The 55,684-nt window shown below is 66.2% G+C and carries 52 protein-coding genes (2 of these 52 only partly in view); 28 read left to right on the top strand and 24 right to left on the bottom strand.

What is annotated here, in order from left to right; translation table 11 throughout:
• On the bottom strand, nt 1-1,351 hold the 5' portion of the coding sequence (locus ACAM57_RS00555) for a M48 family metalloprotease (RefSeq protein WP_369660364.1). 215 nt of this gene lie to the left of the window's left edge; the window shows 1,351 of its 1,566 coding nt (coding positions 1-1,351); its start codon is at nt 1,349-1,351; its stop codon lies off the left edge, out of view.
• 54 nt (nt 1,352-1,405) lie between these two features.
• Between ACAM57_RS00555 and moaC the strand changes: the two genes are divergently transcribed.
• The 7 genes from moaC to ACAM57_RS00520 all read left to right on the top strand — a co-directional run bounded on the left by moaC (nt 1,406) and on the right by ACAM57_RS00520 (nt 10,034).
• Nucleotides 1,406-1,897 carry a cyclic pyranopterin monophosphate synthase MoaC gene (moaC, locus tag ACAM57_RS00550; protein WP_126021053.1) on the top strand — a complete coding sequence of 164 codons (492 nt, stop codon included), beginning with the start codon at nt 1,406-1,408 and terminating at the stop codon, nt 1,895-1,897.
• Between the two features lie 460 nt (nt 1,898-2,357).
• Nucleotides 2,358-2,954 (top strand): type IV pilus modification protein PilV, encoded by a 597-nt coding sequence (gene pilV / locus ACAM57_RS00545; RefSeq protein ID WP_369660363.1) that lies wholly within the window; start codon nt 2,358-2,360, stop codon nt 2,952-2,954.
• Entirely contained in the window at nt 2,951-3,979 is a 1,029-nt protein-coding gene (locus ACAM57_RS00540) for a PilW family protein (RefSeq protein ID WP_369660362.1), read from the top strand. The genes pilV (ACAM57_RS00545) and ACAM57_RS00540 overlap by 4 nt, the downstream gene beginning before the upstream one ends.
• The gene (locus ACAM57_RS00535; protein ID WP_369660361.1) at nt 3,980-4,594 is read left to right on the top strand and encodes a PilX N-terminal domain-containing pilus assembly protein; all 615 of its coding nucleotides are present in this window, start codon (nt 3,980-3,982) and stop codon (nt 4,592-4,594) included.
• Between the two features lie 15 nt (nt 4,595-4,609).
• The gene (locus ACAM57_RS00530; RefSeq protein WP_369660360.1) at nt 4,610-8,977 is read left to right on the top strand and encodes a pilus assembly protein; all 4,368 of its coding nucleotides are present in this window, start codon (nt 4,610-4,612) and stop codon (nt 8,975-8,977) included.
• A 2-nt stretch (nt 8,978-8,979) separates the two neighbouring features.
• On the top strand, nt 8,980-9,459 hold the full coding sequence (locus ACAM57_RS00525) for a type IV pilin protein (RefSeq protein WP_369660359.1): 480 nt from the start codon (nt 8,980-8,982) through the stop codon (nt 9,457-9,459).
• On the top strand, nt 9,456-10,034 hold the full coding sequence (locus tag ACAM57_RS00520; protein ID WP_369660358.1) for a GspH/FimT family pseudopilin: 579 nt from the start codon (nt 9,456-9,458) through the stop codon (nt 10,032-10,034). The genes ACAM57_RS00525 and ACAM57_RS00520 overlap by 4 nt, the downstream gene beginning before the upstream one ends.
• A gap of 59 nt (nt 10,035-10,093) precedes the next feature.
• On the opposite strand, the gene ACAM57_RS00515 is transcribed toward ACAM57_RS00520, so the two are convergent.
• Nucleotides 10,094-11,797 (bottom strand): PglL family O-oligosaccharyltransferase, encoded by a 1,704-nt coding sequence (locus ACAM57_RS00515; RefSeq protein ID WP_369660357.1) that lies wholly within the window; start codon nt 11,795-11,797, stop codon nt 10,094-10,096.
• Between the two features lie 159 nt (nt 11,798-11,956).
• Here ACAM57_RS00515 and ACAM57_RS00510 point away from each other — a divergent pair, with 159 nt between their 5' ends.
• The 8 genes from ACAM57_RS00510 to ACAM57_RS00475 all read left to right on the top strand — a co-directional run bounded on the left by ACAM57_RS00510 (nt 11,957) and on the right by ACAM57_RS00475 (nt 22,119).
• Entirely contained in the window at nt 11,957-12,457 is a 501-nt protein-coding gene (locus ACAM57_RS00510; RefSeq protein WP_126021049.1) for a type IV pilin protein, read from the top strand.
• The gene (locus tag ACAM57_RS00505) at nt 12,442-13,083 is read left to right on the top strand and encodes a Tfp pilus assembly protein FimT/FimU (protein ID WP_369660356.1); all 642 of its coding nucleotides are present in this window, start codon (nt 12,442-12,444) and stop codon (nt 13,081-13,083) included. Before ACAM57_RS00510 ends, ACAM57_RS00505 begins: the two co-directional genes overlap by 16 nt.
• Nucleotides 13,080-13,490, top strand: coding sequence for a type IV pilus modification protein PilV (gene pilV / locus ACAM57_RS00500; protein WP_369660355.1), 411 nt, complete (start codon nt 13,080-13,082; stop codon nt 13,488-13,490). Before ACAM57_RS00505 ends, pilV (ACAM57_RS00500) begins: the two co-directional genes overlap by 4 nt.
• Nucleotides 13,487-14,659, top strand: coding sequence for a PilW family protein (locus tag ACAM57_RS00495; protein WP_369660354.1), 1,173 nt, complete (start codon nt 13,487-13,489; stop codon nt 14,657-14,659). Before pilV (ACAM57_RS00500) ends, ACAM57_RS00495 begins: the two co-directional genes overlap by 4 nt.
• Nucleotides 14,656-15,252: a hypothetical protein gene (locus ACAM57_RS00490; protein ID WP_369660353.1), complete on the top strand. Its 597-nt coding sequence runs from the start codon at nt 14,656-14,658 to the stop codon at nt 15,250-15,252. Before ACAM57_RS00495 ends, ACAM57_RS00490 begins: the two co-directional genes overlap by 4 nt.
• Before the next feature lie 17 nt (nt 15,253-15,269).
• Nucleotides 15,270-19,430, top strand: coding sequence for a PilC/PilY family type IV pilus protein (locus tag ACAM57_RS00485; RefSeq protein ID WP_369660352.1), 4,161 nt, complete (start codon nt 15,270-15,272; stop codon nt 19,428-19,430).
• 84 nt (nt 19,431-19,514) lie between these two features.
• Nucleotides 19,515-20,216, top strand: coding sequence for a class I SAM-dependent methyltransferase (locus ACAM57_RS00480; RefSeq protein WP_369660351.1), 702 nt, complete (start codon nt 19,515-19,517; stop codon nt 20,214-20,216).
• A complete protein-coding gene (locus ACAM57_RS00475; RefSeq protein WP_369660350.1) occupies nt 20,209-22,119 on the top strand; it encodes a sulfatase-like hydrolase/transferase in 1,911 nt (636 codons plus the stop codon). The genes ACAM57_RS00480 and ACAM57_RS00475 overlap by 8 nt, the downstream gene beginning before the upstream one ends.
• 40 nt (nt 22,120-22,159) lie before the next feature.
• Here the strand turns inward: ACAM57_RS00475 and ACAM57_RS00470 are convergent, their stop codons facing one another.
• The 9 genes from ACAM57_RS00470 to sucC form a co-directional block, all read right to left on the bottom strand.
• A complete protein-coding gene (locus ACAM57_RS00470) occupies nt 22,160-22,669 on the bottom strand; it encodes a pilin (RefSeq protein WP_369660349.1) in 510 nt (169 codons plus the stop codon).
• Nucleotides 22,670-22,823: 154 nt separating this feature from the next.
• The gene (locus ACAM57_RS00465; RefSeq protein WP_369660348.1) at nt 22,824-23,345 is read right to left on the bottom strand and encodes a pilin; all 522 of its coding nucleotides are present in this window, start codon (nt 23,343-23,345) and stop codon (nt 22,824-22,826) included.
• A gap of 212 nt (nt 23,346-23,557) precedes the next feature.
• Complete coding sequence (locus ACAM57_RS00460; RefSeq protein ID WP_369660347.1) at nt 23,558-24,361, bottom strand: 3',5'-cyclic-nucleotide phosphodiesterase; 804 nt, start codon at nt 24,359-24,361, stop codon at nt 23,558-23,560.
• 29 nt (nt 24,362-24,390) lie between these two features.
• Nucleotides 24,391-26,649, bottom strand: a complete 2,259-nt coding sequence (locus tag ACAM57_RS00455) for a CHASE2 domain-containing protein (RefSeq protein ID WP_369660346.1) — start codon at nt 26,647-26,649, stop codon at nt 24,391-24,393.
• A 51-nt stretch (nt 26,650-26,700) separates the two neighbouring features.
• On the bottom strand, nt 26,701-27,354 hold the full coding sequence (locus tag ACAM57_RS00450; RefSeq protein ID WP_126021038.1) for an FHA domain-containing protein: 654 nt from the start codon (nt 27,352-27,354) through the stop codon (nt 26,701-26,703).
• Nucleotides 27,355-27,426: 72 nt separating this feature from the next.
• The gene (locus ACAM57_RS00445; protein ID WP_126021037.1) at nt 27,427-28,236 is read right to left on the bottom strand and encodes a Stp1/IreP family PP2C-type Ser/Thr phosphatase; all 810 of its coding nucleotides are present in this window, start codon (nt 28,234-28,236) and stop codon (nt 27,427-27,429) included.
• 28 nt (nt 28,237-28,264) lie between these two features.
• Entirely contained in the window at nt 28,265-28,951 is a 687-nt protein-coding gene (locus ACAM57_RS00440; protein WP_126021036.1) for a TerC family protein, read from the bottom strand.
• Between the two features lie 120 nt (nt 28,952-29,071).
• Complete coding sequence (gene sucD, locus ACAM57_RS00435; RefSeq protein ID WP_126021035.1) at nt 29,072-29,965, bottom strand: succinate--CoA ligase subunit alpha; 894 nt, start codon at nt 29,963-29,965, stop codon at nt 29,072-29,074.
• Between the two features lie 10 nt (nt 29,966-29,975).
• Nucleotides 29,976-31,142: an ADP-forming succinate--CoA ligase subunit beta gene (gene sucC, locus ACAM57_RS00430; protein WP_019653821.1), complete on the bottom strand. Its 1,167-nt coding sequence runs from the start codon at nt 31,140-31,142 to the stop codon at nt 29,976-29,978.
• A gap of 217 nt (nt 31,143-31,359) precedes the next feature.
• On the opposite strand from sucC, the gene argC reads away from it, so the two are divergent.
• Nucleotides 31,360-32,283: an N-acetyl-gamma-glutamyl-phosphate reductase gene (gene argC, locus ACAM57_RS00425; protein WP_184639300.1), complete on the top strand. Its 924-nt coding sequence runs from the start codon at nt 31,360-31,362 to the stop codon at nt 32,281-32,283.
• Nucleotides 32,284-32,314: 31 nt separating this feature from the next.
• Here the strand turns inward: argC and ACAM57_RS00420 are convergent, their stop codons facing one another.
• A complete protein-coding gene (locus tag ACAM57_RS00420; protein ID WP_369660345.1) occupies nt 32,315-33,058 on the bottom strand; it encodes a hypothetical protein in 744 nt (247 codons plus the stop codon).
• A gap of 141 nt (nt 33,059-33,199) precedes the next feature.
• On the opposite strand from ACAM57_RS00420, the gene yiaA reads away from it, so the two are divergent.
• Nucleotides 33,200-33,640 (top strand): inner membrane protein YiaA, encoded by a 441-nt coding sequence (gene yiaA / locus ACAM57_RS00415; RefSeq protein WP_184639296.1) that lies wholly within the window; start codon nt 33,200-33,202, stop codon nt 33,638-33,640.
• Between the two features lie 6 nt (nt 33,641-33,646).
• Here yiaA and ACAM57_RS00410 read toward each other — a convergent pair whose 3' ends face one another.
• Nucleotides 33,647-34,513 (bottom strand): IclR family transcriptional regulator, encoded by an 867-nt coding sequence (locus tag ACAM57_RS00410; RefSeq protein WP_369660344.1) that lies wholly within the window; start codon nt 34,511-34,513, stop codon nt 33,647-33,649.
• Nucleotides 34,514-34,523: 10 nt separating this feature from the next.
• Nucleotides 34,524-35,294 (bottom strand): SDR family oxidoreductase, encoded by a 771-nt coding sequence (locus tag ACAM57_RS00405; protein ID WP_369660343.1) that lies wholly within the window; start codon nt 35,292-35,294, stop codon nt 34,524-34,526.
• A gap of 227 nt (nt 35,295-35,521) precedes the next feature.
• Here ACAM57_RS00405 and ACAM57_RS00400 point away from each other — a divergent pair, with 227 nt between their 5' ends.
• Nucleotides 35,522-36,193 (top strand): RraA family protein, encoded by a 672-nt coding sequence (locus ACAM57_RS00400; RefSeq protein ID WP_369660342.1) that lies wholly within the window; start codon nt 35,522-35,524, stop codon nt 36,191-36,193.
• 33 nt (nt 36,194-36,226) lie between these two features.
• On the opposite strand, the gene ACAM57_RS00395 is transcribed toward ACAM57_RS00400, so the two are convergent.
• Genes ACAM57_RS00395 through recA form a run of 3 tightly spaced genes read right to left on the bottom strand, consistent with a single transcriptional unit; the run spans nt 36,227 to nt 38,249 of the window.
• Entirely contained in the window at nt 36,227-36,661 is a 435-nt protein-coding gene (locus ACAM57_RS00395) for an SRPBCC family protein (protein ID WP_126021028.1), read from the bottom strand.
• Nucleotides 36,639-37,103, bottom strand: a complete 465-nt coding sequence (gene recX, locus ACAM57_RS00390) for a recombination regulator RecX (protein ID WP_126021027.1) — start codon at nt 37,101-37,103, stop codon at nt 36,639-36,641. The genes ACAM57_RS00395 and recX overlap by 23 nt, the downstream gene beginning before the upstream one ends.
• A 42-nt stretch (nt 37,104-37,145) precedes the next feature.
• A complete protein-coding gene (gene recA / locus ACAM57_RS00385; protein ID WP_184639288.1) occupies nt 37,146-38,249 on the bottom strand; it encodes a recombinase RecA in 1,104 nt (367 codons plus the stop codon).
• A 146-nt stretch (nt 38,250-38,395) separates the two neighbouring features.
• Between recA and ACAM57_RS00380 the strand changes: the two genes are divergently transcribed.
• From ACAM57_RS00380 to ACAM57_RS00370, 3 genes are all read left to right on the top strand, one after another.
• Nucleotides 38,396-38,881 (top strand): MarR family winged helix-turn-helix transcriptional regulator, encoded by a 486-nt coding sequence (locus ACAM57_RS00380; protein WP_126021025.1) that lies wholly within the window; start codon nt 38,396-38,398, stop codon nt 38,879-38,881.
• A gap of 72 nt (nt 38,882-38,953) precedes the next feature.
• A complete protein-coding gene (locus tag ACAM57_RS00375) occupies nt 38,954-39,625 on the top strand; it encodes a response regulator transcription factor (protein WP_126021024.1) in 672 nt (223 codons plus the stop codon).
• Between the two features lie 55 nt (nt 39,626-39,680).
• Nucleotides 39,681-41,123: a sensor histidine kinase gene (locus ACAM57_RS00370; RefSeq protein ID WP_126021023.1), complete on the top strand. Its 1,443-nt coding sequence runs from the start codon at nt 39,681-39,683 to the stop codon at nt 41,121-41,123.
• An 18-nt stretch (nt 41,124-41,141) separates the two neighbouring features.
• Here ACAM57_RS00370 and ACAM57_RS00365 read toward each other — a convergent pair whose 3' ends face one another.
• From ACAM57_RS00365 to ACAM57_RS00355, 3 genes are read right to left on the bottom strand one after another with little or no spacing between them, the layout of a single operon-like run.
• Entirely contained in the window at nt 41,142-41,342 is a 201-nt protein-coding gene (locus tag ACAM57_RS00365; RefSeq protein WP_126021022.1) for a sporulation protein, read from the bottom strand.
• Between the two features lie 8 nt (nt 41,343-41,350).
• Nucleotides 41,351-42,166, bottom strand: a complete 816-nt coding sequence (locus ACAM57_RS00360; RefSeq protein ID WP_369660341.1) for a biotin--[acetyl-CoA-carboxylase] ligase — start codon at nt 42,164-42,166, stop codon at nt 41,351-41,353.
• Between the two features lie 2 nt (nt 42,167-42,168).
• Nucleotides 42,169-42,759 (bottom strand): SET domain-containing protein, encoded by a 591-nt coding sequence (locus tag ACAM57_RS00355; RefSeq protein ID WP_369662505.1) that lies wholly within the window; start codon nt 42,757-42,759, stop codon nt 42,169-42,171.
• 285 nt (nt 42,760-43,044) lie between these two features.
• On the opposite strand from ACAM57_RS00355, the gene ACAM57_RS00350 reads away from it, so the two are divergent.
• The 3 genes from ACAM57_RS00350 to ACAM57_RS00340 all read left to right on the top strand — a co-directional run bounded on the left by ACAM57_RS00350 (nt 43,045) and on the right by ACAM57_RS00340 (nt 47,289).
• Nucleotides 43,045-45,996 carry a DNA topoisomerase III gene (locus ACAM57_RS00350; RefSeq protein ID WP_369660340.1) on the top strand — a complete coding sequence of 984 codons (2,952 nt, stop codon included), beginning with the start codon at nt 43,045-43,047 and terminating at the stop codon, nt 45,994-45,996.
• 59 nt (nt 45,997-46,055) lie between these two features.
• On the top strand, nt 46,056-46,982 hold the full coding sequence (locus ACAM57_RS00345) for a tripartite tricarboxylate transporter substrate binding protein (protein WP_369662504.1): 927 nt from the start codon (nt 46,056-46,058) through the stop codon (nt 46,980-46,982).
• A 115-nt stretch (nt 46,983-47,097) separates the two neighbouring features.
• A complete protein-coding gene (locus ACAM57_RS00340; RefSeq protein WP_184639854.1) occupies nt 47,098-47,289 on the top strand; it encodes a hypothetical protein in 192 nt (63 codons plus the stop codon).
• A gap of 7 nt (nt 47,290-47,296) precedes the next feature.
• Here the strand turns inward: ACAM57_RS00340 and ACAM57_RS00335 are convergent, their stop codons facing one another.
• Nucleotides 47,297-47,926, bottom strand: coding sequence for a TetR/AcrR family transcriptional regulator (locus ACAM57_RS00335; RefSeq protein WP_369660339.1), 630 nt, complete (start codon nt 47,924-47,926; stop codon nt 47,297-47,299).
• A 75-nt stretch (nt 47,927-48,001) separates the two neighbouring features.
• On the opposite strand from ACAM57_RS00335, the gene ACAM57_RS00330 reads away from it, so the two are divergent.
• Complete coding sequence (locus tag ACAM57_RS00330) at nt 48,002-48,838, top strand: thioesterase family protein (protein WP_369660338.1); 837 nt, start codon at nt 48,002-48,004, stop codon at nt 48,836-48,838.
• Nucleotides 48,839-48,873: 35 nt separating this feature from the next.
• Complete coding sequence (locus ACAM57_RS00325; protein ID WP_369660337.1) at nt 48,874-50,514, top strand: acyl-CoA dehydrogenase family protein; 1,641 nt, start codon at nt 48,874-48,876, stop codon at nt 50,512-50,514.
• A 19-nt stretch (nt 50,515-50,533) separates the two neighbouring features.
• Here the strand turns inward: ACAM57_RS00325 and ACAM57_RS00320 are convergent, their stop codons facing one another.
• Complete coding sequence (locus ACAM57_RS00320; RefSeq protein ID WP_369660336.1) at nt 50,534-51,427, bottom strand: gamma-glutamyl-gamma-aminobutyrate hydrolase family protein; 894 nt, start codon at nt 51,425-51,427, stop codon at nt 50,534-50,536.
• Between the two features lie 140 nt (nt 51,428-51,567).
• Between ACAM57_RS00320 and ACAM57_RS00315 the strand changes: the two genes are divergently transcribed.
• A complete protein-coding gene (locus tag ACAM57_RS00315; RefSeq protein WP_369660335.1) occupies nt 51,568-52,623 on the top strand; it encodes a sugar phosphate isomerase/epimerase family protein in 1,056 nt (351 codons plus the stop codon).
• 36 nt (nt 52,624-52,659) lie between these two features.
• Here ACAM57_RS00315 and ACAM57_RS00310 read toward each other — a convergent pair whose 3' ends face one another.
• Nucleotides 52,660-53,550: a LysR family transcriptional regulator gene (locus ACAM57_RS00310; RefSeq protein WP_369660334.1), complete on the bottom strand. Its 891-nt coding sequence runs from the start codon at nt 53,548-53,550 to the stop codon at nt 52,660-52,662.
• Between the two features lie 94 nt (nt 53,551-53,644).
• Between ACAM57_RS00310 and ACAM57_RS00305 the strand changes: the two genes are divergently transcribed.
• A complete protein-coding gene (locus ACAM57_RS00305; RefSeq protein ID WP_369660333.1) occupies nt 53,645-54,487 on the top strand; it encodes an EamA family transporter in 843 nt (280 codons plus the stop codon).
• 161 nt (nt 54,488-54,648) lie between these two features.
• Here the strand turns inward: ACAM57_RS00305 and ACAM57_RS00300 are convergent, their stop codons facing one another.
• Nucleotides 54,649-55,684: the 3' portion of a PLP-dependent aminotransferase family protein gene (locus ACAM57_RS00300; protein ID WP_369660332.1), read on the bottom strand. It continues 425 nt past the right edge of the window; the window shows 1,036 of its 1,461 coding nt (coding positions 426-1,461); its start codon lies beyond the right edge, outside the window; it ends in the stop codon at nt 54,649-54,651.

Below are 55,684 nucleotides of genomic sequence, written 5' to 3'. Positions count from 1 at the left end.
CGCCATAGAGGTTGCCGAGCGCGCGCCAGACCGTCGCGTCGCGCGGGTTGGCGGCGACCCAGTCGCGCAGCACGGGAATCATCGGCGCTGGCTGGCGCATCGCCGTAGCGGCCTCCGCCGACAGCAGCATCTCGGGCCGCTCCTTCGACCTGGCGTCCAGCAGCGCCGCCGCCTTGGGCGCCGCACCCGCGGCAAGCTCGATCTCCGCGCCGAGCCAGCGTGCCTGCTTTGCCGCGGCAGGGTCGTCCGCCACGCGCGCGGCAAGGCGCTCGGCCAGGGCGCGCGCGGTCTTGTAGTCGCGCATCTCCTTTGCCGACAGCGCCGCCGCGTACAGCGTGCCCGCCTGCTGCGCCGGCGAGCTCTTCGCGAATTCACCGCTAGAGGCCGAGTCGATCCATAGCCGCAGCACGTCGACGCCGGGGCGGGTGAGCACGCGGGCGCGCGAGGCGATCATCGCGTGGTCCATGGCCAGCGGCTGCGGCGGCACCGTATCCATGTTGAACTGGAAGCGGCCCTGCATGTCGGAGATGCGCTCGGTCGTAAGCGGGTGGCTGCGCAGATAAGGATAGGAGCCGTTGTCGTTGAGGCGCGAGGCGTACTGCAGCTTCTCGAACATCGTGGCGGCGCCCTGCGGCGCGAAGCCGGCCTGCGTCATCACGCCGAAGCCGATGCGGTCGGCCTCGCGCTCCATGTCGCGCGAGAAGTTCAGCTGGTTCTGCGCGAACATCGCCTGGCTGCCCATGATCATGGCCTGCCCGGCATCGCCGTTGCGGCTCTTGCCGGCGGCGATCATCCCGAGGATCAGGCCGGCGATCATCAGCGGCATCTGCCGGCCCTGCTTCGTCATGATCCGCGAGATGTGGCGCTGCGTGACGTGCGAGAGCTCGTGCCCCAGCACCGTGGCCAGCTCGTCGCGGCTGCCGACCACCGCCACCAGCCCGAGGTTGAGCCCGAGGTAGCCGCCCGGCAGCGCGAAGGCATTGATGTTGCGGTCGCGGCCCAGCAGGATCGTCCAGGCGAAGCGCTCGTCGAGCTCCGGCGTGAGTTCGCCGCGCGCGCGGGCGGCGACCAGCAGGCGCTGCCAGATGTCCTGCACGTAGGCGGCGATCACCGGGTCGTCGATGTAGTCGGTGTCGCGGTAGAGCTCGCGGGCGATCTGGTCGCCCAGATGGCGCTCGGCGCTGGCGGTCATCTCGCCGCCGTCGCCCATGCCGGGGAGCACCTGCTGGATCTGCGCCAGCGCGGGCACCGGCAGCAGCACTTGGGAAGCTATCAAAACGCTAGCACACAAGGCTTGCAGGGTGGGCCTCGGCAGGCTTCTGGAGTGGGGTTGGGGAGTCAAGCGCGGCATTCCTCGTCTGTGGCTCGGGCTCGTATGATGCACCTCCAACCTGATCGTTCACCCATGAGCACCCTCACCCATTTCGACGCCCAAGGCCAGGCCCACATGGTCGACGTCGCCGCCAAGCCCGCAACCCACCGCGTGGCCGTCGCCACGGGCCGCATCGAGATGCAGGCGGCGACGCTCGCGCTGATCGAGTCCGGCACGGCGAAGAAGGGCGACGTTCTGGGCATCGCGCGCATCGCGGGCATCCAGGCGGCGAAAAAGACCAGCGACCTGATTCCGCTGTGCCACCCGCTGGCGCTGACCCGCGTGGCCGTGGCCTTCGCGCTGGCCGACGCGGGAAGCGCGCCCCAGGTGGTCTGCACGGCGACCGTCGAGACCGTGGGGCCGACGGGCGTGGAGATGGAGGCGCTGACGGCCGTGCAGGTGGCGCTCCTGACGATCTACGACATGTGCAAGGCGGTGGACCGCGGCATGCGGATCACCGACGTGCATGTGCTGGAGAAGCACGGGGGGAAGTCGGGGAGCTGGGTGGCGGGAGCCTCCGAGTAGCTCGACGAAGCCTCCCCCGAAGCATTCCGTGCCGCGGCCAGGACACGTCGTCCTCGACCGGGTGGCATCGCGCCAGCCACAACAAATGACCGCCCCGGCCAAGCCGCACGTCTGCTGCGCTTGCGCCTGACCTGCCCGGGCAGGCAGAGGCCGCAAGTCGGCTGAAACGCCGATCGTCCCTGAGCCGCTGCACAGCATGTGCTGTGCAGCACGCCCCCTTCCCTTCATCCACTCGCGTCGCGAGCAGGTATCAGCGATGCCTGCGGCACAGCGCCGCCCCCCAAATCCGTCGAGTCCGACAACGGATCGACAACGAATGTCTCCTGACGGTTGCCATAGCCCGACGAGCGGCGCACCGATCACGACTCGCGTGCCGCATCATTCATAAACAATTTTAGACAAAGTTAACAGCAGTTAACACGATGAAGATCTCTTTTGTTAACAAATCGCTTCCCGATCGATGAACTCCTTTTCCCGTCAAGCAAGAAATGCCGGCCGCGTTGCGGGTTTCACGCTGATCGAGGTGCTCGTGTCGATCGTCGTGCTGTCCTTCGGGCTGCTGGGCATGGTCGCGCTGCAGGCGGCGTCGCTGCAGGCCAATCGCGATGCCCGCCTGCAGTCGATGGCGGTGGTGCTGGCCCGCGAGCTGGCGGAAATGATGCGGGGCAACAAGGACCAGGCGCTGCTCGCCACAAACAATCCTTATCTGACTGGCAAGTTGTCGAACCCGTTGGTGGCCCCGAGCGCGTCCTACTGCCTTTCGGTCGGAAGCTCGTGCAACACGCCGGAGAAAGTTGCGCAAGCCGAACTGACCGACTGGCTGGCACGGGTGGACGACGCGCTGCCGGGCGCAAGCGTCCGCATCTGCCGCGACGCCGCGCCCTTTGCATCGGACGGCACGGCGCAGTGGGGCTGCACCTCCTCCGACAGCAGCGATCCGATCCTGGTCAAGATCGGCTGGAGCCGGCCGTCCCTGAAGAGTGGCGACACGAACGTCTGGAAGGCGTCGGACCGGCCTTCCGTGGTGCTGGCGGTGACGCCGGGGAGCACGCTTTGATCGCCTCCTCCCTTCCCGCCTTCTCCTCGTCCCGCCGCGCCGTTCGCGGCCTCACGCTTGTCGAACTGCTCGTGGCCATGGCCGTGGGCCTGGTGGTCGTGCTGGCAGCGGTATCGGCCCTGTCGGTGGCGCAACGTGGATTCACCACGGTCGATGCGGCTTCGCAGCTGCGTGACAACGGGCGGTTCGCGGCGGACACGATCCAGCGCATCGGCGTGCAGGCCGGCTACAAGGATGTGTTCTTCGCGGCGACACGCCCGAAGTCCGCCGCGAGCAACCCGGCGCCCAGCGTCATGGGGTTCAACAACGCCAAGGTCGACCTCTCCGATCCGCTGGCCGCATCCAGCGAATGGCCGAGCAGGGAAGCCGGCGCGGGCAGCGACGTGCTCATCCTGCGCTACCAGGTGGCGCAGACCTTCGCGCTCACCGCGGACACCGGGGCCGACAAGTCCATGATCGACTGCGCCGGCAACGCGCCCTCGACAGCGCCGAACGCCAACGAGGCGGGTGCGCGGTACACGCGCATGGCCAGCATCTTCTCGGTGGGGCAGAGCCAGGGCGAGCCGTCGCTGCTTTGCACCTACTACGACGCGGCGACGAGTGCGTGGAAGTCCGCGCCCATCGTGCAAGGCGTCGAGAACTTCCAGGTGCTGTACGGCGTCGATGGCGTCACCGCAGGCCAGGCTCCTGCGAAGAATGCTGCGGTACCCGATGTTCCGAACGCCTATCTGCGGGCCGACCAGATGGAAGTCGATGGCGATGCCGCCGCAACCCTTGCGAATTGGCGCCGGGTGCGCAGCCTGCGCATCGGCATGGTGTTGCGCAGTGCCAAAGGTGCCGCGCAGGACATGGATGCGCAGACCTTCCATCCGCTCGGCGTCGCAAAAGGCAGTGATAAAGGTCAACGCGGCAGCGCATTCGCAGTCGGCGACGACGCCGGCACCACCTTCCAGCCGACGCCCGACGGACGGTTGCGCCAGGCCATGACCTTCACGATCCATCTTCGCAACGACCAGGGACTCTGAATGAAGCATGGCCTCTTCAGCCGCCCTGGCCGCCCCAGTCGCCCCAACCGCCAGGCTGGCGCCTCGCTGATCGTCGTTCTGCTCCTGCTGGTGATCGTCTCCATCCTCGGCGCGGGCGCGGCGCAGATCGCCACCATGGGCGAGCGCAGCGCTCGCAACGACCGGGACATGCAGGTCGCCTGGCAGTCGGCCGAAGCGGCGCTGATGGATGCCGAGTTCGACATCCACGGCCCCGCTGCCTCCAGCCGGCGTGCCGTGTTCACCGACATGGCCAACACCAACGCCTTCGTCAGCGGTTGCGGCAGCTCAGGCAACAGCAAGGGCCTGTGCGCGCTCGAAACAACCGGCAAGCCCGCCTGGCTGGCGGTGGACTTCACCGCGACCACCGGCGCCAAGACCACCGCCTACGGCGAGTTCACCGGCCGCAGCTTCCCGGCGGGCGACAAAGGCATCCAGCCAGCCAGGGCGCCGCGCTATGTCATCGAACCGATCGAAGACCCGGCCAACCGCGACGCCTCGGGCGGTTCCGCCAGATACATCTTCCGCGTGACGGCCATGGGCTTCGGCCCCCGGGCCGACATCCATGGCGTCGTCCAGATCATCTATCGCGACTGACGCGAGCAGCCTTCCATGACAACGTTCTCTTCCCATCCAAGGCCCTGGTTCAAGCGGCCGCGCGTGCTCGCGCAGCTCGCGCTCCCACTGGCTGCGGCGGCCTTGCTCGCGGTGTCGATCGCGGGCAGCCGTACGACGGCACCCGACATCAGGCCCATCGCACTGGCGAGCGAGCCGCTGTATGCGACCACCTCCGGAGACAAGCCCGCCCTCACGCTGGCACTGTCGGTGGAGTTCCCGACCGTCGGAGCGCAGTACACGGCCGGCGGCACCTCCGACAACACGTACAGCAACCTGAACGAGTACATCGGTTACTACGACGCGAATGCCTGCTATGCGTACAACGACGCGCCGAGCGAAACGCCTGCCGCGGGCCTCAAGGCCTCCGACTACAAGCGCTTCGACCGCATCCAGTCCAGCACGCGCACGGACCGCATGTGCGAGGACGGCTTCAGCGGCAACTTCCTGAACTGGGCCAGCAGCTCGGCCATCGACATGCTGCGCCTGGCCCTCTCGGGCGGCGACCGCTACATCGACACGAGCGACCTGACCATCCTGCAGCGCGCCGTGCTCCCCAACGGAGACCCCACCTGCATGTGGAACACGACCAACTTTCCCTCGAAGAAGCTGCTGCGCGACGGCGGTGGCAGTGGCAGGTACTGGGGCGCGGTGCCGCGGCGGATGATCGCCGCGGCCGGCGCCAGCGACATCTGGGTGGCGAACACCTTGAACCGCATCTACTTCGGTACCGCCCTGGGCGGCAGCTGCACTGCCACGGGCAGCTACAGCCTGAGCGCCAGCACGTCGACAGCGCCGTTTCCCTTCCACGGCGACAAGCCTGCCTACGTCGCGTCGTCCAGTTGCGCCAACGAGGACGCCAACTGCGACTTCTCCGACACCAGGGAAGTCTGGTACGGCGCCGGCAACACCTGGATGGTCGGCCGGTTCACGGGCGGCACCTCCTGCAGCAACGCCGTATTCACCGACCCCGCACCGGGCGTTGCCAAAGCTTGCTACACGGCCCCCGCCGGCTCCACCGCGAGGCCGGCCCATGACCTCAACAGCGATGGCTTCTTCTACTCCCGCGTGAGGGTTTGCGAGAAGACCAGCGCCGGCGACCTGGCCGACGTGCGCGACTACGGCTTCTGCACCAGGTACCCGAGCGGCAACTACAAACCGACCGGTACCGTGCAGAAGTACAGCGACAGATTGCGCCTGGCTGCCTTCGGCTACCTCATGGAGCAGACGTACAGCGCCAAAGGCGGACGATATGGCGGCGTGCTGCGCGCGCCCATGAAGTACGTCGGCGCCAAGACCTTCGACATCAACGGCATCGAGAACACGCCCAGCGGCGGCAACGCGGCAGCCGAATGGGACGCCACCACGGGCGTATTCGCGGCCAATCCGGACGGCAGAACGCTGTCGGGCACCAATGCCACCTTCGGCGTGAGCGGGGTCATCAACTACCTCAACAAGTTCGGTCGCACCGGGCCCGTGGCAGGCCGCTACAAGGTGTACGACCCGGTCAGCGAGCTTTACTACGAGTCACTCCGCTATTTGCAGGGGCTGCAGCCGAGCGACGAAGCCACCAGCAAGCTGACGACGGCTTTGTACGACGGCTACCCGGTATTCACCACCTGGAGCGACCCCTACGGAGATGGGCGCACCAGCTCCAGCAACTACGCCTGCCTCAAGAGCAACATCGTGGTCATCGGCGACATCAACACGCACGACGGCGACTATCGCTTTCCCAAACCCGATCCGGCACTGAACCATCCAAACGTTGACGACTGGACGAAGACGGTCATCGCCTTCGAGAAAGGGACGGATCAGAAGTACATCGACGGGCAGGGCAAAGAACGGCGCACGACAGGCAACCCTGTGCCCAATGCCAATCCCCGCACCGAATCGATCATCGGGCACTCGTACTGGGCCCATACGCACGACATCCGCGGCACGGACTGGACTGCGCAACCCAGCATGCAGCGCCCCGGCCTGCGCGTGAAGAGCTTCTTCTTCGACGTGAACGAACACGGCAATCAGAAAGACGCCAATACCCGGCGCAACAGAAACCAGTTCTTCACTGCGGCGAAGTACGGTGGTTTCGAGTCGGACCCCTCCAACCCAGGCCGCAAGCCCTTCAACACCTTCGGCAACCCCTTCCAGCGCCAGGACGGCACGGCCGATGACAACGTCTGGCAGGACAGTGCCCGGCCCGGCGAGGCCAGCACCTACTATCTGCAAAGCAGTGCCCGCAGCGTGCTGAGCGCGTTCGACAGCATCTTCAGCCGCGCATCGACCTCCGCGCGAAGCATTGCCGGCAGCGCGGTGCAGTCGAAGTCGCTGCAGACGAGCAACGCCGTCTACCAGGGTGCGTTCGACACCAGCGACTGGAGCGGCGACCTGTTTTCGCAGGCGATCACGATCAGCGATGGCAAGGCCAGCATCTCGCCCACCCCGACGTGGTCGGCCTCGAGCCGCCTGGCTGCGCTCTCCGCGCCTGCAACTTCACGCAACATCGTGATCGGGCGTGCGGGCAATGCCGTGCCCAAGGCCAGTCCGTTCCTGTGGGACTCGCTGACCGACGCGCAAAGGGCCGACCTGGGCAAGCTCACGCCCTCGACCAGGGCCGACTCGCTGGGCTCCGACCGAGTGAGCTACCTGCGCGGAAGCAACGCCCTCGAAGGCTCGCAATTCCGCCGGCGCAACAGGAAGCTGCTGGGAGACATCATCAATTCGAGCGTGGTGTATTCGGGCGCACCCGCCAACAACATCAACTCGACCTCGTACGCCGCCTTCCGGACGGCAAACCTCGGCCGCACTCCTGCTGTCTTCGTGGGCGCCAACGACGGCATGCTGCACGCCTTCAACGCCGGCACCGGCGATGAACTGTTCGGCTACATCCCCAGCTGGATGTCGCCCAGGCTGGCCGCGCTGACCGACGCGAACTACGTGTCCCACCACCAGAGCTATGTGGACGGCCCGCCGGTGGTGGCCGAAGCGCAGGTGGGCTCCGCCGGCACTTCGGCCGACTGGAAGACGGTGCTGGTTTCCGGCACCGGTGCAGGCGGGCGCGGCGTCTTCGCACTGGACGTCACCGACCCGACGGCGTTCGACGCATCGAAGGTGATGTGGGAATTCACGGCGGACGACGACGTCGACATGGGATTCGTCGTCGGGCAGCCGCAGATCCTGAAGATGCGCACCAGCGCGCCAACGGCAACGACCGCCACCTACAAGTGGTTCGCGGTGGTCGCCAGCGGGGTGAACAACTACACCAAGGCCAACTCGGACAACAAATTCAGCACCGGCCATCCCGCCATCTTCCTGCTCGATCTGTCGAAAGCGCCGGAAACGGCCTGGGAACTCGGCACCAACTACTACAAGGTGGAACTGCCCTACGACGCTACGTTGGCCGTGACCAAGCCCACCGGCGTGCTCAACTTCAAGGCAGCCATCGCCACCGGCGGCAATCGCGAAGTGGCCCAGATCTTCGCGGGAGACCTGCACGGCAACATGTGGAAGCTCGACTTCCGCAGCCACGGCACCTCCGGGTGGAACATGGCGAACCTGTCGGCCTTCAAGAAGGCCAGCGACAACGCCCCTTACCCGCTCTTCATCGCCAAGGACAGCGAAGGCAAGGTGCAGCCCATCAGCATGGCGCCCACGCTGGTGACCGCGACGAATGACCCCAGGGCCATTCTGGTGGCCTTCGGCACCGGCAAGTACCTCGAGATGGACGACCGCTCGTCGACGGCGCAGAACTCGTTCTACGTGATCTACGACGACGGCACGGCCACTCCCGATGCGACGCCGAACGGCTCCGGCGCCATCAGCGGGCGCGCCCGGCTGAGAGCGGCCACCATCGACTCCAAGGGCGCGATCACGGTGCCCGGCTTCACCTGGGGCCGCGCCACGAGCGACCTGACGACAGCATCGAGCGTGAGCTCGGGCTGGTACATGGACTACGCGAGTTCCGAACGGCAGGTGAGCGCGGCGACGCTGCGCGGCGACACGCTCGTATTCGCCAGCCTGATCCCGGCGGCCGCGGGCGACTCGAGTTCCTGCGGCGCGAGTGGAGGCGGCGGCAACGCCTACATCGTCAACGTGGACACGGGGATCGGAACGCGGAGCGCATCGACGGTCGGCATCACGGGAGAGCCGCTGGTGATCGAGGTGGCCAGCACGGTCGCCGCCATCAGCAACGGCACGGGCCAGCGCGCGAGACGGATCACGAGCCAGGCGATTTCGCAAGGCTCCGGCGGCATCGACAACGTCGGCGGGGGAACCGGCGAAAACGGACGGGTGGAAGTCACCCTCATCGGAGGGCGGCTGAGCTGGCGGCAGATCAACAACTACCTGGATCTGAAGCGCGGATCGTGAACATGAACCACACAACGAAGCGCGCCGCGGTGCGCGGATTCACGCTGATCGAACTGATGGTCGTCGTGGCCGTGATCGGGATCCTGGCGGCCATCGCCTATCCGTCGTACACGGAGGCGGTCCTGAAGGGCAGGCGGGCACAGGCGCGGACTGCGCTGCTGGAGCTGATGCAGCAGCAGGAGAGATACATGACGCAGCGCAACGCATACCTGGCGTTCAGCACCGACGCCACGAGCGGCGCCACGACGCCGGCCAGTGCCTCGAGCACCTTCAAGGTCCATTCGGGAGACAACGCCTCCGCCCCGGCCTACTGGCTTTCCGCGGCCAGATGCGGCGACCAGGCGCTCACCGATTGCGTGCTGCTCACCGCAAAACCCACCCGCACTGACGCCGCAGCCGGTTCGCTGACCCTCAGCAGCACGGGCGCCAAGGGCTGCACGGGTACGGCCGCGAGCACGAACTTCCGGGTCTGCTGGCCATGAACGCCCGTAAGCTGCCTCCTCGGGAAAAGGGCTTCACCCTGATCGAATTGATGGTGACGATAGCCGTCGCCGCAATCCTGATGATGGTCGGCGTGCCGAGCTTCGTCGCCTTTCACCGCAACTCCCAGCTCACCTCGGCGGCGAACTCGTTCATCGCGGCCTTGAATGCGGCCAGGGGAGAGGCGATGAAGCGAGGCAGGCAGGCGGTCGTCGTGCCGCGCGCGGACAACGACTGGGCGACCGGCTGGACCGTCTTCGTCGACACCGACAACAACCGGAAGCTCGATGATTCGGACATCCTCATCACGCGGCAGGATGCGCTGCCCGCCTACTTCTCGGCGACAGGCCAGGGTACGGCGAAGAGCAGCCCCGCGTACATCATGTTCAACCCTTCGGGCTACACGCAGACCAGCGATTCGACCTTCCAGCCCGCCACGCTGAAGATCGAACGCAACGACATCCCGGACGCGACGAAGACCCGGCAGACCCGCATCGTGGTGATCGCAAAGACGGGGCGAGCAAGGGTCTGCCAACCCGCGACGGATACGACGTGCACGACGTCGGCGAGCGAGTGATCGATTGACGGCCGCGAGCGTGCGCGGCACCTCGATCGGGCCGGCTCGCCGGTCTTGCTCTATGGCGGCGGCGCCAGCTGCTCCGGACCGCGATCTGCCTCCTTCAGCCAACGGGCGAACTCCTGTGGAAAAGCGTCGCTGAAACGCTCTGCCTGCGCCCTGGCTTCACTCTCGCGCCCCAGCAGTTCGGCGCTTTCGATCAGCTTGACGATGACGCGCGGCTCCGGCGAGAAATGAATCACCCGCTGCGCGAGCGAGTGCATCTCGGCGGCATTCGCGGGCGTCACGGTGGTCAGCGTCAGTTCCGCGAACTCGGCCTGGCGCCCGAAGAACCACGTGCCCCGCACCTTGGCGAGCGTGTCCTGCCTGTACGCGGAAAGCCGTTCGTCGGGTGGGAGGTAGATCTGGCTGACGCGGACGTAGTCCCAGCTGGTGAGCCCCACGACCGCCAGCATGACGCCCGCCGCCAGGGATGACAGCGCAGGCCGGACCGCAACGCCGCCCGCGCCCGGCCAAAGAATGCCGAGGCACAGTCCGAACACCAGCTGGAACGGTCCATACCAGAGCGGATATTCGAGCAGGCTGTGCAGCACGATCGCACCCAGCATGCCCCAGGCCATCAGGCGCGCAGGGTCCCGCTCCCGCCAGGGCCGCGCGGCCAGCACCATCCAGAGAAAGCCGCCGCAGATCAGCACGGCGGCGGGAATGCCCAGTTCCACCGCCAGGTGCAGCGGGAGGTTGTGCGCGTTGTCGAGAATCTCGACGAACCGGGCGCCGTCGTAATGGGTGCTGTAGTGGGCGAAGCTGAGCTCGCCCCATCCCCAGCCCGCCCAGGGATGCTGGGCGATCAGCGCGAGCACGTTGCGCCACAGGATCAGGCGGCTGTGGTCCTGGGGGGCGCCGGTTTGCAGGCGTTGGAGCATGCTTTCGACGGGGCCGTCGCTGCCGGTGGCCAACTGGGGGAGGAGCCAGGCGATGGCGAAGTAGAGGGGGATGGTGGCGAGCAGCCACTTCGGATCCGGCAGGCGATAGGTGGTAGCGCTGCGTCGCGGCGCGCCTCGCCTTTCCCGCATGGCGATGAAAGTCGCCACGGCGATGATCGACAACAATTGCAGCAGACCGGTGCGCGAGGTCGACGCTGCCGCCGCGACCAGCAGGAGCCCGGCCGCCGCCATCAAACGCCGCCGGACGTGAATTGCATCGCTGGTGGCATATAGCCACAGGGCTGCGCACCAAGCCATGCTGATCAGGGTCGCGAACTGGTTGCGCTGTCGCAGGTTGCCGTAGGCCTGCCCCAGCGCCGGGGAAGTGGTCCAGGGGACGAGGGGGTCGGCAAGCCCGTAGTACTGGAGCAACCCCAAGACGGCGCTGACGAGCCCCGCGGCCAGCACGCCCCTGGCCAACGTCAGCGTAACGCCTCCCCTGTCGCGCGCCGACGCACTGCCCACGTTCGCGGCCGCAGCGATGCCGGCAATCGCGAGGCAGGCACCACCCCATGCCGTCGGCCCTCCCGATCCGGAAAGCGCCACGAGCAGACCACCCAGGCCCAACAACACCCAGATCCGCAAGGCAGGCGAGCCGACAGGCCCCGTCAACAACAGCCCCGCCATGCATGCCCAGGAAACAAGCAATTGCCAAGCACTGGCTGATGGCCCGCCGACCCAAGGACAAACAAAAGTTAACGCAACCAGAGCTGTGCGGGTCAAGCCAAGCATCTTGTAAACAGGCTGAACGGGGAGGGCGGGCACCGTACTGGTGGTCATCTTGCCCATTCTGCGGGGCGGCATTGCCGACGAGTGGTCATCGGCGGCAGATGAGAGGCTTTGTAAAAGTAAACATTTGAAGACACGATCTAACAAATATGTTCAATTGTTTCCAACCCGTTTCCGGTTCTGCCGAGCGGGGCTGAAAGGCGTCTTCTGATGAAACAGCAACCTGCTCGCGGCCGGATCGGCAGTTCCCGGGCGCACGGCTTCACGCTGATCGAAATCATGATCACGGTGGTGATCATTGGCGTGCTGGCGGCCATCGCCATCCCGAGCTATCAGGACTATGTGCGGCGCGGATACGTGGTGGATGCCACGAATGGGCTGGCGACCATGCGGGCGAACATGGAGAGGTACTTTCAGGACAACCGAACGTACAAAAAAGTCGGATCGATTGTCCCGCCTTGCCAGAACACGGACGCGAAGACCCGCACCTTCGGCAACTTCGTGGTGAGTTGCGCCGGCGATACCGACACGGGTGACACCAGCTTCCTTCTCACCGCAACGGGAAGCGGTCCTGCCAAGGACGTTATCTTTACGATCGATCAAGCGAACACGCAAGGCACGACCAAGATGCCGACCGGCTGGTCGGGCTGGACATCCTCGTGTAACTCCGCCTGGATCGTCAAAAAGGGGCAAGCATGCCCCTCGTCATGACCGATCGCCGTCGCTCGGCCCGACCCGAGGGCTTCACGCTGGTCGAGATGATCGTGGTGGTGGCGATCATGGCCCTGCTCGCCGCGCTTGCCACGCCATCCATGCTCGGCTGGGTGCGCAACAACAAGATCCGGACAGTCAGCGATTCGCTGCAGAACGCTCTGCGGCAGGCGCAGACTGAAGCCACCCGGCGCAATCGGCAAGTGGTTTTCTCCTTGACCGACAACAGCCCCACCACAAAAACCTACACAACCAAAGCCAACGGCAGCAACTGGGCCATCAGCACAGTGGTGCCGACAGACTCGGATGCGACCGCAATGTTTGTCGAAGCGGGAATCCTGCTCGATGTCGGCTCGAGCGTGGCGATCACGGGCCCCAAGACGTCATCGAACACCGCAACGGCGCTCTGCTTCAGCTCGATCGGCCGCCTCGTGCTGAACGATACGCCAGGACCCACCGGCGCAAAGTGCAAGGCCGAGGCCGCCCAGTACGACATCGCGATGAGCGACACCAAGACAGGCGACCGTCCACTTCGCGTCACTGTCGCAGTGGGCGGACAAGTCCGCATGTGCGATCCAGCCAGGACTCTTTCAGCCACCCAGCCCGACGGCTGTGCTTCGCCATGAAAAAGCTTCGCGAAACAACTCATCCGCACCGCGGCCAGGCCGGTGTCGCACTGCTCGAGGTTCTTGTGTCGGTGCTGCTCTTTTCGCTGGGTCTGCTAGGCCTGATCGGCCTGCAGGCGCGGGCCGTCAGCTTTTCCGTGGATGCCGAAGACCGCAATCGTGCAGCGTTGCTCGCGAACGAAGTTGTTGCCCTGATGTGGCTCAATCAATCGACCACCGTACCCACTGCCGCCTTGGACGCCTGGAAAACGCGCGTCGGCACCCCTGCGAATGGTGGGCTCCCGAAAGGAGAAGGAACCGTAACGCCAGTTGGCACTGGCAAAGCCGCCGACATCACCATCACCTGGCAAGCCCCCTCGCAGAGCACGAGCAGCAAACTCACAACCCATGTGGAGCTGCCCCAATGAACGCCCAAGCACTCCGGCCCGCCGTGCGGCAACGCGGCCTCACCCTTATCGAGTTGCTCGTCGCCATGGTCATCGCGCTGGTGGTGACTCTCGCGATCACGAGCGCCGTGATCTTCGGCGAATCGACCAAGCGCACGACGACGTCGGTCAACGACATCAATCAGTCGGGGTCGTACGCCGCCTATCTGCTCGATCGCGCCGGCCGCAGTGCCGGCTCCGGCTTCACCCAGTCCTGGGATCTGGGTGTCTTCGGATGCAAGCTGCAGGCAAAGCAGAACAACACGGCGATCCTGCCGCGCACCACTGTCTTTCCGGCGCCATTCGAGAAGTTCCTCACCGACGCAGCTGGGGTCGCGGACCTGCGCATCGCGCCGCTGCTGATAGGCAAGGGCCAATCTTCGGACGGCAAGTCCGACGTGCTGATGATGATGGGCGGCAATGCGGCGGCCGGTGACGTGCCCCGTCCGATCATCTCCGCGGGTACCGACCCCAAGATCATTCGCCTGGACAACACGGTTCAGCTGAAGGCCAACGACATTGCGCTGGTCAGCCAGGTCGGCACCACAGACTGCCTGCTCGAACAGGTCGACTCGGCCTTCGCGGACAGCGCGAACAACGAACTCGTCACGCTCAACGGCAAGTACTACACGGCAGGCGTCGGCACGACTCTGACGTCGCTTGCTGCCAGCGGCACGGCGTACTTCACGCCGCTGGGCAGCAACACGGCCAACAACGTGCAGTTTCAGCTTTTCGGCATCGGCCCGAACAACACGCTGGTCAGCTATGACCTGCTGCGCAGCGACGGCACCGACACCATCCAGACCCTGGCCGACGGCGTCATGGAGCTGCACGCGCTCTACGGTCTGGACACCAACAAGGACGGCATCATCGACACGTGGAAGGCACCCGACGCAACGGGGTTCGACGTCAAGACCATGATGAAGGACGGCAACCTCAGCAGGCAGGTGGTGGCCGTGCGCGTGGGCCTCATCCTGCGCAGCGCCACGCTCGAACGCGATGTTGTCTCGCAGACCATCCCCGCGATGTTCGGCGATACGGGCCTGCAGCGCGATGCCGTCACGCTGACTGGCGACGACCGCCGCTACCGCTACCGCGTCGTCGAATTCACCATTCCCCTGCGCAACATTCTGCTGCTGCCCAAATCATGACTACTACCTTGCGCAGCCAGCGCCGCGAGCGCGGCGTGGTGCTGCTGATCTGCCTGATCGTTCTCGTCATCCTGCTCGCGGGTGGCGTTGCCGTGATGCGCTCGATGAACACGACCCTCTCCAGTGCCGGCAACCTGGCTTTCAAGCGCGACCTCGTCAACCAGGGGGAGCAGGCTGGGGTCAAGGCGCTGGCATTGTTCAACACTGGAGCCTTGTCTGCCGTTGGCGCCGACTACAACGACGCGAAGGCGTCGAACTACAGCGCGGTGAGACTCGACTCCAACGACCGCGGAATACCGCTCGCGCTTCTGAAGGACGATCTCTACAACGCGAAAGCGGCCGACACCATCGAGCGGACGTCGGACGCAGTGAAGATCCGCTACCTCATCGACCGCCTGTGCAACGCCTCTGGCGCCGCGAGCAAGAGCACCTGCGTCTACGCGCCAGCCACCACCGACGTGCGCGGCGGCAGTGTCCAGGAGTCGGGGCGCCCGCCTCCGCCCAAGGCGCTGGTCTATCGATTGACCGTGCGCGTCGACGGCCCCCGCGACACACAGGTCTTCCTGCAGTCCTCCTTCACGAAGCCCGAATAACGCATCGCGAAAGAACCATGAACAACATCTCGATATTCGCCACGCGCGTGGCCGGCGCGGTCACGCTGGCCGGCGCACTCCTGGGCATTCACACGCCGGCCGATGCAGCCAGCCTCGCCGACCAGCCGGTCTTCGCCACCTCGAACGTGCCCGGCAACCTGGCGCTCACGCTGTCCGTGGAATGGCCGACGGCCTCGCGCACCGCGCACACCGCGGCCTACTCCAGCGCCAGCACCTTCCTGGGTTACTTCGATCCCAACAAGTGCTATTCGTACGTGGTGGACACCACGTCCAACGAAACCAACACGGGCGACAAGAGCTTCTTCGACCCGACGGCCGTGGGGAGCAGCCACAAGTGCGACGGCACGAAGTGGAGCGGCAACTTCCTGAACTGGGCGGCCACCGCAACCATCGACCCGTTCCGCTGGGCCATGACCGGCGGCAGGCGCGTGGTGGACACGACCACCGACACCATCCTGGAAAAGGGCTACCACTCCGGCCAAGGCCTGTTCGACGATCGCAACCTCCCGGCGAGCGAGATCGCAGGCGCCACGCCGTTCAGCACCGCGACCAGCCTCGGCATCTCAGTCAATGGCCGCAAGTATGCGATGCGCATCACGGCATCCGGCGCATCGCTGAAAGGCGAGTACTTCAACAATGCCAACAAGACGCTGACCGGCACGGCGACCACCACGGTGGCACAAGACACGGTCGACCATGACTGGGGTAGCGGGGCACCCGTGTCAGGCGTCGGCGCAGACAACTTCGCGGCCCGCTTCACCGGTACGTTCGTTGCCCCTTCGACAGGCACCTATACGTTCCGGGTACGGGCGGACGACGGCGTACGCCTGTGGATTTCAGGGCTGCTGGTCATCGACAAGTGGATCGATCAGGGCCCTACCAACTACGACGTCACGGTTGCCCTTGTTGCCGGACAGAGCTTCGACGTGAAGATCGAGTACTACGAGAACGGCGGTGGCGCGGTGATGCAGTTTCTGTGGAAGAAGCCCAAGGACAAGGACTTCAGCACTTTCACCAGCGACATCGGCGGCGCGGTTACCAACGACTACACGATGCGCAACAGGGTTTGCAACCCCAACGCACCCGGCGGCGTGGAGAGCAACTGCGTGCAGTACGGGAACAACTGGAAGCCCGAGGGCCTGATCCAGCAATACGCGCGTCGCATGCGCTTCAGTGCGTTCGGTTACCTGAACGAAGATGGCAACGGCCGCGATGGCGGCGTGATGCGCGCCCGCCAGAAATTCGTGGGCCCGATGCAGCCGGTGCCGGGGCTTCCCGATACTGCGAACGCCAACAAGGAATGGAACGAGACCACCGGCGTTTTCATTCGCAATCCTGATGCAACCGACGCGAGCGCGACCTCGGCCAATGGCGTGACCATTGCGGACAGCGGAGTGATCAACTACCTCAACAAGTTCGGCCAGATCATTCCGGGCACCTACAAGTCGAACGACCCGGTGAGCGAGCTCTACTACGCCGCGCTGCGCTACTACCGCAACCTGGGCAACGTGCCGGAGTGGAGCAACCTGAACACCACCGACACCAACACCACAGCGAAACGGCTTGACGGCTTCCCGGTCATCACCAATTGGGATGACCCCATCCAATACTCGTGCCAGCGCAACTTCGTTTTGGGTATCGGCGACATCTATACCCACGCTGACAAGAACGTTCCTGGTAATACTAACACCGCCAATGAGCCGACGATGCCTGCATTGGTCACGTCCGACAAGACGGTCAACGCAGTGACAGCGACGACCAAGGTCGGCCAGTTGCAGGGGATGACGGGCGATCTGGGTACCCGCACCAACGTCTCGAACAATTGCTGCAGCAACAACTCGGCACTCATGGCAGGCCTTGCCTACGACGCGAACACCAAGGACATCAGGCCGGACGATGCGACCAAGCCGAACACGATCGGCAAGCAGACGGTCCAGACCTATTGGGTCGACGTGCTCGAACAAGCCTTCCAGGCGAACAACCAGTTCTACCTGGCCGCAAAGTTCGGCGGGCTCAAGATACCCACCAACATGCAGAGCACGTTTGATCCGTACACGTTCAACGATGCCATTCCGCAAACGTGGTGGGCGACGAGCGGCGACATGCTTACCGATACCCGCAACGGGGGCACCACCCAGCCGAGGCCGGACAACTACTTCACGGCCGGTCGGCCCGACTCGATGGTGGACGGCTTGACCAAGGCCTTCGCGAGCATCGCCAACGCGATCAAGTCGTTCACCACGTCGTTCTCGCTGTCAAGCCCGCAAGTGTCGGCCGCAGGTGCAGCTTCCTACTCTTCGCAGTACGACTCGAACGGGTGGACCGGCGTGCTGTCCGGCAGCCAGCTCACGTTTCCAAATAATGTGCCGACACTCACCGAAAAGTGGAACACGTCGAGCACGCTGGAAAGCCAGTTGTCTGGTACCGGGTGGGATACCGCGCGCCGAGTGCTTACCTGGAACGGCACAGCAGGCGTGCCTTTCCGCAAAGCCAATCTGACTGCGGCGCAATCAACCGCCCTCGACACGCCCTGGGCGACGGGCGACGACAGCGGCGACTTCCTCAACTACCTGCGCGGCGACCGCAGCAAGGAAAAGACGACCACTGACGACACCAAGCCCTATCGCCGTCGCGCCTTGCTGCTCGGCGACATCGTGAACGCGAAGGTCACACCAGTCGGTCCGCCTTCGAGCCAGTTCTCGAACACGGTCAACCCGGGCTATGCGAAGTTCAAGACGGACTACGCCTCGCGCCCGACCATCGTCTATGCAGGCGCCAACGATGGCATGCTGCATGCGTTCAACGGCGCCCTGACCGGAACAGGCGCTGGCAACGAGTTGTTCGCATACGTGCCGAGCATGCTGTTCTCGGGTCCCAGCAGCCCGGCCACGCCCACGGTCGACGGACTGCAACAGCTCGGCAACCCGGACTACCAGCACCGCTACTACGTCGACGCATCGCCCAAGGCGTTCGATATCGACTTCAATACCGCTGGCGGCGTCTTCACCACGACGGCAACGGGCAACAACTCGGATTGGCGCACTGTGCTGATCGGCGGGCTCGGCAAGGGTGGCAAGGGCTTCTATGCCATCGACATCACCGATCCGGCGAGCATGACGAGCGAGGACACCATCAAGACCAAGGTACTGTGGGAGTTCTCCAGCGCAACCAGCGGCGTGGGCAACACGCTGGGCTACAGCTTCGGCACTCCAGTGGTGCTGAAGACCAAGAAGTACGGATGGGTCGTGGTCTTCACTTCGGGCTACAACAACAGCGACGGATTCGGCTATGTGTACTTCGTGAATCCGAAGACCGGTGCACTGCTGGAGAAAGTACAGACCGGCACCTCGTCGGCAGGCCTGGCACAGCTGACGGCCTACATCACCGACTTCACGGACGGCACCGCCGACGCACTTTATGCGGGCGACCTGAACGGGCAACTCTGGCGTTTCGACGTGACCGCAGCGAAAGGCAGCACTGCCGCCTACCCTGCCCCCTTGAAGCTGGCCACCCTGGCGGACACCAGCGGCGCACAGCCGATCACGACCCAGCCTCTGGTGGAGATCGACCCCAAGAGCAAGAAGCGCTACGTGCTCTTCGGCACCGGTCAGTTGCTCGACACCGTGGACATCAATTCGAAGGCGGGCCAGTCGTTCTACGCCATCATCGACGGCGATGCCACGAGCTTCGACAAAAGCAGAACCGCTGCGATCACGCGCAACGACCTGGCAGCCCTGATCGAGGATAACCTCACGGGCAAAACGGCATTCAGCCTGGGAACGAAGCTGGGCTGGTACCTCGATCTCGGTAGCGACGCAACGTCGGGAACCACCTGGCGCGTGACGCTCGGCGCCACGTCGTTCAACGGCGTCGTGGTGTTCTCCAGCCTGATGACGACCGGCGACGCATGCAGCCCCTCAGGCCAGAGCCGGATCTACGCGGTGAACTATGGGTCTGGCACGACGGCGCTGACGACAGGAGCCGCCTATGTCGGCTACACCAGTGCGATCACGGACATGCAGATCATCAACAACAACGGCCGCATGCAGGGCATCGCGGGCAATGTGAGAGGTGAAGTGAACCAGCCGCCGATCGACTTCGGCAAGGGGACGGGGCTGCGGCTGTTGAATTGGCGGGAAGTGCCGACGATTGATTGAAGTCACAATAAATGGAACAAGGCCTCTATCGCTCACGAAACGCAGGTGACAAGGGGCCACTCCTTAAATGTTTGCAAGGCACAGATGGGAAATTCTCAGCAAGACGTCACCCCGATCAGCAAAAAGGCCAGCCTGGAAAGGTCGCGGATCTCTGAATCAAGCGATTCGACGTTACTCTCACGCGCCCAGGTCGAACGTAGCTATCGACGCTACGCGCCGGTGTATGACCTTCTTTTCGGCGCGTCGCTAGGGCCCGGCCGCGTTGCGATGACCCGCCTTGTGCAGACGCTCGCTCCTAAGCACATTTTGGAAGTGGGTGTTGGTACGGGACTTACGCTCTCCCAATACCCCGCCGCATCCCGGATCACCGGTATCGATGTCTCTCAGGAAATGCTCGCTTCGGCTCGGCAGAGAGTGTCCCCGGAGGATGCCGAGCGCATCGATCTGCATGCGATGGATGCGGAGTCTATGGACTTCGCGGATGGAGCGTTTGATTGCGTGACTCTGCCCTATGTCCTTTCGGTAACGCCGAATCCTGATCGTCTCGTAAGGGAAGTACGGCGCGTTTGTCGACCCGGCGGGCACATACTGATCGTGAATCACTTCAGCGGCCAAGCTCCTTGGCGGCTTTTGGAATCAATCGCGCGGCCACTTTCGAGTTGGCTGGGGTTTCGCTCCGAGTTCAGCCTTGAACGACATGTGCTCAGCCACGATTGGAGCGTGTTGTCCGTTACACCGACAAATCTACTTGCACTCTCTCGCTTGATTCACATCAAGAATGATTAAGCAGCAACGGAGTTGGTCGGTTGCCTTTCGCCGACTGGGCGTTGCGCTCGGCGCTTCTGCTTTGCTGCCGAGTGCGTTTCTGGCCGGCTACATCTGGATTTTTGGTGCACCGGAGTCGGCCATAACCCCCCATCTTTGGGTTGTAGCGAGCTTGGTATCAGCCTTGGCTGGCCTACGGCTCGCCATAGGCTTGTTGCCTCTCCCACAAGCTGCGCGTTTGACAATCTCTTCACTGCTCATAGCCTGCACAGGCTTGGCAATGGTCTTGTTCTACGGTCTGGTGTTCGTTGGGTTGAAGCACTGGAAGCGCGTGACGACCTTCGACATGGCAGGCAGCTATGCTTTGCAAGCACCCGACCTGCTACGAGCTTTGGGCTACTCCCCGCTACTGGTAACCGCCCTTTGCGCTTCTCTCTTCGCTTTGGCCTGGTACACCGCATACGTCTTTCTCAGAAAAGGTGACTGGGTTACCTCCTTTTATCGAAACATCTCGCGCAGCGTAATTGGCGTGATGGCAATCGGCCTTCTCGCCATCTCCACAGTCTCCGCAATGGCCCTCCCTGATCGCGATTGGGGGGGATTAGGGGAGCCGCTCAGCTTGAGCCTCTTCCCTTCGCAGAGTCAGCGAGCCATGCAGAGTCATGCAATCGACGTCTTCCACGCTGCGCAAATTGATCGAGACGAAGATGCAGTGCGCTCGGCATATCGCCCCAATGAAAAAGCTCGGCATAGCAATGTCATTGTGATCGTCGCGGATGCGCTACGGGCGGATCATTTGTCGTTGTTTGGCTATCACCGGAAAACGAGTCCCAACCTGGAGGCGCTGAACCAAGCCGGGCGCATGCGACTCGCGACATCTGCCATTACGGTGTGCAATGAATCCTCATGCGGCCTGCGCGCACTCGCAAGCTCACACTATGTCGATCGGCAAGCGGCCCACCCGATTACGCTCCACGAAGTTCTGAAGCAGCACGGCTATCAAGTCCATTTGATTTTTTCCGGCGACCACACCAATTTCGACGGTTTGAGTGGCATCTACGGCAAGGTCGATAGCTATTTTGACGGCGCCTCTCAGTCAAAGCTATACCTTAACGACGATCGATTGATCACTGATCGGCTCCAAGACTTCGGCCCGTGGGACGGAAAGCCGACGATGTTTCAGTTTCATCTGATGTCGTCGCATGCACTCGGCAAACGTTTTGACGACACGCCGGAGTTTGGGCCCGGCGAAAATTACACTGCAGTTCGCTGGGGCTCTGGAGACGCCCAGATGCCGCAGCGCGCAACGAACTTCTACGACAGAGGCATCCTGCAGGCTGATCGCGTGATTCACGACATCCTCGGTATGCTGGAATCGCGAGGATACCTCCGGGATGCCCTCGTCCTTATTACTGGGGATCATGGGGAATCGCTCGGCGAGCGAGGTCTTTACAGTCACACGCACAGTGTATGGGAGGAGTCGCTTCGCGTGCCATTTGTGCTTCTCTCGTACGGCAGTGCTGAAGCGGGCAGATTAAGACCCAACCCAGTGATATCGCAAATCGATATCGCCCCCACATTGCTGAGGCTTCTCGATATGCCCCTTCCTCGGTCTTGGAGCGGCGTACCTCTACAAGCGTCGACTCAATCCCGCCTTGTGTACTTTCAGCAAGCTCAACTAATAGGGTTAATCGATGGACGCACACCGAGGAAGCTGCACAAGCATTGGATTGATGGCCAAACCAATAAGCAATACACGTTCGACCTGCTATCTGATCCTCGAGAGGCTGTAAATGTGAATTCCGAAGTCGAACAATCCCTGCAGGAGGAGTGGCGAAAACTTTTAACGAACCGTTCTGCTGCTCTAACGCCAGAAGTCAGGGAGCGCCTTGAGCGTCAATCGAGCCGAGGGACTGCCCACTAAGTACTTGCTATTGAAAAAGGAACTGCTAGATCGCGCCCCATCAAAGAGGGCAAGCGGGGCTGACATATTTCGCATCGATACTCGCTGACTTGCAACTCCAAAAACCATCGAGATTACGCGTCCATGTAATCGACCCTGCAGTTGCTCCTTGCAGTGGAGCTCCAGCTAGATTTCCAAAAGTCGCCACAATCGACGACGGGGTGGTAGTGGACAATGACACCTGCGGAACACCAGAGCCAACGGTCGACCAAGTCTCTGCAATAGAGGGAGCTGCGTTGCCGCCCGTTGCCTGCAGATTGGAGGGTGTTGCTTGGGGATCGCAGTTTCCGGCTGCCGATGGATTCCCCAGAGAAGTTCTACCGCTCACAAGGCACGACTCCACAGCAGTCCTGAGACTCCCTGCCTCGCCGACGACGCGTTGGACCTGTGAGCGGAAAACATAGGTCTGATATTGCGAAATGGCGATGGCCGCGAGTAGCCCAATGATCGCGACGACAGTCATCAGCTCGATCAATGTGAAACCGCGAGCTTTGAATCTTGCCTGAGACATAGCAGTTCCTCTAAATGACCCGTCCTGCTATAGGTTGACACCCGCGAGGGGCACAGAGCCGCCCTATGCCGGCCAGAGACGCCCGATTAACCTCATCGGGCGGTCGTCAAACAAAAAAGCCGCCCACCGGCGGCTTTTTTAAGAAAGAAAAATATTAGCTCGCAGCGCCAGGGCAGCCTGCAGGAGCATACTTAGCCAGGGCCGTGGTTGCACACTTCCAGCTGCCAGCATTGTCACGAGTCCAAGTGACCGTCTTGCCGGAGATAGCTGCCGCAGCGGAGGTACCCAGCGTAGAAGTCAGAGTTGCAACTGCCGTTGCGCTGGTCGTATCAATTGCCAAAACGGGAACGCCGCCGTCAGTTGCCGTGCCGGGCTTGGTGCCGTTCATGGTATTACCAGTATTGCTCAGTAGATTCGAAGCAGTGGCCGTGCCGCCGCAATGCGTAGCATCCGTGGCCGCACCAACCGTCGTCTGACCGTTGTTCAAACAATCTTCAACTGCAGTTTTCTGAGAGCCTGTTTCCGACACTACGCGCGAAACTTGCGACTTGGCAACATACGTCTGGTACTGCGGAATCGCAATAGCAGCCAAGATACCAATGATCGCCACAACGATCATCAGTTCGATAAGGGTAAAGCCGGCCTGAGCGCGGCGGGCAACGGTACGAACGTTCATTTAGGAACTCCAGGTAGGTTGGTTGTTACGCCCGGGAACCTGCCCGGAGCGAGGTACCTTCCGCAGCATCCGTGCCACCAGTCTTCAGACCCTCCCACCGACCGAACACGTCACCTGGAGCCACTTTGGCGTTACACCACGTGACACAACTTGCCTCAAGATGCGACACTTCGTGACAAATTTGTCATGCCAATGTGCTCACTGACCGGCGGTCAGAAAGTCAGGACGCCATCCACCTTCAGCCAGCGAATGTCCCGCTGCCCCATGCCTGCCGCGTGCTCGGTCACCAAGGCTTCGATCTGGCTCATGATCTCGTCGGTCTCGGCGGGCTTGGTGTGGGTGATGTAGATCGGGTACTGCTTGCCCGGCGCGATGTGGGCCAGTTCACCGGCCAGAACGGCGGGCGACAGGTGCAGGCTGCGCTCGGCCAGTGCCTGCTCGCGGCTGCTGAATGCCGTTTCGATCACGAGCATTGCCACGTCGAGCTCGTTCACGCGCTCCCAGAAGGGCGCGTTGCGCTCGGTGTCTCCGCTGAACACCCAGTGGGCGCCGCCCTCTGCCCGCCGCACGGCGAAGCCGCAGGCCGGCACGGTGTGGAACGCGGGCAGCACTTCAACCACCTTGGGCTCGCGGCTGCCCAGCGGCAGTTGCTGGCCCACCGCGATGTAGTGAAAGCTCACGAAGGGCGCCTCCTGGCTGGGAATGCTTTCGAAGTCCGGCCAGATGACGTTGTTGAACACGTGCGTGCGCAGCGCGTCGATGGTGTCCCGCAGCGCGTGCACGCGCAACGGCTGCGTGCGGCGGCTGCCGATGGCGTCGAGCATCAGGGGGAGCGCTGCGATGTGGTCGAGGTGGCTGTGCGTGAGCACGACGTCGTCGATGCCGACCATTTCATCGAGCGTGAGGTCTCCGACACCGGTGCCCGCATCGACGAGCAGGTCCGTGTCGACCAGGAACGAGGTGGTGCGGCAGTCTTTGGCGATGGCGCCCGAGCAACCCAGCACACGAACCTGCATTGTGAAAGACCCCTTTTATGTGTCTGTCGTCATTTGGTCTCGAACCGGGTCGCGCCGTCCCAGTTCGGGTCTTGCGGTCGCAACGCCATCGAGGCTAAACGCTGGGCGTAGAGCTGGTAAAGGACTTTTTTCGCATCCGCGGCGAGCAGGGGAGCCAGCAAGTTTCGGCCCATGGCCCAGTCCTGGCGACGGTATGCAGCCAGCACTTCGCCCCAGCGTTCGAGCATCTGCCGCGTCTGCTGCTGCGCTTCGGGCGTGCTTGCGGACAAGGGCGTAAAAACGGCAACGGCCTGTGCTTTTCCCTTGACCCGCACGCTGTCGAGCTCCTGCCAGACGAAGCCCGGCGCCAGCTCGCGCGTCGTGCCGCTCGCGACCACTTCAACGCCGTAGTGTCCGCTCAGGCCCTCGAGGCGAGACGCGAGGTTGACTGCATCGCCGACCACGGTATAGCTGCGCCGCGCGGTCGATCCCATGTCGCCCACGCTCATCACGCCGCTGTTGATGCCGATGCCTACGCTGATCTCGGGCCGGCCGCTGGCGCGATGGAGGCGGTTGATGTCGTGCACGGCATCGGCCATGTCGAGCGCGGCCCGCACGGCGAGCGTGGCGTGGTCGGGCGTATCGATGGGCGCGCCCCAGAAGGCCATGACGCAGTCGCCCATGTACTTGTCGACGGTGCCGCGGTGCGCGCTGATGACGTTGGTGAGCCGGCTGAAGACTGTGTTGAGAAAGGCCTGCAGCTCGGCCGGCGCCATCTGCTCCGACAGGCGCGTGAAGTCGCGCATGTCGCAGAACATCACGGTCATGGGCTTGCTCTCTGCGCGCATGCTGTAGCGGCCGGGGTGCTCCATCATTTCGTTGACGAGCTGGGGCGGCACGTAGGTGCCGAAGAGCCGCACCAGGCCGCGCCGCGCGCGCGATTCGACGAAGTAGCCCCAGCTCATGTTGAACGCGAAGGCCAGGGCCGCCATCGCCAGCACAGACGCCAGCGGCAGCACGAGGCTGGAGCCCACGTAGAGCCACACGTTCAGCCCGATCAGCGCCGCGATCGCGCCGGCGGCGAGCAGCAGGGCGCGCGGCGCTGACAGCAGAGACATCCCGAAGGCCAGCAGGAGGCCGGTCACGGCGACGAGCAGCACCTCGTAGCCCGGCGCGTAGTCGGGCACGCTCAGCAGGCGCCGGTCGAGCAGCGCGGAGACGATGTTCGCGTGCACTTCCACGCCCGGGAACGCGGCCTCGACCGGCGTGGCGCGCAGGTCCTGCAGCCCCGGCGCGGTGGCGCCCACGAGCACGATCCTGTCCTTCAGCTCGCCTGGCGCGAGTCTGCCTTCGAGCACGTCGGCGGCCGGCACGTAGCGGAACGATCCGCCGTCCGCGCCGCCCTGGCCGCGAAACGGCACCTGCATGCTGCCCGTGCCGTCGACCGGAATGCGCAGCCGCCCCACCCTCAGCGATTCGAGCTGCGGCGCATTGCCGCCGCCCGGCGCGAAGGCCGGCTGCACGGGCGGCGATCCGTTCGCGAGCCGGTAGACCGCAAGCCCCAGCGACTCGTAGTAGCCCGGCTGCGCCTTGTCGCCGTCGTAGCGGGCGATGAGCGGCACGCTGCGGATGACGCCATCGCCGTTGATGCCGACCAGCGTGTTCAGGAAGCCCGCGACCGGCGCCGCCTTCGCCAGCTCGGGCAGGCTGGCGCCGAAGCCGTTCCAGCCCGTGGCGTAGGTACCGCCCTGCGGGAAAGCACCCGCCGGCAGCAGGGGTGCCGCGGGCAGCTGCCCCTTGGCGCTCGGCGCTTCCGTGCGCGTGAAGTAGTAGCCCAGCGCCACGCGCCGGCCGCTCAGCGCGGCAGCGAGCGTGGCGTCGTGATCGAGCGAGGGCGCCAGCCGCTCGACCTCGGCGGCCAGGCCGGGCACCTTGCCCAGCGGGCCGCCCATGATTTCCCTCAGCCTGTCGAGGCCCGAGCTGCGATCGGGCTCGAGGAACATGACGTCGAAGCCGAGCACGGCCGCCTGCTGGCGGGTCATCAGCTCGGTGGTCAGGCGGGCGATCTTGTCTCGGGCCCAGGGCCACTGGCCCTGCCGTGCGAGGCTGGCATCGTCGACGTCGACGATCACCACCCGCGCATCGGGCGTGCCCGGCATGGTGGCACGCAGGCGGACGTCGTAGATCAGCTGGTCAAGACGTTCAAGAGCGGTCAGCCGCCAGGCGCCGGTGGCATGCGCCAGCGCCAGCAGCACCGGCAGCAGCGTGATCGCAATGCGCGGCCAGTGCCGCCGCAGTTCTTCTCTCACGGCGCCCGGTCCGTGAAGGCGCGGCCGCGGCGAGCCAAGAGGGAAAGCGCCTCAGATGCGCACGAACTGCATGCGCGTGGCATCGCCCAGCTCGAGCACGTCGCGCTCCTGCAGCGCGACGGCCTCGGCCCCCAGCTGCAGGCCGTTGAGCGTGACGTTGCCTTCGACACCCGCCGCCACGTAGCCCTGGCGCCGGCGAGTGACCACCGCCACGGCGACGCCGGGCTTGCCGACGGTGGTGACCACCTTCTGCAAGCCCACGTCCTGCCCTTCGTTGGCGCCGGAGAGCACGCGCAGCACCGGAATGCCGAGCTCGACCAGCGCGCCGGATTCCGTGGGAGCCGAAGACAGCGGCATCGCGCCCGACGGGTATTCGCCCGAGGCGGTGCGGATCGAGCCGGCACCGGTGTCGAGGTTGCTGCGCGCGCGGAAATGGATGCGGCAGCCTCCGACCTCGATGACATCGTTGTCCTTGAGCGCCTGCCGCTGGACGGCGAGCGCGTTGACGTAGGTGCCGTTGGTGCTGTTGAGATCTTCAATTTCGACTTCGCCGCCAGTCATGTGCAGCACGGCGTGCTCGCCGCTGACCGCCAGATTGTCGATCACGATGTCGTTGTAGGCACGGCGTCCCAGCGTCGTGCGCTCCTTGGCGAGCGCAACCTGCCCGATGACAACGCCATCGACCGAAATGATCATCTTCGGCATTGCCGACTCCCCGAATCCAAAGCATGAATGACGACGGCAGGCAGGCCGCAGGGCCGCTGCCTGCGGAACCTGCTAGCTGCCCGAGCGCGGCGTTTCCGCAACGCTCGCGCTGGCCAGGACAACGGAGATGTTGTCCCGTCCGCCATTGTCATTGGCCGCCGCAACCAAAAGTGATGCTTTTTTCTGAAGCCCGACATCGTGTCCTAGAAGCGTGAAAAGCTGCTCATCCGAAACCATCTCGCTGAGCCCGTCGGAGCAAAGCATATAGAGATCGCCGGGTCTTGCGCTGTGTTCGTGCATTTCCAGCAAGACTTGGGCCTCCACGCCGACGGCGCGCGTGACGAGGTTGCGGGTGGGCGAATTCAGCGCCTCCTCGGCGGTGATGGCGCCGGCGTCGAGCTGCTGCTGGCGCAGGGAATGGTCGCGGGTGAGCAGTTCCAGCTTGCCGTTGCGCAGGCGGTAGCAGCGCGAGTCGCCGATGTGGCCGACCACCACCCGCTGCGGCCGGAACGCCGCCAGCACCAGGGTCGTTCCCATGCCCTGCAGCTCGGGGTTGGTGGTGCCTTCATGCAGGATCGCGCCGTTGGCCTCGTCGGTGGCGGCCTGCAGCGCCCGCCGGACCACGCGGGCCGGCGCCTGCATGCCGGCGTGGGCGAACCAGCGCCCGAAGCTGCCGTGCAGCAGCGACACGGCCATGGCGCTGGCCACCTCGCCGCCCTTGTAGCCGCCCATGCCGTCGGCCAGCAGGGCCAGGCCGAGGGCGGGGTCGACGTGCACCGCGTCCTCGTTGTGGGAGCGCGTCCGCCCGACGTCGGTCAGGAAGGCGAATTCCCAGGTCAGCGGAGGGCGAGTGGAGAAAAGGGAGACGCCGACACTCGCCATGGTCTGTCAGCGCCGATCTCTCTTGGGCTCAGTGTTGTGCAGCGGCGTGCGCACGCCGTTGCAGGAGACGGCCGACGGCCACCACGAAAACGGCACCGGCAGCCGCGGCCGCGTAGTGCAGCCAGGGGTTGGCCGCCAGCGTGTCGCGCAGGATGGCGTCCTGCACGATGGTTTCGCCGCCGACCCAGCCGATCAGCGCGGCGCCCAGCATCACGATGATCGGGAAACGTTCCATGAGCTTGATCATGAGCGTGCTGCCGAAAATCACCAAGGGAATACTGATCGCCAGGCCAAGAATCAGCAACACCATGCTGCCTTGTGCCGCGGCCGCCACGGCGATCACGTTGTCCAGGCTCATCACCAGGTCGGCCAGCAAGATGGTGCGCACGGCGGCCATCATGCTGCCGTATTCCTTGGACTCGCCGTCGCCCTCGTCTTCCTCGCCCAGCAGCTGCAGGCCGATCCACAGCAGCAGCATGCCGCCGATGATCTGCAGGTAGGGCAGGGCGAGCAGCTTGGCCGCCACCACCGTGAGCACGATCCGCAGCACCACGGCCGCGCCCGAGCCGAAGAGCACGGCCTTTTTCTGTTGGGCGGGCGGCAGCGAGCGCGCCGCCATGGCGATCACCACCGCGTTGTCCCCCGACAGGATGATGTTGATCCAGATGATCTTGAGCAGACCTATCCAGAAATCTGTGCTTTGAAGAAATTCCATGTCTCTGATCCCACTGTGTTTTATTGAAAAAAGCGCCCGCAATCCAGTGCGGGCGCTTTTTTGTTTCTGCGTGGTCCTCTCATGACCCGGCTCTGCGGCCGGTGTCGCGGAGCCGTCTCTTTACAGCTTGGCCTTGAGCAGCTTGGCCAGTTCCGAGAAGTTGCGCGTCACGGTGAAGCCGCATTCTTCCATGATGGACAGCTTGGCTTCGGCCGTGTCGGCGCCGCCCGAGATCAGCGCGCCGGCGTGGCCCATGCGCTTGCCGGGAGGGGCGGTGACACCGGCGATGAAGCCGACGACCGGCTTCTTCATGTTGTCCTTGCACCAGCGGGCAGCGTCGGCCTCGTCCGGGCCGCCGATCTCGCCGATCATGATCACGGCGTCGGTGTCCGGATCGTCGTTGAAGGCCTTCATCACGTCGATGTGCTTCAGGCCGTTGATCGGGTCGCCGCCAATGCCGACAGCCGACGATTGGCCCAGGCCGATTTCCGTCAGCTGAGCCACTGCTTCGTAGGTCAGCGTGCCGGAGCGCGAGACCACGCCGATACGGCCCTTGCGGTGGATGTGGCCGGGCATGATGCCGATCTTGATCTCGTCGGGCGTGATCAGGCCGGGGCAGTTGGGGCCCAGCAGCAGCGTCTTCTTGCCGCCGGCGGCTTCCTTGGCCTTCATCTTGTTGCGCACTTCGAGCATGTCGCGCACCGGAATGCCTTCGGTGATGCAGATCGCCATGTCGAGGTCGGCTTCCACCGCTTCCCAGATGGCGGCCGCGGCGCCTGCCGGCGGCACGTAGATCACCGAGACGGTGGCGCCCGTCTGCTGGGCGGCTTCCTTGACCGAGCCGAAGATCGGGATGTTGAAGATCGACTCGCCGGCCTTCTTCGGGTTCACGCCGGCCACGAAGGCGTTCTTGCCGTTCGCGTATTCCTGGCACTTCTCGGTGTGGAACTGGCCGGTCTTGCCGGTGATGCCCTGCGTGATGACTTTGGTGTCTTTGTTGATGTAGATCGACATGACTGGTTCCTTAGGCCTTCTTGACTGCTGCCACGACCTTCTGGGCCGCTTCCGCCATGGTGTCGGCGCTGATGATCGGCAGGCCCGATTCGGCCAGCAGCTTCTTGCCTTCGACTTCGTTGGTGCCCTTCATGCGCACGACCAGCGGCACTTGCAGGTTCACGGCCTTGCAGGCTGCGATCACGCCGGTGGCGATGGTGTCGCACTTCATGATGCCGCCGAAGATGTTCACGAGGATGGCTTCCACGTTCTTGTTCTTCAGCATGATCTTGAAGGCCTCGGTGACCTTCTCGGGGGTGGCACCGCCGCCCACGTCCAGGAAGTTGGCCGGCTCGCCGCCGAACAGCTTGATGGTGTCCATGGTGGCCATGGCCAGGCCGGCACCGTTCACCAGGCAGCCGATGTTGCCGTCCAGCGAGATGTAGGCGAGGTCGAACTTCGAGGCTTCCACTTCGGCCGCGTCTTCCTCGTCGAGGTCGCGCAGGGCGACGATCTCGGGGTGGCGGAACAGCGCGTTGCTGTCGAAGTTGAACTTGGCGTCCAGGGCGATGATGTTGCCCTTGCTGTCACGGTTGAGCGGGTTGATCTCGACCAGCGAGGCGTCCGTCTCCATGTAGCAGGTGTAGAGCTTCTTGAAGATGTCCACGGCCTGGGCGGTGGAGTCGGCCGGGATGCCGATGCCGTCGGCGATCTGCTTGGCCTGTTCGTCGGTCAGGCCCTGGGCCGGGTCGGCGAACACGGTGATGATCTTCTCGGGCGAGGAGTGGGCCACTTCCTCGATGTCCATGCCGCCTTCGCTCGAAGCGATGAAGGCCACCTTCTGGGTGGCGCGGTCGGTCACGGCCGAAACGTAGTATTCCTTCTGGATGTCGGCGCCGTCCTCGATGTACAGGCGGCGGACCTTCTGGCCTTCGGGGCCGGTCTGGTGGGTCTTGAGCTGCATGCCCAGGATCTCGCCGGCGAGCTTCTTGACGTCCTCGATGGACTTGGCGACCTTGACGCCGCCGCCCTTGCCGCGGCCACCCGCGTGGATCTGGGCCTTGACGACCCAGACCGGGCCTCCAAGCTTCTGGGCGGCTTCAACCGCCTCCTGGACCGTGTAGGCCGGGATGCCGCGCGGCACCGGCACGCCGAACTTGGCAAGGATTTCCTTGCCTTGGTACTCGTGAATCTTCATGAGGGATGTCTCTCGGAAGGAGGAAGTTGAGAAATCGGGAGATCTGGGCTGGAGAGGGTCTATGCTCTGTTGTCCGCGGGCGACGGCAGCCTGACGGCTGGGGGCGGCGAACAACCGCGGACTGTATCATGGTGCGCCGCACCAATACTGTGAGTGTGGTTGCGGGCAATACGTACCTACCGTACTTCTCTTTCAGCTACCCAGGGGCACTTCCACCATGGCCAAGGTTTTCATCGACGGCGAAGCCGGCACCACCGGCCTCCAGATCCGCGAACGTCTGCAGGCGATGCCGCAGGTCGAACTCGTGAGCATCGCCCCCGAGCTGCGAAAGGACACCGCCGCCAAGCGCGAACTGATGGCCGGCGTCGACCTGGTGGTGCTGTGCCTGCACGACGACGCCGCGCGCGAGTCGGTCGCGCTGATCGACCAGCTGCCCGGCGCCAAGCCCAAGATCATCGACGCCTCCACGGCGCACCGCATCGCCCCGGGCTGGGTTTTCGGCTTCCCCGAACTCACCGAAGGCCACTGGCAGGCCGTCGCCAAGGCCGAGCGCGTGGGCAACCCCGGCTGCTACGCCACCGGCGCTATCGCCATGGTGCGCCCGCTGGTCGACGCGGGCATCCTGCCGGCCGACTTCCCCATCTCGCTGCCTTCCGTGAGCGGCTACTCGGGCGGCGGCCGCACCATGATCGAGGCCTACGAGAAGGGGGAAGCCCCGGCCTTCGAGATCTACGCGCTGGGCCTGAAGCACAAGCACATCCCCGAAATCATGACCTACACCGGCCTCACGCGCCGGCCGGTCTTCATCCCGTCGGTGGGCAATTTCAAGCAGGGCATGCTGGTGCAGTTGCCGCTGCACCTCGACCTGCTGCCGGGCAAGCCCAAGGCCGGCGACCTGCAGGACGCGCTGGCTGCGCACTACGCGCGCAGCAACACGCCCGAGCAGTTCGTGAAGGTGCTGCCGCCTACAGAAGACGGCAAGCTCGAGGCGCTGGCGCTCAACGACACCAACAAGCTCGAGATCCGCGTGTTCCCGAACGAGGACCATCGCCATGCCGTGGTGATCGCCCGCCTCGACAACCTCGGCAAGGGCGCCAGCGGCGCCGCGGTGCAGAACCTGAAGCTGATGCTGGGGCTCTGAGCCCCACGCCTCGCACCGGCCTTCCGGCCGGTCAGTTCACCAGCCAGAGCCCCACGCCCAGCAGGGCCGCGTGCGCGCCCAGCGCGATGTACAGCGGCTTGCGCGAGGGCGCGGCCATGTCCTGAAGCGTCTCGTGGATGCGCCGCGTGAGCAGCGCGCGCAGTGCCGGGTCCTGCGGTGCCGAACCGCCCTCGCCCGCCACCAGTTCATTTCCGCTCTCCGCGCGGCTGCGCTGCCATTCGGCCAGCATCTCGCTCAGCGGCAGCCTGTCGATCACGAAAGCCACGACCGTGCGCACCGCCTTGCCTTCGCCCAGCACCGGGGCGAGCTGCTTGCTCAGCGCGTCGACCGACAGCCAGTCAGCCACGCGATGCAAGGCGCCGTGCGCCTTCGGCATGGCCTCGATGCGGCTCGCGATCGCGCCGCCCAGCCGTTGCGAAACGGCCTCGCCGCGTGCCGCCACCAGGTGCTGCATCGCACGAGCACGCCCTTGCTGCACACCCAGCGCCACGTAGACGACCACGAAGAACAGCAGCAGCAGCGCCACCAGCAGCGGAGGCGAGGTGACGAGAGCGAGCACTGCGCCGACTCCACCCGCGCGCGCAGCCACGTTGCCCGGCCCCTGCAGCTGGCTCAGGTAGAAGAAAAAAACACCGCCGCCCAGGAAGACGCCGAGCAGGCCGCCCTTGATCACTGAACCGGCGAAGGACAGCCCGGCCTTGGCACCGGTGCGCACGAGCGACTGCTGGGCCGCGGGGTCGGTCGACGACGACATATGGGAAGACTCCTCCATTGTTGTTGATGCTGACGGCCGCCTCGTGCGATTGCTTCTGCTGCGCAGACGCCGGCCCGGCGCGGATCATGCCACTGGCGCCGCTCCACCATAATCGCGCGCAAACCATACGAGGAGAATCCCATGGCCGTCAGATTCCAGAAACCGACCGCGGCATTCGTCGCCGCTTCCTGGGCCGCGCTTTTCATCGGCGCCGTCGTCTACCTGATCGGGCTGTGGAACGCCTCGATGCAGCTCAACGAGAAGGGCTACTACTTCACCGTGCTGATGTACGGCCTCTTCTCCGCCGTGTCGCTGCAGAAGACCGTACGCGACCGCCTCGAGGGCATCTCCGTCACCGGCATCTACTACGGCCTGTGCTGGGTCTCGCTGCTGCTGTCGGTGGCCCTGCTGGCCATCGGCCTCTTCAACGCCACGCTCGCTTCCAGCGAAAAAGGCTTCTACGCGATGGCCTTCCTGCTGAGCCTGTTCGGCGCGGTGGCGGTGCAGAAGAACGTGCGCGACATCGCCGCACACAAGAGCGAGGCGCCCTCCCCGCTCGACGAAGCTCCTGACCCGAACTGAGCCCCGCTATTCGTTGTCGTTGTAGCCGCTGGCGCCCATCAGCGCCGAAAGGCGCGCGGCGATGTTGTCCACGATCTCGCGCACCTGCGTGACGTCGGGCGCCGACTTCTGGTCGATGCGCTCGATGTACGGCACGTTGATCGACGCGATCGCATGGTCGGCCGCGCCCATCACCGGGAACGCGATGTTGGTGATGCCGCGCGTCTGCTTGCTCGGCATGGCCGAGTAGCCGCGCTCGCGCACCTCCTGCAGGATGGAGAAGAGCTGGCCGGGGTCCATGTCGAGCTCCCCCTCCACGCCGATGTGGGCGCGCAGCATGCGGGCCCGGTCGATCTCGTCGCGGAAGGCCAGCAGCACGTGGCCCGAGGAAGTGTCGGTCAGCCCCATCACCACGCCCACCTTCAGCCCGAAGGACCAGCGCTCCGGGCTCTCGACCTGCGCGATGACCACCACGCGCCCGCCCTGGTACATGGCGAGATGGCACGACTGCCGCGCCCGGTTGGCCAGCTCGCGCAGCAGCGGCAGCGCCGCGCTCACCAGGCTCTTGAGCGGCTGCTGGCGGTGCGCCAGCTCGAACATGCGCAGCGTGAGCGTGTAGCGGTCGTTCTCGTCGACCTGCACGAAGCCGCGGCGCTGCAGCGTCACCGCCATGCGGAAGATCTCGCTGACCTTGCGCCCGACCTTCTGGGCGAGCTCGTTGAGCGTGTAGCCGGAGGGGCTGTCGGCCAGCGCCTCCAGGATGTCCAGCCCCTTCTCCAGGGCCGGTGCGGCGTAGCGCAGCGCGCCCTCGCCTTCCGTCACGGCCTCCTCGAGGCCGTCCTGCCCTTGCGGCCCCTGCTGCTCTTCTTCCGGCGCCGTTGCTGCTCGCTTCATCTTTCCCCGTTCAGTTCGACCATCCACCGTCGATCATATGGATCGCACCGGTGGTGAAGGCCGACTCGTCGGAAGCCAAATACACCACCAGCGCGGCGATCTCCTCCGGCTTGCCGACGCGCCCCAGGGGCTGGCGCGCCACGAAGGCGGCGCGCACCGCGGCCTCGTCGGTGCCGGCCTGCTCTGCCTGGGCCGCGATGCGGTCGCGCAGCGAGGGCGACTCGACAGTGCCCGGGCAGATGGCGTTGCAGCGCACGCCCTGCTGGATGAAGTCGGCCGCCACCGCCTTGGTCAGCCCGATGACTGCCGCCTTCGAAGCGCCGTAGACGAAGCGGTTGGGCACGCCCTTCACGCTGGAGGCAGCCGAGGCCATGTTGATGATCGAGCCGCCGCGCTCCAGCATGGCGGGCAGGAAGGCGCGGATGGTGCGGTACATGGACTTCGCGTTGAGATCCATGCTGAAGTCCCAGTCCGCCTCCTCGCAGGCCAGGATGTTGCCGGCGTGTACGTAGCCGGCGCAGTTGAAGAGCACGTCCAGCCGCCCCGTGGCCTGGGCGAAGGCCTGCACCGCGGCGGTGTCGCGCACGTCGAGCGCGGCGGTCTTCAGGCTCGCCAGGCCCTCTTCGCGGGCCAGCTCGGCGAGCTCGGCCAGCGCCGCCGTGTCCACGTCGGTGGCCCACACGGTGCCGCCTTCGCGGGCCAGCGCCAGCGCGCTGGCGCGTCCGATGCCCTTGCCGGCTGCGGTAACGAGGATGTTCTTTCCTTGAACGCGTGAAGTCACTGGAGGTCCTTTGGTTGGGAGTTGCTGCGCACGTGTGAAATATGAATTTCACTGATGAAATCAAATATACGCGAGCCGGGTGCATCGCCGCCCCCGTCACAACCCTATTCGCCGACTCCTGACTCAGTGGTTACCCGCGAACTCGCGCAAACCCCAGCCTTTACCAATGGCCCGATCGTTAATCTCATTCGTGAAAAGTGTTTTTATAAAGAAAACAGGATTCACACATGGCCCAGACTCCCGACACGCCGCCGGCCTCCCCGCTCACCCGCCTGCAGGCCTGCTACACCGGCGTCCTTCATGACGTGATGCGCGCCGCAGGGCTGCGCGACTTCACGCTGCCGCCCAGGCTGCGTCCGCTGATCCCCGGCCAGAAGCTCTGCGGGCCGGCCTTCACGGTGAACGGCCGCGTCGACCCCGCGGCCGATCCGCACGAGACGCTGATGGCGTGGACCGGCTTTCTCTCGCGCGCCAGGCCGGGCCACATCGCGGTGATCCAGCCGAACGACTCGACCGTCTCGCACATGGGCGAACTCTCGGCCGAGACGCTGGGCCGCAAGGGCGTGCTGGGCGTGATCGCCGACGGCGGCGTGCGCGACGCCGAATTCATCATCCGGCAGGGCTTCCAGGTGTGGCACCGCTACTTCACGCCGCGCGACATCGTGGGCTACTGGCTGCCCGAGGCGATGGAGGTGCCGGTGCGCATCGGCGAGGTCACGGTGAACCCGGGCGACCTGCTGCTGGCCGACACCGATGGCGTGATCCGCCTGCCGCTCGCGCAGGCCGAGTCCATCATTGCCGAGGCCGAGCACATGATGGGCCGCGAGAACCTCGTGCGCACCGCCATCCTCGCGGGCACCGACCCGCAGGAGGCCTTCCTGAAGTACCGCAAGTTCTGAGCGCCGCCGGCTGCCGCGCCTGCGATCGGACAGTCAATCTGCCTCGAGCAGGTCGCGCAGGGTCCGCAGGTCGCGGGCGATCCACTGCGCATCGCGCTCGAAGGCCGCGTCGTCCATGTGCGGCTGGCGCAGCAGCGTGAACTGCAGTTCGCAGGCATCCGGCGCGACGCCGATCACGCGCAACGGCAGGTAGACCTCGGGCACGCCTTCGGGCGCCACCCAGTGGTCGAGCACGCCGAAGTCGTTGCGCGGCGCGAAGCGCATGCGGGCTTCGCCACTCTCGGGCGTGCGCACGATCCAGTGGTCGCCGTGCGGCACCAGCGCGCTTTTCGCGAGGCCACTGGCCCATTCGGGAAGCCGCCTCGGATCGGCCGCCAGCACATAGGCTCGGCGCCACTCGCAAGCGACGCGCTGCGTGATGACGCGGGACTGCGCCGCGCCCTCTTCACTGCTCTTGTGCTGCTTCATCGAAATCGCTCCTGAGCACCTTGGAGACGACGGCGCCGGAGAAGCCGCGCGCCATCAGGAATCGCATCTGCTTCGCGCGCTCCTTCGCATCGGCGGGCGGAGCGTCGAATCGGCGGCGCCAGACGGCCGTGGCGCGCTCGACCTCTGTTTCCTGCAGGCTGGCCACCGCCTCGGCGACGGCTTGGGGCGCGATGCCCCTGGCCTGCAGTTCCTGCCTCACCCGCAGCGCGCCCGAACTGGCCGCGCGCTGGTGCAGCACCGAAGCCACCACGCGCGGCTCGCTGATGAAGTCCTTGGCCTCCAGTTCATCGAGCGCCTTCGCCAGCGTGCCGGGCTCTTCCTCGTGCTTCGCCAGCTTGCGCTCCAGCTCTGCGCGCGAATGCTCGCGCTGGCTCAGCAGGCGCAGCGCGCGGCCTTTGAGGGATGGGGCGTCGAATGCCATGCGGGGTCGCCGGCGCGGCCCCGAGAGCCGCGCCCTGACTGGTTACTCGCCCTTCTCTGCCTTGTCGGCCTTGGCCGCCTTCTGCGGCTTCTCGGCGACGTCGTCGGCATCGGCGGCCAGCAGCGGCACGCCCAGCGACTCGCGCACCTTGTTCTCGATCTCGCGCGACAGCGAGGGGTTCTCGCGCAGGAACTCGCGGGCGTTGTCGCGGCCCTGGCCGATCTTCTCGCCGTTGTAGGCGTACCAGGCGCCCGACTTGTCGATGATCTTGGCGTTCACGCCCATGTCGATGATCTCGCCCTCGCGGCTGATGCCCTCGCCGAACAGGATGTCGAACTCGGCCGTCTTGAACGGAGGCGAGACCTTGTTCTTCACCACCTTCACCTTGGTTTCGTTGCCGATGGCCTCGTCGCCCTTCTTGATGGTGCCGATGCGGCGGATGTCCAGGCGCACCGAGGCGTAGAACTTCAGCGCGTTGCCGCCGGTGGTGGTTTCGGGCGAGCCGAACATCACGCCGATCTTCATGCGGATCTGGTTGATGAAGATGACCATGCAGTTGGTCTTCTTGATGGTGGCGGTGAGCTTGCGCAGCGCCTGGCTCATCAGGCGGGCCTGAAGGCCGGGCAGCGAGTCGCCCATCTCGCCTTCGATTTCGGCCTTGGGCGTGAGCGCGGCGACCGAGTCGACCACGATCAGGTCGACGGCGCCGGAGCGCACCAGCGAATCGACGATCTCGAGCGCCTGCTCGCCGGTGTCGGGCTGGCTGATCAGCAGGTCCGACAAGTTCACGCCGAGCTTCTGGGCGTATTGCACGTCGAGGGCGTGTTCGGCGTCGACGAAGGCGCAGGTGCCGGCCTGCTTCTGCATGGCGGCGATGACCTGCAGCGTGAGGGTGGTCTTGCCCGAGGATTCAGGGCCGTAGATTTCGACGACGCGGCCGCGCGGCAGGCCGCCGACGCCCAGGGCGATGTCCAGGCCCAGCGAGCCGGTAGAGACCACCTGGATGTCCTCCAGCGCCTCGCCCTCGCCCAGCCGCATGATGGTGCCCTTGCCGAACTGCTTTTCGATCTGGGCCAGCGCGGCCTGCAGGGCCTTGGCCTTCTCGCTGTTGGCGCCGATGTTCGAACCCTTGACTGCTGCGTCCATGTGAAAAACTCCTTGAAGATCAATGGCTTGTGTGTGACACCATCCATCTGCGTTTAACTACAGGCTGGATGCTTGAACAGTAGTGTAGGGGCTGATTCCTCGGCGTAAACCTGTTTTTTGGTCAGTTTGCTTTACCATTCGGCGCCATGGCCGAAGCCCCCTTTCCCGCCGACCAGGACGCCTGGCGCCAGACCCACCTGGGCCGCCTGCTGGGCCACGCCATGCGCCGCTTCGACGAGCGCGTGCTGGAGCTGATGGCGCACGACGTCGAAGTGCCGCTGGCCCTGTCGAACCTCGCGGCGCGCGCGCAGGTGAGCGCGGCGCACATCCACATCACGCGGCACCTGTCGCGCGAGGGCTCGCGCCTCACCGAGCTGGCCGAGCGCGCCGGCATGACCAAGCAGGCGATGGGCGCGCTGGTCGACCAGTGCGAGGCCTGGGGGCTGGTCACGCGCGGGCCCGATCCGCTGGATGCGCGGGCGCGGCGCGTGCTCTTCACCGCCGACGGGCTGGCCTGGCTCGACGCCTTCCGCGGCGCGGTGACGCAGGCCGAGAAGGAGTTCAGGAGCAGCGTGGGCGACGAGATCGCCACCGTGGTAACCATCGGACTCGAAGCCTATACGGCGGGCTAGACTCCTGCGAAGAGACAACCGTGAACGGCGCCCCGAGGACGCCCGACACCTGAAACAGGCCGGAGGTGACGCATGCGGATTCTGATTGCCGAAGACGACCAGGTGCTGGCCGATGCCCTGCTGCGCAGCCTGCGCACCTCGGGCGCGGCGGTCGACCACGTGGCCAACGGCTCGCAGGCCGACACCGCGCTCATGACCCATGACGAGTTTGACCTGCTGATCCTCGACCTCGGGCTGCCCAGCCTGCACGGCATCGAGATCCTCAAGCGGCTGCGCGCGCGCGGCTCGCAGCTGCCGGTGCTGGTGCTCACCGCCGCCGACAGCGTGGAGGAGCGCGTCAAGGGCCTCGACCACGGCGCCGACGACTACATGGCCAAGCCATTCAGCCTGCAGGAGCTCGAGGCACGCGTGCGCGCCCTCACCCGGCGCGGCATGGGCGCCACCAGCAACACCATCCGCCACGGCCCGCTGGTGTACGACCAGGCCGGCCGCGTGGCCACCATCGACGGCAAGATGATCGAACTCTCGGCGCGCGAACTCGGCCTGCTCGAAGTGCTGCTGCAGCGCGCCGGCCGGCTGGTGAGCAAGGACCAGCTGGTCGACCGGCTGTGCGAATGGGGCGAGGAGGTGAGCCTCAACGCCATCGAGGTCTACATCCACCGGCTGCGCAAGAAGATCGAGAAGGGCCCGGTGCGCATCGCGACGGTGCGCGGGCTGGGCTACTGCCTCGAAAAGATCCAGTGACGACCACACGGCAGCCGCCACGCGCGGGCGGCGGCACGCCGGAGGAATCGGCGCGATGAAGTTGTTCCAGCGCGCGCAGCGCTCCCTGTTCGGCGAGATCCTCGACTGGATGCTCACGCCGCTGCTGCTGCTGGTGCCGGTGAGCATCGGCGTCACCTGGCTGGTGGCGCAGGGCATCGCCAACGCGCCCTACGACCGCGCGCTGGAGCACAACGTGAAGGCGCTGGCCGAGCTGGTGACGGTGAAGGAAGGACACGCGCAGTTCGTGCTCTCGCAGTCGGCGCGCGAGATCCTGCGCGCCGACGAGACCGGCCACGTCTACTACCAGCTGCTCGACGGCTACGACAACCTGCTCAGCGGCGAGCGCGACATCCCGCAGCCCGGGCTCGACGAGCCGCTGCCGCCCGGCCAGGTCTTCCTGCACAACAGCGACGTGCACGGCCAGCCGGTGCGCGTGGCCTCGATGTGGATCGCCAGCGGCACCGACGACGTGCCGCCCACGCTGCTGCAGCTGGCCGAGACGCGCGAGAAGCAGTCGGTGCTGGCGGCCGAGATCATCAAGGGCGTGCTGCTGCCGCAGTTCGCCATCCTGCCGCTGGCGGTGCTGCTGATCTGGCTGGCGCTGGTGCGCGGCATCAAGCCGCTGTCGGTGGTGGAGGCGCGCATCCGCGAGCGCCGCCCGGGCGACCTGAGCCCGCTGGACGAATCCTCGGTGCCGCTGGAAGTGGTGCCGCTGGTGTCCTCGGTGAACGAATTGCTGGACAAGCTCAACGATTCCATTGGCACGCAGAAGCGCTTCCTGGCCGACGCGGCGCACCAGCTGAAAACGCCGCTGGCGGGCCTGCGCATGCAGGCCGACCTGGCGCAGCGCGAGGGCGCCAACGCCGACGAACTGAAGCAGTCGCTCAAGCAGATCGGCCGCGCGAGCAAGCGCGCCACGCACACGGTGAACCAGCTGCTGTCGCTGGCGCGCGCCGAGGGCAACAGCGCCAACGCGCACCACCAGCCCTGCGACCTCGCGAAGCTGACCATCGAGGTGGTGCGCGAGGCGGTGCCCCGCGCCATCGAGAAGCGCATCGACCTGGGCTACGACGGCGTCGAGCCCGGCGCGCCGGGCGTGGTGTTCGACGGCAACGCCACGCTGCTGAAGGAGCTGGTGCGCAACCTGGTCGACAACGCGATCAACTACACGCCCTCGACGCCCGAGCGCCCCGGCCTGATCACCGTGCGCGTGCTAGCCGACCCCTTCGGCCACGTGCTGCTGCTCCAGGTGGAGGACAACGGCCCCGGCATCGCCGAGGCCGACCGCGAACTGGTGTTCGAGCCCTTCTACCGCGTGCTCGGCAACGAGGCCGACGGCTCGGGGCTGGGCCTGCCGATCGTGCTGGAGATCGCGAACCAGCACCGCGCGCAGGTGAAGCTGGAGGACGCGCATCCCGGCAAGCAGCCGCCGGGCGCGCTCTTCACGGTCCGATTCGAAGGCGAGCAGCCGTCCTGAGACGGCAGCGGGAGTTCGTCAGGGCGCCGGCGCGGCGGCCTTCGGCGCTTCCTTGCGGATCTGCAGCCACTCGGGGTGGATCTGCCGCGCCATGCGCTGCGGCTCGCGCTCCGCGAGGCTGGCCGGCGCGAGCCCGAAGCCCGCGAGATCGCCGCGCGCCCAGAGGAAGTAGCCGGCATTGGCCAGCAACAGGACGACGAGGAGCAGGCGCAGCTTCATGGTGAAGATCAGAAAGGCATGCCGCGAGGGCGCACGCTCACTTCATCGCTGGAAATGAGCTGCAGGCCGGCGTCGGTGCGCACCTGCAGTTCGCCGCCCCAGGCCACGCCCTCGCACAGGCCTGCGGTGCCGTCGCTGAGCGCCACCTCGCGCCCGCGCAGCACGTCGCGCGCGGCAAAACGTTCGGCGAAAGGAGCAAAGCCGCGGGCCTCGAAGTCGAGCACCGTCCGTACCAGAGGCTCGGCCAGTTCGGCCAGCACCTCGGGAGCACTGGCTCCGGGACGCCACTGGTGCAGCCATGCCGGCGGCGTGCGCATGCCGTCGCCCTCGCGCGCGCCGATGTTGATGCCGATGCCGATCACCACATAGCGCGACGCATCCGGGCCGCCGTCGGAGGGCAGGGCGGTTTCGATGAGGATGCCGACCAGCTTGCGGTCGTCGACCCACACGTCGTTGGGCCACTTGAGGCCGATCTTGTGCGCGCCCGAGGGGTCGAGCCCCTCGGCCACCGCCACGCCGACGGCCAGCGACAGGCCCGACCAGTCGGCGGGTGCGAGCGGCATGCCCAGCGAGAAGGTCAGCGAGACAGCCGCGTCCTGCTGCGCACCGCTCTGCCAGGGGCGCCCGAGCCGGCCGCGCCCGGCCGTCTGGCGCTCGGCCACGAGCAGCACGGGCTCGACGCGACCGGCGCGCGCGCGGCGCATCAGCTCGGTGTTGGTGGAATCTATTTCCGCCACCGCCTCGACCGCGAAGCCGGGCACCAGCGGCGCGACCGACGCGGCGATCCGGTCCTGGAACCAGTCGGCGGTGCTGCTGTTGCTCATGGTCAGTCCTTTGCGGACTTGTCTTTCTTCGCGGATTTCTTTTGCGCTTTCGCCTCAGCCTTCTTTTCGGCCTTTTTGGCTTCCTTTTTCTTCGCTTCTTTTTTCTCGGCCTTTTTCTTTTCGGCTTTTTTCTTTGCCTTCTTCTTCTTTTTCTTTTCCTCGTCCTCATCCTTGGGTGTCAGCAGCGTGCCGCGGCACTGCTCCGAGCCGCACCAGCAGGGAAATTCGGAAAGCAGCTTGGGCGTGTACGGCTCGTCGATGATCAGGCCGTAGTCGTAGTTGAGCTCCTCGCCGGCGGCGATGTTGCGCAGCGCCTTGATATAAACGCGCCCATCGACTTCGTCGGCTTCGCAGTTCGGCTCGCACGAGTGGTTGATCCATCGTGCATCGTTGCCCTTGACGTTGCCGTCGATCACGCGGCCGTCGTCGATGTGGAAGTAGAAGGTGTGGTTCGGCTGGGTCGGGTCGTGCGGATGGCGGCGCAGCGCCTCCTTCCAGCTGATGACTTCGCCCTTGTATTCGATCAGCGTCTCGCCTTCGGCCAGGTCCTGCACGGCGAACACGCCGTTGCCGTGGACATCGGAGCGCCGCATCTGGATGCGGCGGCCGCCGGAACGATCCTTGCCGGGCTGCGCGTCCGCCTCGGGGAGCGCGGTGGCCTGCGTATCACGACCGGCCGGAAGTGGGGATTTGGAAGGCATCGCCGAAGTCTGTTAGTTTGAATATGCACACACATGCGCGTGTGCGCGTGCGCACGCGGAAGCCGCAGATTGTATGTGGCCCCCACGCTCCTGCACTGCGTGTCGTCGCTGCCCCCCGAGGGGGCCGCAGGCCGCCTTGGGGCGGCCCGGCGCCGGCCTGAATTTTTTTAGGAACTGTTGATGAAGACGTTGGTAATCGCAGAAAAGCCGTCGGTGGCGCAGGACATCGTCCGCGCTCTCACGCCGGTCGCAGGGAAATTCGACAAACACGACGAGCATTTCGAGAACGACAGCTATGTCGTGACCAGCGCGGTCGGTCACCTGGTCGAAATCCAGGCGCCCGAGGAATTCGACGTCAAGCGCGGCAAGTGGAGCTTCGCCAACCTGCCGGTGATTCCGCCGCACTTCGACCTGAAGCCCGTCGACAAGACCAAGACGCGCCTGAACGCGGTGGTCAAGCAGGCCAAGCGCAAGGACGTGACGCAGCTCATCAACGCATGCGACGCGGGGCGCGAGGGCGAGCTGATCTTCCGCCTGATCGAGCAGTACGCGGGCGGCAAGTCGGGGCTGAACAAGCCGGTCAAGCGCCTCTGGCTGCAGTCGATGACGCCGCAGGCCATCCGCGAGGGCTTCGACGCGCTGCGCACCGAGAAGCAGATGCAGGGCCTGGCCGATGCCGCGCGCTCGCGCTCGGAGGCCGACTGGCTGGTGGGCATCAACGGCACGCGCGCCATGACCGCCTTCAATTCGCGCGATGGCGGCTTCTTCCTCACGACCGTGGGCCGCGTGCAGACGCCCACGCTGTCGGTGGTGGTGGAGCGCGAGGAGCAGATCCGCAAGTTCGTCTCGCGCGACTACTGGGAAATCCACGGCACCTTCGCGGCCGAGGCCGGCGAGTACCCGGGCAAGTGGTTCAACCCCGACTGGAAGAAGGCGAACGCACCGCTCTTGCCCAACGGCGAGCCCGACCCCGAGCAGCGCGCCGACCGCGTCTGGAACGAGCAGGAAGCCCGCGCCATCGCCGATGCCGCGCGCGGCAAGCCGGCCACCGTCACCGAAGAGAGCAAGCCCACCACGCAGGCCTCGCCGCTGCTGTTCGACCTGACCTCGCTGCAGCGCGAGGCCAACAGCCGCTTCGGCTTCAGCGCCAAGACCACGCTGGCGCTGGCGCAGAGCCTGTACGAGCGCCACAAGGCGCTGACCTACCCGCGTACCGATTCGCGCGCGCTGCCCGAGGACTACCTGCCGGTGGTCAAGCAGACCATGGGCATGCTGGCCAACAGCGGCATGAAGCACCTTGCGCCCTTCGCCCAGCAGGCGGTGGACGGCAACTACGTGAAGCCCAACAAGCGCATCTTCGACAACGCGAAGGTGTCGGACCACTTCGCCATCATCCCGACGCTGCAGGCGCCCAGCGGCCTGAGCGAGGCCGAGCAGAAGCTCTACGACTTCGTCGTGCGGCGCTTTCTCTCGGTGTTCTTCCCGAGCGCCGAATACCAGGTGACCACGCGCGTCAGCACGGTGGAGCAGGCCGGCAGGAAGTACCCGTTCCGCACCGACGGCAAGGTGCTGGTGAAGCCGGGCTGGCTCGCCATCTACGGCAAGGAAGCGCAGGACGACGAGAAGGAAGACGACAAGGACGGCAAGCGCCTCGTGCCGGTGAAGCCGGGCGAGATCGTGAAGGCCGAGTCGGTCGACACCAAGGGCCTGAAGACGCGCCCGCCGGCACGCTACTCCGAAGCCACGCTGCTGGGCGCCATGGAAGGCGCGGGCAAGACCATCGACGACGACGAGCTCCGCGAGGCCATGCAGGAGAAGGGCCTTGGCACGCCGGCCACGCGCGCGGCAACCATCGAAGGACTGATCGCCGAGAAGTACATCCTGCGCGAGGGCCGCGAGCTGATTCCGACGGCCAAGGCCTTCCAGCTCATGACGCTGCTGCGCGGCCTGGGCGTGGAGGAACTCTCCAAGGCCGAGTTGACCGGCGAGTGGGAATACAAGCTCGCGCAGATGGAGAAGGGCGCGCTCAGCCGCGACGCCTTCATGCGCGAGATCGCCGAGATGACGCAGCACATCGTCAAGAAGGCCAAGGAATACGACCGCGACACCGTGCCGGGCGACTACGCCACGCTGCGCACGCCGTGCCCCAACTGCGGCGGCGTCGTGAAGGAAAACTACCGCCGCTATGCCTGCACCGGCAAGAGCGGCACGGGCGAGGACGCCTGCGGCTTCTCGTTCGGCAAGTCGCCCGCCGGTCGCACCTTCGAAGTGGAAGAGGCCGAGGCGCTGCTGCGCGACAAGCACATCGGCCCGCTGGAGGGCTTCCGCTCCAAGGCCGGCTGGCCGTTCACCTCCGAGATCGTCATCAAGTTCGACGAGGAGGCGAAGAACTGGAAGCTGGAGTTCGACTTCGGCGACGACAAGAACGAGGAAAGCGGCGAAATCGTCGACTTCAGCGAGCAGGACACCGTCGGCCCCTGCCCGGTGTGCGGCGCGCCGGTGTTCGAGCACGGCAGCAACTACGTCTGCGAGAAGTCGGTGCCCACCAATTCGCAGCCCACGCCGAGCTGCACCTTCAAGACCGGCAAGATCATCCTGCAGCAGCCCGTGGAGCGCGCGCAGATGGAGAAGCTGCTGGCCACCGGCAAGACCGACCTCCTCGACAAGTTCGTGAGCATGCGCACGCGCCGCCCCTTCAAGGCCTTCCTGACCTGGAACGCGGAAGAGGGCAAGGTGACCTTCGAGTTCGCGCCGCGCGAGGGCGCAAGCAAGTTCCCGCCGCGCAAGACCTTCGCCGGCAAGACCGCCGCCGCCAAGAAGACGGCAGCGGCGAAGAAGACGCCCGCGGCCAAGAAGGCACCGGCCGCGAAGAAGGCCGCCGCGCCGCGCAAGACCGGCGCGGGCCTCAAGCCCAGCGACGCACTCGCGGCGGTGATCGGCAACGAGCCGGTCGCGCGCACCGAAGTCGTGAAGAAGCTCTGGGACTACATCAAGGCCAACGGCCTGCAGGACGCCAAGGACAAGCGCTCGATCAACGCCGACGCCAAGCTCAAGCCGGTGTTCGGCAAGGACCAGGTGACGATGTTCGAGCTCGCGGGCATCGTGGGCAAGCACCTCTCGGCGCCCTGAGCATGCTGCGCAGACACTTCGCCACGAGCGTGGCACTGTCGATTGCAGTGCTCGGCGGCATGGGCACGGCGCACGCCGCCGCGTGGCCCGACAAGCCGGTCAAGCTGGTGGTGCCGTTCCCGCCAGGGCAAGCCACCGACATCTTCGCCCGCGCCCTGGCCGAGCAGCTCGGCAAGCGGCTGGGCCAGCCGGTGGTGGTCGACAACAAGGCCGGCGCCGGCAGCAACATCGGCACCGAGTTCGTGGTGCGCTCGCAGCCCGACGGCTACACGCTGGTGGTGGCGGGCAGCGCGATGGCGGTGAACCAGACGCTCTACGCCAAGCCGGGCTTCGACCCGCGCAAGGACCTGGTCGGCATCTCGCTCGTCGCCAAGGTGCCGCTCGTCTTCCTGGCCACGCCCGAGAGCGGCATCCGCACGCTGGCCGAGCTCACCGCGCGCGCCAAGGCCGAACCCGGCCGGCTGAGCTACGCGAGCGCCGGCATCGGCGGCACGCAGCATCTGTCGGGCGAGATGTACAAGGCGGCGGCGCATGTGTTCGTCACGCACATTCCGTACCGGGGCAGCGGCCCTGCGCAGTCGGACTTCCTGGGCAACCAGGTGCCGCTGATGATCGACTCGGTGACGGCCGCGCTGCCGCACATCAAGTCGGGCCGGGCGGTGCCGCTGGCCGTGACCTCGGCCACGCGCTCCTCGCAGCTGCCCGACGTGCCCACGGTGCGCGAAAGCGGCGTGGCGGGCACCAAGAACTTCGAGGCCGTCGGCTGGCTCGGCCTGATGGCGCCGCGCGGCACGCCGGGCGATGTCGTCGAGCGCCTGAACCGCGAGGTGACCGACATCCTCAGGAGCGAGCAGATGGCGCGCTTCATCCGCGAGCGCGGCGCCGAGCCCGCACCGACGGCGCCGGCCGAGTTCGACCGCTTCGTGGCGAGCGAGATCGGCGTGTGGGGCGCTGCGGTGAAGGCTTCGGGCGCCAAGCCCGAATAGGGCACCGGGCAGGTCGGCGCCGTCAACAACCCTGTCGGCGCCGGGTCTGTTTGTTACAGGCCGTCCCGGCCGCCGGGCCTATAGTGGCCCGGACCCCACCATCCAGGAGATTCCGTTGAAGTCGTCTTTCATCGCAGCCGCATTCGCGATCGCAATGGGCGTGCTGGCCACGGGCTGCGCCGGCACGGGTTCCGCCGGCAACCCCGGTTCCTCGGCCGCGACGCCAACCAGCGGCAGCGGCGTCACGGTGTTCGGCACCATCGACGCCAGCGTCAGCGGCTACAAGAACAGCAGCAGCCCGCGCTGACCCTCGTTCAGGCCACGCCCTTCAGGTAGCCATGCAGCGCGGCACGCAGCTGCCGTGACAGCGCCTGCAGGTCGGGCCGCTCGCCCGTGCCGATGTGCAGGTGCGCGAACAGGCCGTAGATGATGGTCTGGCACACGCGGGCGACTTCCTTCTTCTGGCAGTCCGGCGACAGGTCGATGGCCGCGTCGAGCACGCCCACCCACTCGGCCACGAAACGGTCGTACATCTTGCGGTAGGCCTCGGGGCCCGAGAGGTGCCGCTCCAGCAGGTAGTGCGCGCCCCAGGCAAGGGGCTGCGCGCGGTGCGCCTCCAGCTGCGCGTCGATCACCGCGTCCACGATCTGCGCGAGCGGCCGGCCCGCGTGCGCGGCGACGGCCGCTCGCATGTCCAGCAGCAGCGCCTTGGAGCGCAGGTGCAGGCACACGCGCGCCAGGTCGTCCTTGCTCGCGAAGTATTCGTAGAAGCTGCCGAGCCCCGTGCCCGCCACCGACACGATCTCGCGGATGGTGATGGCGGCGTATCCCTTCTCGACCAAAAGCCGAACAAAGGCTTCCTGCAACGCCTGCGAGGTGTGGCGCGCGCGGGACTGGCGCGGCTTTCGCCTCGGGACGGCGGCCGGGGCGCGGGCGGTCGCCATCAGCGCGGCGGAACCCGAACACCTCGCGGGCGGGTTGTTCCTAGAATTTTTGGACCCATCGAACGGCATTCTGCAATGGCCCACGCCCCCGACGACTCCGACGAATCCCGCCCCGCCGTCTTCACCTCGCAAGGCGAGGACGCATGGCTTCCCAGCGAACACTCGCGCGGCCCCTGGGACCCGCGCGCGCAGCACGGCGGCGCGCCCGCCGCGCTGCTGGTGCACGTGGCCGAGCGCGCCGCGCCGGGGCCGGGCTGGCAGCTGGCGCGGCTCACCCTCGAGCTGGTGAAGCCGGTGCCGCTGGCGCCGCTCGTCACGCGCACGCAGGTGCAGTCCTCGCGCTCCACGGTGCGCGTGGGCATCGACCTGCTGGCAGGCGAGGTGCTGGTGGCGCGGGCGCACGCGCTGCTGCTGGCGGGACAGTCGCTGGCGCTGCCGCCCGGCCTGCCGGGCTGGCCGCAGGAGCCGCTGCGGCCGCTGCCGCGCGACTGCACCGAGCGCGTGCGCATTCCGGGCCTGCCACAGGGCACGTCGTTCTACGGCACGGCCATGGAGACGCGCGTGGCCGAGGGCGATTCGACCCGGCCGGGCCCTTGCTCCGCATGGTTCCGCCTCGCGGTGCCGCTCTTGCACGGCGCGGCCACCTCGCCCGCCATGCGCGCCGCGGCGGCGGCCGACTTCGGCAACGGCCTGAGCTGGGTGCTGCCGGCCGAGCGCTACCTGTTCACCAACGCCGACCTGAGCCTGAACCTGTTCCGCGTGCCACAGGGCGAGTGGATCGGCCTGCGCTCGGCCACCGAGGTGCACGGCGGCGGCGCGGGCCTGGTCTCGTCCTGCCTCTACGACGAGCAGGGGCCCATCGGCCTCGCCACCCAGACGCTGGTGCTGCGCGAACGAAGCCCCGCTGCCTGACCCGCCCCGCAACGATCAACCGGAGAGAGACAAGCATGACCACCACCGGCATCCACCCCGACAACCAGGTCCCCGAACTCAAGGACTACAACGTCTACACCAGCGACCCCACGCTGCGCGCCTCGGTGACGCGCGGCGGTGCCGCATGGCGCGACGACGAACTGGCGCGCCAGGGCGCGGAGTACGGCGCCGAGGCCACGCTGCACGCCGCGGAAGACGCCAACCGCCACGAGCCCGAGCTGCACACCCACTCGCGCACCGGCGAGCGCATCGACCAGGTGAGCTTCCACCCCGCCTGGCACACGATGATGGGCATCGCCCGGCGCAACGGCATCGCCAACCTGCCGTTCTTCGACGAGCGGCCCTCGGCCTGGGTGGGCTACGGCGCGTCGCTGTACATGCACAGCCAGATCGAGTCGGGCTCGACCTGCCCGACCACCATGACCAAGGCCTGCATCCCGGTGGTGCGGCGCAACGCGGCGCTGTATGCCGCGCTGCGCGACAAGCTGGCGTCGAACGAGCACGACGCGCGCGACATTCCGCTCGTAGGCAAGACATCGATCACCGTCGGCATGGGCATGACCGAAAAGCAGGGCGGCAGCGACGTGCGCACGAACACCACGCGCGCCGTGCCGGCCGGCGCCGGACCGTGGGGCGAGGAATTCCTCATCACCGGCCACAAGTGGTTCTTCTCCGCGCCAATGTGCGACGGCCACCTGGTGCTGGCGAAGACCGACGAGCACGGCTCCTCGTGCTTCTTCGTGCCGCGGTGGCGGCCCGACGGCGACAAGAACGCGGTGCACATCCAGCGGCTGAAGGACAAGGTCGGCAACCGCTCCAATTCGAGCAGCGAAGTCGAGTTCAAGGATGCCTGGGGCGTGCTCGTGGGCGACGAAGGCCGGGGCATCCCGACCATCATCGAGATGGCGACCGTGACCCGGCTCGATTGCGCGCTGGCCAGCGCCGGCTTCATGCGCCAGGGCTTCGCGCAGGCGCTGCACTACGCGCGCAACCGCCATGCCTTCGGCAAGGCCCTGGCCGACCAGCCGGTGATGACCGCGCTGCTGGCCGACATGGCGCTCGAATCGCAGGCCGCCACGCTGCTGGCGATGGGGCTGGCCTCGCGCTTCGGCTCGACGGCGCCGCTGGACACGGCCTGGCGTCGCCTGCTCACGCCCGCCGCCAAGTTCTGGAACTGCAAGCGCGCGGTGGCGCTCACCGGCGAGGCGATGGAAGTGTTCGGCGGCAATGGCTATGTGGAAGAAGGGCCGATGGGCCGGCTCTTCCGCGAGGCGCCCGTCAACTCGATCTGGGAAGGCTCGGGCAACGTGATGTGCCTGGACGTGCTGCGCGCCGTCTCGCGCAACCCCGACGACGTGCACCTCGTGCTCGACCAGCTGCATGAAGTCGCCACCGGCGAGCCCCGCGTGCAGGACGCGCTGCAGGCCGTGCGCAAGATGACGCAGCTGCCGCCGCAGGAGCTGGAGCAGCAGGCGCGCCGCTTCACGCAGCGCCTGGTGCTGGCCGCGCAGGCCTGCCTGATGCTGGAGCACGCGAGCGCGCAGGAGTCGGCCGCGTTCCTGTCGAGCCGTTTCGACCCCGACTGGGGGCCGGTGACGGGCATCAGTGCCGGCACTTCCGATCCGGCAGCGCTGCTGCGCGCCGCGTGGCGCTGAACGCCTGGGGGCGCGCCGCCTAGCCCCGCCTTCTCAGCAGCGCCTGCCGCAGCACCCGCGCGGCGCGGTCGCGGATCTTGCCGGGGCCGGAGCGCGGCGTGGTCTTCGGCGCGACCTTGGCGGTGGCGCAGGCCCAGAGGAAGTCGTGCAGGATCGGCGTGTCGTCCACAGTCTCGGTGCTGCCGTACTTGTGGAACTCGGGGTGCCACTGGGTGGCCGAGATGTAGCTGCGGCCCTTCTCTGGGCGGCGGCGGATGGCCTCGGGCACGCGGTCGGGCAGGCTCCAGGCCTCGATCTCGAAGCCCGGCGCGAGCCCCTTGATGCCCTGGTGATGGATGCTGTTGACGCGCGCCGTGCGTACGTGCGGATAAAGCTTGGAAAGCCGCGTGCCCTCGACGATCTCGATATCGTGGAAGTTCTGGTCGTAGGTCACGGGGTCGCGATGCTTCAGCGTCTGGGGGTGCCCGTGCTGCTCCTCGATGTCCTGGTAGAGCGTGCCGCCGAAGGCCACGTTGATGAGCTGCAGCCCCCGGCACACGCCGAAGATGGGCTTGCCGGCCTGCTCGAAGGCTTCGACCAGCGCGAGGTCGTAGAGGTCGCGGATGCGGTCGCCGATCCAGGCGTCCTTCAGTGGCACCTCGCCGTAGCTGCCTGGCCAGACGTCGGCGCCGCCGTGCATCACCACGCCGTCGAGCCACTCGGCATAGTGCGACAGCTTGGTGTCGCCGCGCGCGGTCTCGCCGGTGGGGCAGGGCACCATCACGACCATGGCGCCAGCGGACATGAGCCAGTGCGCGATCGACTGCTCGACGTACTGCAGGGTCTTGTTGGTGAAGAGCGAGCGGGCCGGGTCGGCATGCGAGAAGCAGGCGGACAGGCCGATCTTGAGCCTGGCGGAAACAGGTTGTGTCATCGCTGGACTGTCGTCGGTGGCAACCGGACGGGTGATGCGGAAAGGAAAGTCCATTTTGGCTCGTTGGCCTCTCGCGCGGGGTCGGACGACACGCCAAGTATGCTTTCAACGCTGCCCCAACGTACAAGGAAGACAAGCCGATGAAAACCATCAAGGGCCCAGCCATATTCCTGGCCCAGTTCGCGGGAGACGCCGCCCCCTTCAACACCCTCGACGGCATTGCCGGCTGGGCCGCCGGCCTGGGCTACAAGGGCGTGCAGATCCCGAGCTGGGACGCCCGCCTGTTCGACCTCAAGAAGGCGGCCGAAAGCAAGACCTACTGCGACGAGGTGAAGGGCACGCTGGCGGGCCACGGCCTGCAGATCACCGAACTCTCGACCCACCTGCAGGGCCAGCTGGTGGCGGTGCACCCGGCCTACGACGCGGGCTTCGACGGCTTCGCGGCGCCCGAGGTCCGCGGCGACCCGGTGCGCCGCCAGCAGTGGGCCGTCGAGCAGCTGCACTTCGCGGCGAAGGCCTCGGCCAACCTCGGGCTCACGGCGCACGCGACCTTCTCGGGCGCGCTGGCCTGGCCCTACCTCTATTCGTGGCCGCCGCGCCCGCCGGGACTGATCGAGGAAGCCTTCGACGAGCTCGCGCGCCGCTGGCGCCCCATCCTCGACGCCTTCGACGCCGTGGGCGTGGACGTGGGCTACGAGATCCACCCCGGCGAAGACCTGCACGACGGCGTGAGCTACGAGATGTTCCTGGAGCGCGTGAACAACCACCCGCGCGCCTGCCTGCTGTACGACCCGAGCCACTTCATGCTGCAGCAGCTCGACTACCTGGCCTACATTGACCACTACCACGAGCGCATCAAGATCTTCCACGTGAAGGACGCCGAGTTCAACCCGACCGGCAAGCAGGGCGTGTACGGCGGCTTCCAGAGCTGGATCAACCGGGCAGGGCGCTTCCGCTCGCTGGGCGACGGGCAGGTCGACTTCAAGGCCATCTTCTCGAAGATGGCGCAGTACGACTTCCCGGGCTGGGCGGTGCTGGAGTGGGAGTGCTGCATCAAGCACCCCGAGGACGGCGCGCGCGAGGGCGCGAAGTTCATCGCCGACCACATCATCCGCGTGGCCGACCGCGCCTTCGACGACTTCGCGGCGGGCGGGGTGGACGTGGCGGCGAACAAGCGGATGCTGGGGGTCGGCTAGGCATCACGCATGGTCGCCTGCCTGGGTGGGCGGCCATCAGCCATCCGCAAACTCTCCCAGCGCCAGCAGGACGTTCTGCACCGCGTTGTCCTGATTTCTGGTTGCCCGGTGGGCCAGGCCGAGGGGGCGGGTGAGTCGCGGCTGCAGGTGCCGCGTCACGTATTCGGTGCGTTTTTCGTTTCTGGCATGCGGCTCCAGAGGAAGGATGGCGGCCGCGTGTCCTGCTTCGACCAGACTCTTGATGGCCTCGGGGTAGTTCAGGTGCATGCGCGCCCGGGGATTCAATCCGGCCTGGCCGAACCATGTCGCAATGAGCCGGTACATCTGCGTGGCCGGATCGAAGGAAATCCAGGGACGCTCTGCGAGCCACTGCGGCGTGATGAGCTTGGGAGATTTCCAGCTGCAAGGAACGATGGCCACCATGGGGTCGTGGCGCCACGGCGTGATGTTCACTCCCGCGCACGGGGCCTGCGGCATCGCGACGACGCCGATGTCCAAAGTGCCCGCCTGCAGCCGCGCGACGGCCTCCACAGAGCTCAGGATCTCCACCGTGACGTCGACGCCCGGACTGCGCATGGCCAGGCGCGCCAACAACGCAGGCAACAGATGAGCGCTGACACCGGCCGAGGAGCCGATGCGGACGACAGCTTCGCGCCCCTGCGACTTCCGGCGAACCAGGTCGCTCAGTCCGTCCGCGCTGGCGAGCAGCTTGCGGCCACCCTCCACCAGCGCCATCCCTGCGGGAGTCAGACGCAGCTGCCTTCGCCCGCGCTCGATCAGTGAAGCGCCCAGCCTCGACTCCAGCTCCCGGATGTGGAGGCTGATCGTCGGAGGCGCCAGGTGCAGCGCCTGCGCCGCCGCGGCCAGCGTCCCCAGATCCGCGATGGCCACGAGGGTCTGGACTTGGTCTAGGTTGAGATTCCTCATTCAGTTTTTCTGCGATTAGGCGATAGGAAATTCAACTTTACAAAGCAATCACCCGAAATCGACACTCCCTCATCGAAAAGGAATGGGAGGCGGCGTGAGCACTGATGTGTTTCTGGCGATTCTGCTGGCCGCGCTGATGAATGCGGCCTGGAACAGCGCCATCAAGATGGGGGGAGACAAGGTCGCGGTGATGGCGATGACGACGCTGTTCGGCAGCGTCATCTCCCTGTGCGCGCTGCCTTTCATCGGCCTTCATGCATCGACGGAATGGTGGCTGCTGGCGCTCTCCATCTGTATCCACACGATCTACCACTTCGTGCTGCCTCTGGCCTACAAGCACGGTGACCTGGGGCATGTCTACCCGATCGCGCGTGGCGGCGCGCCCGTGCTCGTGACCCTGGCGGCCGCGATGGCGCTCGGAGAGCTTCCGCCGCCCATCGGGGTCGTCGGCATCCTCTGCCTCAGCATGGGTGTGCTGGCATTCGCCTTTCAGCACCGCGCCCGAGGAATCGGCCATCGAGGAACGACCTACGCCTTGGCGACCAGCCTGCTGATCGCGTCCTACACCGTCGTGGACGGGCTGGGCGCGCGCGGATCGGAGTCCGCGCTGGGTTTTGCGGTCCTCCTGACCATTGGCGACGGCTTGGCCACGGCGCTCGTGGTTCTCTGCTGGAAAGGTCAGGCCGCCTTCCGCGTCGATCGGCGCACGCTTTCGTTGAGCGCTGTCGCAGGAACCCTGCAGATCGGGGCGTACTGGATCGCGGTATGGGCGCTGGCGCAAGCCCCCATGGGGCTTGTGTCCGCCTTGCGCGAGAGCAGCGTGCTGTTCGTCGCACTGATTTCCACCTATCTGCTCAAGGAACGGCTGGGGCTGCATCGCATCGCGTGCTCGGCGCTGGTCTTCGCGGGCATTTGTCTGGTGAAGCTCGGCCAATAGCCCGCGCGACCTTCCTTGGCAATGTTGAAGCGCCGAACGATTCACGAAGCGTTCCGGGCCTTCAGCCGAGCAACGCGCAGCGCTGAAGAATTGTGCGAGCGATGGTCGTACTGGTCGACCACCAAGCCCGCCAGCCTTCGGTGGCATATCAGACCCTCGCGCTACAGCAGCGTCGCCAACCGCCGGATCGCCCCGTCGATCTGCGCCTCGCCGATCAGCCCGTAGCCGAAGGCCAGCCCGTTGGGCGTGCCGGGCGCCAGCGGATCGAGCGCGAAGCGCGACAGCGGCGGCAGCGTGATGCCGGCCGCTGCGGCGCGCTCGACCACGGTGAAGTCGCGCGTGTCGCCATGCAGCCGTGCAGACAGATGCAGGCCGGCGCTCGACGGAATCGTCTCCAGCCGGCCCGCGCCGTGGCGCGACAGCGCCTCCAGCAGGGCGGTGCGCCGCGCGCCGTAGAGCTTGCGCATCTTGCGGATGTGGCGCGCGAGATGCCCCTCGGCGATGAAGGCTGCGAGCGCCTCCTGCCCGAGCACGGGGCCGTGCCAGTCGGCCAGTTCGCGCGATCGCACCAGCGCCGCGCGGGCCCAGGGCGGCGCGACCACGAAGCCCAGCCGCAGTGCGGGGAACAGGCTCTTGGAAAAGGTGCCGACGTAGAAGACCGACTCGGCGCGGTCCAGCGTCTGCAGCGCGTCGAGCGGGCGGCCGGCGAAGCGGAACTCGCTGTCGTAGTCGTCCTCGACGATCACCGCGTTGCGCTCGCGTGCGAAAGCCAGCAGCGCGGCGCGGCGCGGCGGCGACATCGCGACACCGGTGGGGAACTGGTGCGAGGGCGTCACGCAGACCACGCGCGCCTCAGGCGGAATGCGCTCCACGCACAGGCCCTCGGCGTCGGTGGGCACCGTCACCACCCGCGCGCCCGCCGCCAGCATCGCTTCGCGCAGCGAGGGGTAGAAAAGCTGCTCCACCGCGACCACCGTGCGCCCCGGCACGACCAGGATGCGCGCGAGCAGCCCGAAGGCCTGCTGGGCGCCGGCCGTGACCACGATGTCGTCGGCCGTGCAACCGACCGCGCGGGTGAACGACACATGCCCGGCGATGGCTTCGCGCAGCGCGGGCTGGCCTTGCGGGTCGGCGTAGTCGGCCGTCTGGCGCGCGACGCGGCGCAGGGCGCGGTCGCTCAGGCGGCGCCAGATGTCG

The organism is Variovorax sp. V15 (assembly GCF_041154425.1).
Classification (GTDB): domain Bacteria; phylum Pseudomonadota; class Gammaproteobacteria; order Burkholderiales; family Burkholderiaceae_C; genus Variovorax; species Variovorax guangxiensis.
Note: the sequence above shows the minus strand (reverse complement) of the source record. Positions and strands in the feature narration are given on the sequence as shown.

What these genes read in the sequence shown, in the direction of transcription:
- ACAM57_RS00485 (WP_369660352.1), top strand. Translation starts at nt 15,270, where the DNA reads ATGAACAACATCTCGATATTCGCCACGCGCGTGGCCGGCGCGGTCACG.
- ACAM57_RS00375 (WP_126021024.1), top strand. Translation starts at nt 38,954, where the DNA reads ATGCGGATTCTGATTGCCGAAGACGACCAGGTGCTGGCCGATGCCCTG.
- ACAM57_RS00505 (WP_369660356.1), top strand. Translation starts at nt 12,442, where the DNA reads ATGCCCCTCGTCATGACCGATCGCCGTCGCTCGGCCCGACCCGAGGGC.
- pilV (WP_369660355.1), top strand. Translation starts at nt 13,080, where the DNA reads ATGAAAAAGCTTCGCGAAACAACTCATCCGCACCGCGGCCAGGCCGGT.
- ACAM57_RS00510 (WP_126021049.1), top strand. Translation starts at nt 11,957, where the DNA reads ATGAAACAGCAACCTGCTCGCGGCCGGATCGGCAGTTCCCGGGCGCAC.
- ACAM57_RS00360 (WP_369660341.1), bottom strand. Translation starts at nt 42,166, where the DNA reads ATGAGCAACAGCAGCACCGCCGACTGGTTCCAGGACCGGATCGCCGCG.
- ACAM57_RS00365 (WP_126021022.1), bottom strand. Translation starts at nt 41,342, where the DNA reads ATGAAGCTGCGCCTGCTCCTCGTCGTCCTGTTGCTGGCCAATGCCGGC.
- ACAM57_RS00400 (WP_369660342.1), top strand. Translation starts at nt 35,522, where the DNA reads ATGGCCCAGACTCCCGACACGCCGCCGGCCTCCCCGCTCACCCGCCTG.
- recA (WP_184639288.1), bottom strand. Translation starts at nt 38,249, where the DNA reads ATGGACGCAGCAGTCAAGGGTTCGAACATCGGCGCCAACAGCGAGAAG.
- ACAM57_RS00310 (WP_369660334.1), bottom strand. Translation starts at nt 53,550, where the DNA reads ATGAGGAATCTCAACCTAGACCAAGTCCAGACCCTCGTGGCCATCGCG.
- ACAM57_RS00395 (WP_126021028.1), bottom strand. Translation starts at nt 36,661, where the DNA reads ATGAAGCAGCACAAGAGCAGTGAAGAGGGCGCGGCGCAGTCCCGCGTC.
- yiaA (WP_184639296.1), top strand. Translation starts at nt 33,200, where the DNA reads ATGGCCGTCAGATTCCAGAAACCGACCGCGGCATTCGTCGCCGCTTCC.
- sucD (WP_126021035.1), bottom strand. Translation starts at nt 29,965, where the DNA reads ATGTCGATCTACATCAACAAAGACACCAAAGTCATCACGCAGGGCATC.
- ACAM57_RS00470 (WP_369660349.1), bottom strand. Translation starts at nt 22,669, where the DNA reads ATGTCTCAGGCAAGATTCAAAGCTCGCGGTTTCACATTGATCGAGCTG.
- pilV (WP_369660363.1), top strand. Translation starts at nt 2,358, where the DNA reads ATGAACTCCTTTTCCCGTCAAGCAAGAAATGCCGGCCGCGTTGCGGGT.
- ACAM57_RS00345 (WP_369662504.1), top strand. Translation starts at nt 46,056, where the DNA reads ATGGGCACGGCGCACGCCGCCGCGTGGCCCGACAAGCCGGTCAAGCTG.
- argC (WP_184639300.1), top strand. Translation starts at nt 31,360, where the DNA reads ATGGCCAAGGTTTTCATCGACGGCGAAGCCGGCACCACCGGCCTCCAG.
- ACAM57_RS00530 (WP_369660360.1), top strand. Translation starts at nt 4,610, where the DNA reads ATGACAACGTTCTCTTCCCATCCAAGGCCCTGGTTCAAGCGGCCGCGC.
- ACAM57_RS00380 (WP_126021025.1), top strand. Translation starts at nt 38,396, where the DNA reads ATGGCCGAAGCCCCCTTTCCCGCCGACCAGGACGCCTGGCGCCAGACC.
- ACAM57_RS00465 (WP_369660348.1), bottom strand. Translation starts at nt 23,345, where the DNA reads ATGAACGTTCGTACCGTTGCCCGCCGCGCTCAGGCCGGCTTTACCCTT.
- ACAM57_RS00490 (WP_369660353.1), top strand. Translation starts at nt 14,656, where the DNA reads ATGACTACTACCTTGCGCAGCCAGCGCCGCGAGCGCGGCGTGGTGCTG.
- ACAM57_RS00420 (WP_369660345.1), bottom strand. Translation starts at nt 33,058, where the DNA reads ATGTCGTCGTCGACCGACCCCGCGGCCCAGCAGTCGCTCGTGCGCACC.
- ACAM57_RS00535 (WP_369660361.1), top strand. Translation starts at nt 3,980, where the DNA reads ATGAAGCATGGCCTCTTCAGCCGCCCTGGCCGCCCCAGTCGCCCCAAC.
- ACAM57_RS00475 (WP_369660350.1), top strand. Translation starts at nt 20,209, where the DNA reads ATGATTAAGCAGCAACGGAGTTGGTCGGTTGCCTTTCGCCGACTGGGC.
- ACAM57_RS00460 (WP_369660347.1), bottom strand. Translation starts at nt 24,361, where the DNA reads ATGCAGGTTCGTGTGCTGGGTTGCTCGGGCGCCATCGCCAAAGACTGC.
- ACAM57_RS00355 (WP_369662505.1), bottom strand. Translation starts at nt 42,759, where the DNA reads ATGCGGCGCTCCGATGTCCACGGCAACGGCGTGTTCGCCGTGCAGGAC.
- ACAM57_RS00445 (WP_126021037.1), bottom strand. Translation starts at nt 28,236, where the DNA reads ATGGCGAGTGTCGGCGTCTCCCTTTTCTCCACTCGCCCTCCGCTGACC.
- ACAM57_RS00480 (WP_369660351.1), top strand. Translation starts at nt 19,515, where the DNA reads ATGGGAAATTCTCAGCAAGACGTCACCCCGATCAGCAAAAAGGCCAGC.
- moaC (WP_126021053.1), top strand. Translation starts at nt 1,406, where the DNA reads ATGAGCACCCTCACCCATTTCGACGCCCAAGGCCAGGCCCACATGGTC.
- sucC (WP_019653821.1), bottom strand. Translation starts at nt 31,142, where the DNA reads ATGAAGATTCACGAGTACCAAGGCAAGGAAATCCTTGCCAAGTTCGGC.
- ACAM57_RS00450 (WP_126021038.1), bottom strand. Translation starts at nt 27,354, where the DNA reads ATGCCGAAGATGATCATTTCGGTCGATGGCGTTGTCATCGGGCAGGTT.
- ACAM57_RS00370 (WP_126021023.1), top strand. Translation starts at nt 39,681, where the DNA reads ATGAAGTTGTTCCAGCGCGCGCAGCGCTCCCTGTTCGGCGAGATCCTC.
- ACAM57_RS00440 (WP_126021036.1), bottom strand. Translation starts at nt 28,951, where the DNA reads ATGGAATTTCTTCAAAGCACAGATTTCTGGATAGGTCTGCTCAAGATC.
- ACAM57_RS00520 (WP_369660358.1), top strand. Translation starts at nt 9,456, where the DNA reads ATGAACGCCCGTAAGCTGCCTCCTCGGGAAAAGGGCTTCACCCTGATC.
- ACAM57_RS00325 (WP_369660337.1), top strand. Translation starts at nt 48,874, where the DNA reads ATGACCACCACCGGCATCCACCCCGACAACCAGGTCCCCGAACTCAAG.
- ACAM57_RS00320 (WP_369660336.1), bottom strand. Translation starts at nt 51,427, where the DNA reads ATGACACAACCTGTTTCCGCCAGGCTCAAGATCGGCCTGTCCGCCTGC.
- ACAM57_RS00335 (WP_369660339.1), bottom strand. Translation starts at nt 47,926, where the DNA reads ATGGCGACCGCCCGCGCCCCGGCCGCCGTCCCGAGGCGAAAGCCGCGC.
- ACAM57_RS00330 (WP_369660338.1), top strand. Translation starts at nt 48,002, where the DNA reads ATGGCCCACGCCCCCGACGACTCCGACGAATCCCGCCCCGCCGTCTTC.
- recX (WP_126021027.1), bottom strand. Translation starts at nt 37,103, where the DNA reads ATGGCATTCGACGCCCCATCCCTCAAAGGCCGCGCGCTGCGCCTGCTG.
- ACAM57_RS00410 (WP_369660344.1), bottom strand. Translation starts at nt 34,513, where the DNA reads ATGAAGCGAGCAGCAACGGCGCCGGAAGAAGAGCAGCAGGGGCCGCAA.
- ACAM57_RS00495 (WP_369660354.1), top strand. Translation starts at nt 13,487, where the DNA reads ATGAACGCCCAAGCACTCCGGCCCGCCGTGCGGCAACGCGGCCTCACC.
- ACAM57_RS00315 (WP_369660335.1), top strand. Translation starts at nt 51,568, where the DNA reads ATGAAAACCATCAAGGGCCCAGCCATATTCCTGGCCCAGTTCGCGGGA.
- ACAM57_RS00525 (WP_369660359.1), top strand. Translation starts at nt 8,980, where the DNA reads ATGAACCACACAACGAAGCGCGCCGCGGTGCGCGGATTCACGCTGATC.
- ACAM57_RS00515 (WP_369660357.1), bottom strand. Translation starts at nt 11,797, where the DNA reads ATGACCACCAGTACGGTGCCCGCCCTCCCCGTTCAGCCTGTTTACAAG.